The organism is Collimonas silvisoli (assembly GCF_018305005.1).
In the GTDB taxonomy this organism is placed as follows: Bacteria; Pseudomonadota; Gammaproteobacteria; order Burkholderiales; family Burkholderiaceae_D; genus Collimonas; species Collimonas silvisoli.
Genome location: NZ_JAGQEG010000004.1, coordinates 1 through 57671 on the forward strand (window position 1 = coordinate 1; position 57671 = coordinate 57671).

Consider the following 57671-nt stretch of genomic DNA (forward strand, 5'->3'; position numbering starts at 1 on the left):
CAAACTTCTCCTCTTATATTGACATTCGGCGTTGCCGACCCTGTCGGCGCCGCCGGCATTCAAGCCGATCTGGCTACCTTTTCCGCCATGGGCTGCCATGGCTTGTCCGTCATCACGTCGATCCTGATCGGCGACACCGCGCGTATCGAAGATACCCAGCAGATCGACGCTGACTGGGTCGCCGACCAGGCCCGCGTGCTGTTGGAAGACATGCCGGTAGCCGCCTTCAAGGTGGGCTCGGTCGGCAGCATCGAAAGCGTATCGGTGATCGCCGAGATCGTCTCGGATTACCCGGAAATTCCGCTGATTCTAGACCCTTTTTTATCCGCCATGCCGGATCAAGGACAAGATAGCGAAGACCTGCTGACCGCCATCCGTGAACTGCTGATTCCGCAAACCACGGTGATGCTGGTATCGGCGGTCGAGTTGTCGCGTTTGGCGGAAACCTGGCGCGAACCCTCGTCCGACGACATGATGAGCATCGACGCCATGCGTATCATCGAACTCGGCTGCGAATACCTGTTCGTGACCGGCACGCCGACTCCGGCCGCCGAAATCGGCAACACCTTGTTCAATGAGTCGGGCGTGGTCCGGCAAGACAGCTGGCAGCGCGTTTCCGGCTCGTTCAGCGGCGCCGGCACCACCATGTCGGCGGCGATCGCGGCGATGCTGGCAAATGGCCTGGACGTGCCGGAAGCGGTTTCCGAAGCGCAGGAATTCACCCTGGCGGCGGTCTCTGCGGCGCAACGGCTGGGCATGGGCAAGCTGATCCCGGACCGTTATTTCTGGGCCCGCGAAGAAGGCCTGCAGCGGCATGAAGAGGATGCCGGGGATGCCGGCAACGCCCCCTGATTTTCTGCTTGCGCGCAGTGCGCAGGCTCATACTTATTTTCGACAAGCTAATTGATAAGATAATTAAAAAGATAACTAAGCACATGACTTCCAATAACGATATCTTGTTTGCCCGCGCCCAACTGACCACACCCGGCGGCGTCAATTCGCCGGTGCGCGCCTTCCGTTCGGTAGGCGGCACGCCACGCTTTATCACCCGCGCCGAAGGCCCGTATTTCTGGGATGCCGACGACCGCCGCTACATCGATTACATCGGTTCATGGGGCCCTGCGATTGTCGGCCACGCTCACCCCATCGTGATCAAGGCGGTGCAAGATGCTGCCGCCCGCGGCCTGAGTTTTGGCGCACCGACCCAAGGCGAAATCGAAATCGCCGAAGAAATCTGCAAGCTGGTGCCGTCGATCGAACAAGTGCGGCTGGTCTCCAGCGGCACCGAAGCCACCATGAGTGCACTGCGCCTGGCGCGCGGCGCCACCGGCCGCGACAAGATCGTCAAGTTCGAAGGCTGCTACCACGGTCACGCCGATTCGCTATTGGTCAAGGCCGGCAGCGGCTTGCTGACCTTCGGCAACCCGACCTCGGCCGGGGTGCCGGAAGATTTCGCCAAGCACACGCTGGTGCTCGACTACAACAATACCCAGCAACTGGAAGACGCCTTCAAGGACATGGGCGACCAGATCGCTTGCGTGATCGTCGAGCCGGTTGCCGGCAATATGAACCTGGTGCGGGCGACGCCGGAATTCCTGCACACCATGCGCCGTCTGTGCACGCAATACGGCGCGGTGCTGATTTTCGATGAAGTCATGTGCGGCTTCCGCGTGGCGCTGGGCGGCGCGCAAGCGCTGTACAACATCAAGCCGGACATCACCGCGCTGGGCAAGGTGATTGGCGGCGGCTTGCCGGTAGCGGCGTTCGGCGGCCGTGCCGATTTGATGGGCCATATGGCGCCGCTGGGTTCGGTGTATCAAGCCGGCACGCTATCCGGCAATCCGGTAGCGGTAGCGGCTGGCATGAGCACGCTCAAGCTGATCCAGGAACCTGGTTTCTACGCCAATCTGACAGCGCAAACCAGCAAGCTGGTCGACGGCCTGAACCAGGTCGCCAAGGAAGCCGGCGTCACTTTCAGCGGCGATGCGATCGGCGGCATGTTCGGTTTGTATTTTGCGGCAGCCGTGCCTGACAGCTACGCGACGGTGATGGCGTCCAACAAGGATCTGTTCAACAAATTCTTCCATGCGATGCTGGACGCCGGCGTGTATCTGGCGCCGTCGGCGTTCGAGGCTGGCTTTGTTTCAGCGCAGCATGACGATGCAGTGATTGAGGCCACCATCGAGGCAGCGCGCGGCGCATTTGCCCAATTGGTTTAAGCCTGTGATGCAATGCAGGGTGGGCCGCAATCCGCCCTGCCCTGCCGCTTAATTCAACCAGCCGCGTCTGCGGAAATACCAGAACGGCGTGATCGCCGAGCAGACCATCAAGGCCAGCGCAAACGGATAGCCGAGCGCCCAGTCGAATTCCGGCATGAAGTGAAAATTCATGCCATAGATACTGGCAATCAGCGTCGGCGGCAAAAACGCTACCGAAGCGACCGAGAAAATCTTGATGATCTTGTTTTGATTGATGTTGATGAAACCGACTGTCGCATCCATCAGGAAGTTGATCTTGTCGAACAGGAAAGCGGTGTGGCCGTCCAGCGATTCGATATCGCGCAGAATCTGCCGCGCATCTTCAAACTGATCCACGCTCAATAAACGGCCGCGCATCAAAAAACTCACCGCGCGGCGGGTATCCATCATGTTGCGCCGGATCCGGCCGTTCAAATCCTCTTCACGCGCCATGGCGTTCAAGGCTTCGGCCGCGGCCAGGTCGGTGAGTTTCTTTTGCAGCACGCGCTGGCTGACCTCGTCCAGCTTCTGGTACACGCCCTCCAGGGCGTCAGCGGAATACTCGGCATCGGTCTGATACAGGTCCAGCAGCACGTCCTTGTAATCGCCGATCGATCCCGGCCGCGAGCGCGCTCGCATGCGCACCAGGCGGAACACCGGCAAGTCTTCTCCATGCACCGAGAACAGGATATCGCGCGCCAGGATAAACGCCACGGTGACGGTCGACGAAGGGCCGTCGTCTTCTTCGAATAAGAAGTCGGTGCGCAGATGCAGGTCGCCGTTTTCCGCTTCGTAATAACGGGCTGAGGCCTCGATATCCTTGACCTCGTCTTCGCCCGACAATGGACACTCGCTGCAATTTAAACAACTTCCGACAGGCCCTAAGGCAATTCAGCCGATCCCATGCGTCGTAAAATCAGGCCGGTGCGTTGCGACAGATAAGCCGAGCCGCGATTCTTGTCGTAAAAACGCGGCTTCGGCAGCATCACTGCGAGCCGTGCGGCCTGGCTGGCGCCAAGGTTGCTGGCAGAGGTTCTAAAGTAATGCTGAGCCGCCGCCTCGGCGCCGAACACGCCGTTGCCCCACTCCACCACGTTCAGGTAAATTTCGAAGATGCGTTCCTTGTCCATCCAGAACTCAAGCATGTAGGTAATGATCAATTCCTGTCCCTTGCGCAGATAACTGCGCTCGCCGGACAGGAATAGATTTTTCGCCAGTTGCTGGGTGATGGTGGAGCCGCCGCGCACCACCTTGCCCTTCTTGGTATTTTTTTCGTAAGCTTGTTGCAGGGCGTCCCAATCGACCCCGTCATGCTCGGAGAAGTTGGCGTCTTCAGAGGCGATGATGGCGCGCTTCAGATTGGTTGAGATGCGTGCATACGGCACCCATTTGAATTGCAACTGCGCGTCCGGCACGGTTTCCTGCAACTCCGACAAGCGATGTCGCATGAAGCTGGTGGAGCCGGGATTGTGATCGACCCACCACCAGATCTGCACGAAAAAATAAACTTGCAGCAGCAGCACCAAGGCGATCAGCAGCATACATAAGCGCAACAAAAGCTTGCCGACTGACTTCATTCCGATTTCCTACAAATAATTAACTTAAGCAAGACTTAGAGCTGCGCGCGCAAGGCGGCAAATACCGCATCAGTATGCGGCCGTACACCGCGCCAGACAAAAAACGATTCCGCCGCCTGCTCCACCAGCATGCCCAAACCGTCGCGCACCTGGGCGCCATTGGCTGCTGCAAACTGCATGAATACGGTCGGCTGGCGGCCATACATCATGTCGTAGGCCAGCGTCGCCGGGCCGAATACGCTGGCTGCCAGCGGCGGCAGCTGCGCCTGCAAACTGGCGGAGGTGGCATTGATCACAAGGTCGTACTGCTGCTGCGCTTCGGCAAAACCGCAAGCGTTGAGCTGGCAATGCGCGCCGCCATAAGGCTGAAACTGTTCCACCAGTTCCTGCGCCTTGGCCACGGTGCGATTGGCGATCGTCAATTGGGCCGGCCGCGCTTCCAGCAATGGCAGCAAAACCCCACGCGCGGCGCCGCCAGCGCCCAGCAGCAGGATTTTCTTCTGCGCCAGATCAAAACCGGCATTGCGCACGATATCGCATACCAAGCCAACGCCATCGGTGTTATCGCCCAGTATTTGATTGCCATCGAATTTCAAAGTATTCACCGCACCTGCGGCCTTGGCTCTGGCGGTTAGCGTGCCGGCCAGCGCATAGGCTTCCAGCTTGAACGGCACGGTAACGTTGGCGCCCCGGCCGCCTTGCGCGACGAACTCCTGCACCGTCGCCGCAAAAGCGTCGAGCGGCGCCAGCAAACGCGCATAGCGCATGTCTTGTGCGGTCTCGGCAGCAAAGCGCGCATGGATGTCGGGCGACTTGCTGTGCGCAATCGGATTGCCGATCACCACATACTCAGCGAATGGCGCCGTAGTCATCACTGCGGTCATTGGTTGCTTCCTCCCATCAGTTGCGCTTCGAGCAGCCCTTCGCGGGTAAATTCGAAGGTCGAAATCACTTCCCACACATCGTCTTTGCCGCTGCTGCGCATATTCTCCGGGAAGCGCCCGAACGGCGCCGAGCGCTCGATAATTTTCAAGGTGGCGCGATCCAGATCGGGATTGCCTGAGCCGCGCTCGATTCTCGGGCCACCCTCTTTGGTGTAAAGCGAGCCGTCCTGGTAAATCGGAATGTACACCACCAGCCGTCCGTACAAATTCCTGCCGCTCTTTTTCGGGAAATTCAAGGTGCCCAGTTTTTCGACCTTGTCCTGGAACGATTTGTAATAGGCGGCGTAGCCGACTGCGCGGGTACTCGGCGTGATCTGCGTCTTTTTCGGCCGCTTGTTGTAATCGTCGATATTCTTGGCGATTTCCGCTTCCTTGCGGGCGATCGCCTTGGCGCTCTCCACCAGATCCTTGCCGCTAGGCTGGGGCGTATTGTCGCTGCTCTTGTCCTGCACATCCATGGCCGGCATCTTCAGCGGCGTTTCCTTGCTCATTTGCGCCAGCATCTGTTGCTGCTGCTGTTCCAGCTGGTCGATGCGCCGCTTGGTGGCCTGGAGGTTATCGCCGTCTTCCGACTTGCGCATATCAGGCAGCGGCGATTTGGCGCGGCCGGCGTCGGCATTGCCGCCGCCATCCAGATTGGCTTGCGCCAGCGCCTCCGCCTTGACCGGTTTGGCATTGTGTTTGGCGTTCACCAGAATCACTTCCAGCGCCGGATCGGTAGGCTTCAGCTTGAAGGCTTCCGGCGCCGCAAAACGTACCGCCAGCAACGCCGCGTGTGCCAATACCGACGCTGCAATGGCGCCGACCAGAATGCGATTTTGGAAAAAGGATTTCACGCGTGGGCTAAAAGTCGCTATAAAAGAAAGGGATTCTACGACAAAGCGAGATGCCTACGGGAAATTTACCGCCGCTTTCTCTGCTTGTCTTGAGAGTTCAATCCGTTAGTGGCTTGATCTCCTGAATGATGCTATCGGGCTCGATGACCGCGCCGGCCTCCTGCTCCTCCAGCGGCACTTCAACCGTCTCGTGCGGCATGTCCATCGCGGCGTCCAGCTCCTCGACGACTTCCTCATCCTCTTCCGGCGGTTCCAGTTGCTGGGCGTCGGCACCCGGCGCTACGCCCACTTCCAGCAGACGCGCTTCAACCGTCAGGTCGATCTCGTCCCAGCGCAGGATGTCCAGCTTGACTTGTGTGCCGCGCGCCAGTTGCGGCATGCCTGGCAATTTGATGATGAGCGGGATTTCCGCCAGCCGCAGAATTTCATCTTTCAATACCGCGGCTTCGACCTGGCGCGCTTGCTCCTGGCCTAGCCAGCGCAAGCACCAATAGCGTTCCATGTTCGATTGGAAATCGCCATAGCCGGAATAGGCGGCGTCAAAGCCGGACACGATCGCAAACAAATCGGCGTCGCGCGGCTTGAATGGGGCTACCAGCGGCGCAGCGACGCCACCTTCGACGCAGGCCAGGATCTGCCATTGGTTGACCAGATCCGGATAACGGCGCAGAGGCGAGGTGCTCCAGGCGTACTGATCGACTCCCAGCCCTTGATGCGGCGCCGCGTGGGTGACCATGCGCACCTGCATCTTGGCGGCCCAGCCACCGCTGCCACCGCCCTGCGCACGGTAGATGCCGGGCACGCCGTGATCGGCCATCAGCTTGCCCCAGGTGCTGTTGGCAAAGATCATCAGTTCCGCCACGATCTTGTCCAGCGGCGCCCCGCGTTTGCGACGGGCGATGGTGACGACATCGTCTTCTACATAGAAATTGAAGTCGACGCGGTTATTTTGTTCCGGCCGCAAGCCGAAGCCCTCGCGCTTGGCCATGCGGCCCTGCTCCAGTACCTGTATCCATTTCCACAACACGGCGATGTCGGCCTTGTGCTGGTACTCGCCGGCGTCATTGGCGAGATTTTCTTCGGTCACCAGATCGTCGAGAGTGTTGTGGCGCAGGTTGGCTGAAATCGGCACCAGCTCGGCCTTGGTCTCGGTGCTGATGACGCTCCAGTCCTCGGGATCGAGCGTGGCGTAGAGCGACAGCGCCGGACAATTTTTTCCTTCGGCCAGGGTGAAGGCTTCGACCAGTTCATCCGGCAGCATGGTGATTTTGTCGCCCGGCATATAGACCGTCGACATGCGCTGGCGCGCTATCGCATCCAGCGCATCGCCGCGTTTGATGCCCAAACCTGGGGCGGCGATATGAATCCCGACCCTTATCTTGCCGTCGGCCAGCGTCTGCACCGACAAGGCATCGTCGATTTCGGTAGTGGTCACATCGTCGATGGAGAATGCCTGCACCGGCGCCAGCGGCAGATCGGCCACCGCAGGAATCACGATCTTGGGGAAGCCGGAACCTTTCGGGAAAAATTCCAACAAGAATCTGGAGAGATGCAACTGCTGTGGCGAGGCGATGCCGCCGACTGTCAGCATCAAACGCTGCGGCGAAGTTTGCAATTCATTGCAGGCGGCCTCCAGCGCCTTGTACTCGATGCTGTTCTTGTCGGGCTTGAACAAGAGTTGCAGCGCCAGCGGCTTCATCACCTCCGGCAGTTGTCCGGCCTTCAACTGGGCCACGTATTCGGCCTGGATCAAGGCTTGCTGCTTTTTCTTTTCGATGCCGGCCTGGGCTGCCTTCAGCGAGGCTTCCGGTGCAGCCTTGTAGCGGCCCTTGCCCTTTTTATAGAAATAGATCGGTGCTGTGTGCAAGCTTAACAATAAGCCCGCGGCTTCCGCCGGCAACGGCGCATGGCCGAAATATTCCGCCCCCAGTTCGGCAAAACCAAACTCTTCCTGGCCGGCGACTTCCCACAGGAAATCGAGCTCGATCCCTTGCGCGATTTGTTGCGCTTCTTCCAGTAATTGTTGCGGCGTCGGCGCGGTGAATTGCAACAACACGTCCTTGGATTTGACCTTGCTGCGTTTGCCCGACTGCAGTTCGACCTGATAGGCCTCTCCTTGCTGCGACAGTACAACTCCTGCTTTAAAGTCGCCGGACTCTTCAAAAAATAGATTCATTGCATGCTTTATGTTTGGATTTCTGATGATACCGCTGTCAGCAGTGTTTGCCGGGCTGCAGCGTCGAATGAGTGTGTTTGATAGGCCGAAGACTGCTGCCGGGAATGACCGGGATCGAAGTCGGGAGCATGTGAGGTTACGGCTGCCATCTTCTTTTGATCCGGCCGCGCCCGCCGCAATTGCTCGATCTCGGGAAAAAATACTTCTGTCACCAGCATCACGCCGGTTTTGCGCTGAAAGGTCGAGCGCCTGGCCCACAGAGGGTAAGCGAGATCGTCGTTGCCGGTCGCGGCGCACATGCGCTGCACCAGCGGATGGCTGCGATACAGGCGGGCAAATTGCAGCTGTCCGCGCGCCACCAGCGGGTCGCCGAACAGCGTGCTGCCAAGCGAGCGCTCACCTAGCGTACTGAAGAACGGCCATTCCGTGGCCGTGGCAGCCAGCGCCACCACGGTGTGCCCCAATACCATGGGGCGGCCGTCACAGCGCAGCAAGACATCGCGTTCCTGCACCTGGAGACGGCGCGGCAATCCGATCTGTTGCCATTCGTCGGCCAGGCACATTGCTCGCTGCTGGCGCAGCCGCTGGACCCGGAACTGCTGGCAGTGCGCCATCAGCTTGTAGGTCAGCGAGACGCGATCGGTCAGCCAGTCGCGCAAATTATCGGAAGGGTGCACGCCGTTGGCATGGTCATGCCATTGGGCATAGGTACGGGAACGTGGCATCAGGTGCTCGCCGTCGACGCATGGCCGCTTGCAATTCCGCAAAATGCCAGCACCGCATCGGCATACTCGGCAAATTCGCTGATGCCGTGATCGCTGCCTTGTATTACCTGCTGCCTGGCTTGCGGGTAATGGCCGACCATTTCTTGCCAGTCCAGCACTTCGTCGCCGGTGGCGGCGATCAGGAAATAGCGCTCCGGCCTGGTGATCCGGTCGATCTGCAGGGTCTGCAACTCGGCAATGTATTCACGCTTGAATTCAAATGGCTGGTCGGAATGATATTGGGTGCTGACGCCGACATATTTTTCCAGATCGCGCGGCGGCTTGACCGCCGGGTTCAACAGCACTGCGCGGCAGCCGAGCTGCTCGGCCAGCCAGGTGGCGTAATAACCGCCCAGCGAGGAGCCGATCAGCGTCAACCCGGCAGGATCGCCAGCTTGAATACACTCCTTGGCAATGGCGATCGCGGCAGCAGGCGAGGCAGGCAGCTGCGGACACTGGTATTCGGCAGCCCTGCCCAACTGCTGCATGCGGTCGGCCAGCAGACGCGCCTTGAACGATTGCGGCGAAGAGCGAAAGCCGTGCAGATACAGGATCATTGCAAGCCAGACAAGGGTAAGGACAGTGCGCTCAAAATCTTTTGGTGGACACCGCCAAAGCCGCCGTTGCTCATCACCAGCACCTGATCGCCCGGCTTGGCCGCCTTGACGATGGCCGCTACCAGCTGATCGAGCTCGTGGTAAGTACTTGCTTTGTCGCCGAGCGGCTGCAGTGCTGCGGCCAGGTTCCAGTCCAGCGCATCCTTGCCATTGCCTTTGGCGCCATAGCCAAACACCAGGTCAGCTTCGCTCAGGCTGCCCGGCAGCGCTTCTTTCATGGCGCCCAGCTTCATGGTGTTCGAACGCGGCTCCAGCACCGCCAGGATGCGCGCCTGGCCCACTTTCTTACGCAAACCGGCAACCGTAGTGGCGATGGCGGTTGGGTGGTGGGCAAAATCGTCGTACACCGCAATCTGGCGGACAGTGCCGCGCAATTCCATGCGGCGCTTCACGTTTTCAAAGCTGGACAGGGCGTTGATGGCCTGCGCCGGCGGCACACCGACATGACGTGCGGCGGCAATCGCGGCCAAGGCATTCATGCGGTTATGCTCGCCGCTCAACTCCCACTGCACCGTGCCCTGCGGTTCGCCATTGAAGCTGACTTCAAAGTGGCCATTGTCTTGGTTGCGCAGCGACCAGCCTTGCTGATCGCCGCCGAAAAATTCCTTTTCACTCCAGCAACCGCGCTCCAGCACGCGTTGCAATGCCGGTTCGCGGGCATTAATGATCAGCCGGCCGACGCCCGGGATGGTGCGGACCAAGTGATGGAATTGGGTTTCGATTGCCGCCAGGTCGGGGAAAATATCGGCATGATCGTATTCCAGATTATTCAGAATCGCGGTCTTGGCGTGGTAATGGACGAATTTACTGCGTTTATCGAAAAATGCCGTGTCGTATTCGTCGGCTTCGATCACAAAGAACGACGATGGCGCAGCGTTAGCCTCGGCCTTGCCCGACAGGCGTGCCGATATGCCGAAATTCATCGGCACGCCGCCGATCAGAAAACCCGGATCGTAGCCGGCATCTTCCAGAATCCAGGCCAGCATCGCCGAGGTGGTGGTCTTGCCGTGGGTGCCGGCCACCGCCAATACCCATTTGTCACGCAGGATATGCTCGCCTATCCATTGCGGCCCCGAGATATAAGGCAGGCCGCGATTCAGGATTTCTTCCATCAGCGGGTTGCCGCGCACCACGACGTTGCCGATCACGTACAAATCCGGCTGCAAGGCTGTTTGTTCAACATCAAAGCCCTGGATCAAGCTGATTCCCTGTGCCTCCAGCTGGGTGCTCATCGGTGGGTACACATTGGCGTCGCAGCCGGTGACTTTATGCCCGGCCTGTTTGGCCAACACCGCCAAACCGCCCATAAAGGTGCCGCAGATGCCAAGGATATGAATATGCATTCTTGAGTTTCACTATGCTGAAAAGAGGAATACCGTGATTTTACCTGAGCGGCCGCCGCACCCGGTAGCGGGGTATGGAAAAAGTGAAATGCAGAAAATCGCTGAGCCGTTCCGGATTCGGCTTGATTACGTATATATATGGCGCAGCAGGACGCGCGCAGGCAAATCGATTTATCATGCCGGTCATGGCATCCAATCTTTCACCTGAACTAGAACAGCTGCGCGCGGAAATCGCGGCGGCGGCAGCCCGCATGATTGCCGAGGACGGCGCCGATTATGGCACCGCGAAGCGTAAAGCGGTGGAATTGTGCGTCGGCAGCAAACGAGGCGGCGGCAAGATTCGCGGCGAATTCCTCCCCGATAACGCCCAGATCGAAGAAGAAGTACGTATATATAACGAGTTGTTCTTTGCCGACACGCAGCCGGCCCGACTCTTGCTTTTACGCCAGATCGCGGCAGAAATCATGGCCGAACTGGTGCAATTCAAGCCTTATCTTACCGGCGCGGTCCTCAACGGCACTGCCGGCGAGCACTCGGACATCTATTTACATTTGTTTGTCGACAGCCCCAAAGACGTAGAAATTTTCCTTTTTAATAAAAACGTGCAATTTGAGCTGTCAATCAGCCCTCCCCTTAAAACCGGTGGCAATAACGAACCGGTAGAAACCTTGAGTTTCATGCATAAAAAAGAGGGCATACATCTGACACTATATGAAACCGACGATTTGCGCGCTAGTATCAGGGCGGCATCCGGCAAACGGGCTGAACGTGCCGATCTCGATGCGGTACTCGCTCTGATTGCGCCCTGAACAATAAAGAAGAAAATTAATGAAAAGAAATATATTCATATTTGTGCCGATTGCTATCTTATTTTGCGTGATCGGCGTTTATTTTGGCGTGCAGCGCCATGCGCCTGCATCTCCCGAAAGTCTGGCGGTGGCCAATCTGCTGACCCAGGATATGCCTGACGCCAGCGGCAAAACCAGCTCCTTGGCGCAGTGGAAAGGCAAACCCCTGCTGGTCAATTTCTGGGCGACCTGGTGCGCGCCTTGCGTGGAAGAAATGCCGGAATTGAATGCCTTGCAAACCGAGGTAGCTGCCAAAAACATTCAAATCGTCGGCATTGGGATCGATTCTGCCGATAACATCGCAAAATTTGCGGGTAAATACAAAATCTCTTACCCACTGTATGTGGCGGGAACCGGTGCTACGGCGCTGTTGCGGCAGTTCGGCAACCAAAGCGGCGGCTTGCCTTTCACGGTCTTGGTCGGCAGCGACGGCCAGGTAAAGAAAATGTACTTGGGCAGCATTAAATTCAACGAATTACGAAAAGACCTGGCATCGCTGTAAGCGTAAAACTTACCGGAAAAACATTTAACATTTCCACATAAAAATTTCACAGAAACAAATTTCCCCTTGCCAGTCAGCGTCATTTGACGGCAAAATGCGGCCATCGTCGTCAAACGGAGCACCATCTCCATGGCAAAAAATATACTTCTACTCAACGGACCCAACCTGAATTTGCTGGGGACAAGAGAGCCAGAAGTCTACGGTTCCACCTCGCTCAGCGATGTCGAACAAGCAGCTCGGGCCCAGGCAACTGCCGCTGGCGTCCGGCTTGAGCACTTCCAAAGCAATCACGAAGGCGCGCTGATAGACCGCATCCATGCGGCCAAAACAGAAGGCGTCGACGCCATTGTGATCAATCCCGGCGGACTCACGCATACCAGCGTCGCCTTGCGCGACGCACTGACCGGAGTGGCAATCCGTTTTATCGAGGTCCACATCTCGAATATCCACCAGCGCGAAGCATTTCGGCATCATTCCTATTTATCGGATGTCGCGGTGGGTGTCATTTGCGGTTTGGGCGTGGATGGTTATCGCGCAGCAATTGATTTTGCCATTAAGAAACTCTAGTTGATATTCTCGCAGTAAACTACGGCGTTTTTGCAGATCCCTTGCAACAGCGCTGAGTTGCGTGTCAAAAAAACGAAAATAGCTTTTCATTATTTATAATTCTGAAGGATTGCATATGGATTTGAGAAAACTCAAAACGCTGATCGACTTGGTCGCTGAATCGGACATCGAAGAGCTGGAAGTGACCGAAGGCGAAAGCAAGGTCCGTATCGTCAAGTCGTCTGCATCCCAGCACAGCCAAGTTGTCATGATGCAACCGCAAGCACAGCAGCAGCCGGCCCAGTTCCAGGTAGCGGCGCCAGCGGCTGTCGCGGCGCCGGTAGAAGCAATTGCAGCGGAGCCGGAAGGTCACGTCGTCAAGTCGCCTATGGTTGGCACCTTTTATCGTTCATCGGCTCCCGGCTCGCCGGCATTTGTCGAAGTCGGCTCGGAAATCAAAGAAGGCGGCACCTTGTGCATTATCGAAGCGATGAAATTGCTCAATGAAATCGAAGCCGACGCTTCCGGCGTGGTGAAAAAGATCCTGGTTGAAAACGGCCAGCCGGTCGAATTCGGCCAGCCATTATTTATCATTGGTTAATTAATCTACACCGAGTAGTCTGTACGGCGGCATCCGCTTCACCCGGATCTCGCCGTTCCGGTTGTCAATGCAGGCAGTCCGCTGCGAGGCCCGCATTGCCAGCCCAATGCTTGATAACGCTTAACTTTTAGCGACGCATATACCAATTACTATGTTTGAAAAAATCCTTATCGCCAATCGCGGCGAAATCGCCTTGCGCATCCAACGCGCCTGCCGTGAAATGGGCATCAAAACCGTGATGGTCCATTCCGAGGCTGATCGTGACGCCAAGTATGTGAAACTGGCGGATGAATCGGTCTGTATCGGCCCGGCGCCATCCAGCCTGAGCTACCTCAACATGCCGGCCATCATCAGCGCTGCGGAAGTCACCGATGCCGAGGCAATTCACCCAGGCTACGGTTTCTTGTCCGAAAATGCCGATTTCGCTGAGCGGGTTGAACAGTCAGGCTTTGTTTTCATCGGCCCGCGGCCGGCGAATATCCGCTTGATGGGCGACAAAGTATCGGCCAAACAAGCCATGATCCGCGCCGGGGTGCCATGCGTGCCTGGTTCGGAAGGCGCATTGCCGGAAGACCCGAAGGAAATCATCAAGATCGCGCGCAAGATCGGTTATCCGGTCATCATCAAGGCTGCCGGCGGCGGTGGCGGACGTGGTATGCGCGTGGTGCATACCGAGGCGGCGCTGGCCAATGCGGTGACCATGACCAAGACCGAAGCCGGGGCCGCATTCGGCAATCCGGAAGTGTATATGGAGAAGTACCTGGAAAATCCGCGTCACGTGGAAATCCAGATCCTGGCCGACCAGTTCAAGAACGCGGTCTGGCTGGGCGAGCGCGATTGCTCGATGCAGCGTCGCCACCAGAAGGTGATTGAAGAAGCGCCGGCGCCAGGCATCCCGCGCAAGATCATCGAAAAAATCGGCGATCGTTGCGCCGAAGCTTGCCGCAAGATGGATTATCGCGGCGCCGGCACTTTTGAATTCCTGTATGAAAACGGCGAGTTCTATTTCATCGAAATGAATACCCGGGTCCAGGTTGAACATCCGATCACTGAAATGATCACCGGCATCGACATCGTGCAGGAACAGATTCGGATTGCGGCCGGCGAGAAACTGCGTTTCCGCCAGCGCGATATCCAGCTCTCGGGCCACGCTATCGAATGCCGCATCAATGCCGAAGACCCGTTCAAATTCACGCCGTCGCCAGGCAAGATCCTGTCATGGCATGCGCCTGGCGGCCCCGGCATCCGGGTCGATTCACATGCTTACGCCGGCTATTTCGTGCCGCCGCATTATGATTCGATGGTGGGCAAGGTGATTTCCTATGGTTCCACCCGCGAACAGGCGATCAAGCGGATGCAGATTGCGCTGTCTGAGATGGTGGTGGAAGGCATACAAACCAACATCCAGTTGCACCGTGAGCTGATGATTGACGCCCGTTTTATCGAAGGCGGCACCAACATCCACTATCTGGAACACAAACTGGCGGAACGGCCGGTGGTGGCCAAGGAAACGGATAAAGCGGTAAAGAAATAAGGGATACTCACCTGCGGGTGATTGCCCATAACGTACAGTAAGGCATCTGATGAGCTGGACCGAAATTGTTATTGAAGTTGCACTGAGCGACGCCGAGACGCTGTCTGATGCGTTGATGGATGCTGGCGCCTTATCGGTCTCGGTAGAAGATGCCGATCTGGGCACCGCGGCTGAGCAGCCTCTGTTCGGCGAACCCGGCATGGAACCCAAGGAAGCGGCCTGGCAACGTAGCCGGGTGGTGGCTCTGGCCGAGGTCGATGCTGATCATGCGGCCATCGTCAGCAACGCCGCCAAGGCTTGCGGCGTTGCGGTCCCGCCCTACTCTCTGCGGCCGGTCGCAGCACAAGACTGGGTGCGGCTGACGCAATCCCAATTTGAACCGATCCATATCGGCAAGAACATCTGGGTAGTGCCCAGCTGGCACGATGCGCCCGATGCCAACGGCCTGATCCTGGAACTTGATCCGGGCCTGGCTTTCGGTACCGGCAGCCATCCCACCACCCGCCTCTGCATGGAGTGGCTGGAAATCAACGTGCCGCTGCAAAAACCGCAATCGGTACTCGATTACGGCTGCGGCTCGGGCATCCTTGCCATGGTTGCCAAGAAACTCGGCAGCAGCACCGTCATCGGCGTCGATATCGACCCGCATGCGATCGATGCGGCGCGTTACAACAGCGAACGCAATCATTGCGACGTCGCCTACTATCTGCCGGAAGATTTCAGCAGCCAGAGCACGCTAGAAGTATTCGATATCGTGGTCGCCAACATCCTGTCCGGCCCGCTCAAGCTGATGGCGCCCATGCTGTGCAGCCGTATCGCTGCCGGCGGCAGCCTGACCCTGTCCGGCGTGCTGGCGGAACAGGCGGAAGATGTGATCGCCGCCTACGCGCAGTGGCTTCCATTGACTGTCTGGGCAGAACAAGACGGCTGGGTAGCGCTGTCCGGAACCCTGAAGTAAGCAGCACGCCATGGCGCTCGCGACTCAATGTCCGCATTGTCAAACCACCTTCCGGGTCGCCAATGACCAGCTGAAGCTGCGCGGCGGCCTGGTGCGCTGCGGCAGCTGCCGCGAAGTCTTCAACGGCATAGAACACCTGGTGCGGCCGGATGTGGCAACGCCGGTCGCTGCACCTGTGTCTGCACCGACGCCGGAACCGGACGCTGTCGCCGCCCAAATCCCTGTCGCCGTCGCTTATGAGGCTGCCGCAATAGAACCGCAGCATATTCCAGACGAAACGCCGCCTCCGGCATACGTCGCAGCGGAACCACCAGCGGTAACCGAGCCCGCGGTCGTGGCTGCCAGCGATCACCCGCTATCTGCATCAAGCAACAACCAGCCGCTCAGCGCGCCGGAAACCAAAGTCACGGCTTCAGACCGGGTAGAAGCTGCGATTGACGGTCTCGAAGAAGATTTGCGCATCGCTGAAGAAACCAGCCAGTCGGCGCCTGCCAATGTGCACCACACACCCTTCGGCTTGATCAAGCCCTCTGCCCCCATCGACTCGGACGACACAGCCAGCAGCCCGCCGGCGCCGAATGTCTGGCATCGTCATGTCGACGACGAGGAAGACAATCAGATGGCGCGCATGACGTTGATGCACGTTGCCGGACAAGACGATCATGCGCCGGCCGCAAAAAACGGATCTGGCGCCGCAGACGATGACGATGAACTGGATCGCATCATCGATGAATTACAGCGTAAGCCGTGGCGCGGTGAAAAGAATGCCGCCGCATCGCCGAACACCAACGACAGTAGCGACAACGGCTCCAGAAAGAAAGGCCGCGAGAAAATTGCTGAGCCGGAGCCGGCCGCTGCGGAGGAACCTGATTTCGTCCTGAGCGCGCGACGCAAACAGCGCATCGGCGGTACGCTGCGCTGGGCCATGTGGGGCATAGGCGCGCTATTGCTGATCGGGCTGGTCGGACAATCGACCTATTTTTTCCGCGACCAGCTGGCAGCGCGCATGCCGCAGCTCAAACCGGCACTCACCGGCGCCTGCGCGAAAATCGGCTGCAGCGTTGGCCTGCCGATGAAAATCGACAGTATTTCGATCGAAGCCAATGAGCTGCAGGCGCTAGACCCGGCCCGCAATCTGTTTTCGCTCAACCTGCTGCTGCGCAACCGCAGCGACACCGTGCAAGCCTGGCCCAACATCGAACTGACCCTGAACGATGCGAATGACAAAGCGATAGTACGGCGGGCATTCACACCGCACGATTATTTGAATGCATCGGCCAATCCGGCCCAGGGGTTTGGCAGCGATCAGGAACAGTCCGTGAAACTGAGTTTTGAGTTATTGCAGTTGAAGGCGTCCGGCTATCGGGTGTATCTGTATTATCCCTAACTAGGGGTTAGGAGTGAACGGCGCAAAATTTGCCGGTTGCGCTTAAACTCTATTCCGTAATCACTTTATTTGCGCAGACTATCCGCGCCAACCAGCAGGCTCTCCTCCTTACTTACTATGACCTCCCTCATCTGCGGTTCATTGGCTTTCGACGTCATCATGCAATTTCCGGGACGCTTCTCGGATTCGCTGCTGGCGGATCAATTGCACAAAATCAGCGTCTCGTTCCTGGTGCCGACCATGCGCCGCGACTTTGGCGGCTGTGCCGGCAATATCGCCTACAACCTGAAATTGCTGGGCGGCGATCCGCAAATCATGGCCACCATCGGCCACGATGGCGGCGACTACCTTGAGAGACTGGATCGACAAGGCATTTCGCGCAAAACCGTGCGTACCATCGAGTCGATCTACACCGCGCAATGTTTCATTACCACCGACGCCGACAATAACCAGATCACGGCCTTCCATCCAGGCGCAATGACCCACTCGCACGAGAACAAGGTGGCCGACGCCGGCCCGGTCAAGCTGGCGATTGTCGCTCCGGACGGCCGCGACGGCATGCTGCAACACGCCGCCGACTGCGTGGCGCAAGGCATTCCGCTGATCTTCGATCCGGGCCAGGGCATGCCGATGTTCAACGGCGACGAACTGAAGCAGTTCATCGAACTCGCGACTTATATCGCCATGAATGATTACGAAGCCGAAATGCTGGCTTCACGTGCCGGTTTGTCGCTGCCGCAAATCGCCGAGCGGGTCTCGGCGCTGGTGGTCACCCGCGGCGAACTGGGTGCGGAGATTTTCACCGCCGGCGGCAAGATTGACATACCTTGCGTCAAAGCTGAACAGGTACTCGATCCGACCGGTTGCGGCGACGCCTTCCGCGCCGGCATGCTGTACGGCCTGAGCAATGGCATGGACTGGACCACCACCGGCCGCCTGTCCAGTTTGCTGGGCAGCATCAAGATTGCCCATCAGGGGCCGCAAAACCATGCTCCTAGCCGCGCCGAGATCGATGATCGATTCCATCGTGAATTTGGTTACCGATTGTAAAAGTAGCACATCAAATCCTATGCCCCGCGCCGATACTGGGTAGGGTATAGGAAAAAATCCATGAATTTCAACCATGTTTCCATGGCTGCTTAAATATACTCCCCAGATCACCGATTCCGGCGTGATACATAAGGCCCTTCTCAAGCTGAACTTATCTGCTAGCCTTACATCCAATTTCTACCAGAATCATGGACGGAGAGCCTCATGAAAAAGCGAATTTTAATTGGTGTAACACTGCTTGGTGCAAGCCTGCTGCTGGGTGGCTGTGTTGCCTATCCTGCCTATCCATACGGCGGCTACGGCGGTGACCCATACTATGGCGGCGGTTATTACAGCGGCTACTATGCCCCTGCACCGGTCTATGTCGCGCCGAGTGTGGGTATCGGCTTTAGCTACTCGCGTGGCTGGGGTGGCCGCGGCTGGGGCGGTGGCGGCTGGCACGGCGGCCATTAACTAGAACTCATTTCATAAATTTCCGTGAGTGCGAACGCGGTTATTTGGGAGGTAGTGCAAGGCGCGTCGCTTGCGCAGGGCGCACAAGTGATTGGACAACTCTGCGATCCCGTCGCATGATGCTGCTTATCTTTATCCAGGAATTCTCATGAAACGACTGATTGCCGCTGTATTGGTTTGCAGTTCTGTTGCAGCACCGGCCTTTGCCGCACTCAAGGCCGGTGAACAAGCGCCGCCGTTTACCACGCAAGCGTCTATCGGCGGCAAGGTGTTTAATTACTCGCTGGCCGACGAGCTGAAAAAAGGTCCGGTAGTGCTTTACTTTTATCCGGCTGCCTTCACCAAAGGTTGCACCATCGAAGCCCATATGTTTGCCGATGCGCTCGATAAATACAAAGCGCTCGGCGCTTCCGTGATTGGCGTTTCCGCCGACAACATCGATACCCTCAACAAATTTTCCGTCAGCGAATGCCGCAGCAAATTCCCGGTTGCCGCCGACCAGGACCAGCGCATCATGAAGTCTTACGATTCGGTGCTGCTCTACAAAACCAACTACGCCGACCGGGTATCGTATGTGATCGCTCCCAACGGCAGCATCATCTACGAATACAGCAGCATGGACCCGGACAAGCATGTCAGCAATACGTTGCAAGCGCTGGAGCAGTGGAACGCCAAGCAAAAGAAATAATAGATCAAGCGAGAAATAAAAAAGCGCGCTGACCACAGCGCGCTTTTTTTGCGATCTACTTATTTAGCTTACTTAATCAGCTCACAGCCTTTCGCCGATGTGCCTCAAGATTCGGCAAGAACGCCGCCAGCAAGCCAATCAACGGCAGGAAAGAACAGACCTGATAGACGAAACTGATACTCGTCATGTCGGCTAGCTTACCCAAGGCCGCGGCGCCGATGCCGCCCATGCCAAATGCAAAACCGAAAAACAGGCCTGACACGGTGCCAACCTTGCCCGGCACCAGCTCTTGCGCAAAGACCAGAATCGCTGAAAATGCGGACGCCAGGATCACGCCGATCACCACCGTCAGCACACCGGTCCAGAACAGATTGGCATACGGCAGCATCAAGGTAAAAGGTGCAACGCCGAGGATCGATATCCAGATCACCAGCTTGCGGCCGACCTTGTCGCCGATCGGGCCGCCCAGCACGGTGCCGGCAGCCACCGCAAACAAGAACACAAACAAATGCAACTGCGCCGACTGTACCGACAGCTGGAATTTATCGATCAGGTAAAACGTGAAGTAGCTGCTCAGGCTGGCCATGTAAAAATACTTCGAGAAAATCAGCATCAGCAAGATGCCGATCGAAAACACCAGTTTCTTGCGCGGCAGCGCCACGTAATGCTGTTTGGCCTTGGATGGCTTGCCTTTCGCCTCCAGGCGCTTGCGCTTGTACCAGTTACCGATCTGCCACAACACCACGATCGCCAGCAAAGCCGCTGCGGAAAACCAGGCGATGCTGCTCTGCCCGTGCGGAATCACAATCCATGCCGCCAATAACGGCCCCATGGAACTGCCGGCATTGCCGCCCACTTGAAAAATCGATTGCGCCAGGCCGTGGCGGCCGCCGGAAGCCATGCGCGCCACGCGCGACGACTCCGGGTGGAAGATGGACGAGCCGGTGCCGACCAAGGCTGCCGCCAACAGCAACATGCCGTAGTTAGGCGCGACCGACAGCATCAGCAAGCCCACCAGGGTAAAGCCCATTCCCAATGCCAGCGAGTACGGCTTGGGATGTTTGTCAGTGTAAAAGCCCACCATCGGTTGCAAAATCGACGCGGTGATTTGATAAGTCAGGGTAATCAGGCCGATCTGCGCAAAACTGAGATTGAAATTTCCTTTCAGCAGCGGGTAAATCGACAGGATCAGCGACTGGATCATGTCATTCAGGAAGTGGGCAAAACTGATGGCGCCCAATACGCGAAAACCGGTTTTTTCGGCGTCGTGCGACTCCAGCGAGGGGGAAATCTGCTTGGCAGCGGTTTGCATGGTGGTGAAATAAATAGTTGGAATAAGGCGAAAGTGAAATGGGAAACCTGCTCCGTTAGCGGTCGGAACAAATTTTTATCATTAGCAAAACAGCAGTGTAAGCAAAAAATCGGAGACTGTTTTAAGATAGAAAGACATAATTTGTCGTATTTCTGCCATTCCATCTTCATGCCTGCACAAATTCTTACCCATACCAAGATCGGCTTGCTTGACGTGGTGCCGGACGCACAGCATCCGGTACGCCTGCGCGCACGCAATCTTGCTGCAGCCGAGCTGCTGAGCGCGCATTCACATCCCTGGGGCCAGGTCACCTATGCGCCGGAAGGTGTGTTGCGCATCAGTGTCGGCAACAGTACCTGGATCGTGCCACCGTTAAGGGCCATCTGGATTCCGCCGCTGGTCGAGCATGAAATCGCGACCATGGAGAAATCGCAGTTGCGCGCCTTGTACATCCACACCGCTGCGACACCGTTCGACGGACAGGATTGCATCGTGCTGGAAGTCTCGACCTTGCTGCGCGAACTGATTGCCGCTCTGTCGCAAACCGAGGACGGCAGCCGGCGAGAGTCGCTACTCAGTCAATTGATACTGAACGAACTGGTCGAAGCAAAGACTCCGGGCATACGCATTTCCTTGCCAACCGAAAAACGCCTGCATGCAATCTGCCAAGCCTTGATTCAAACGCCTGATTCGAGCATGACGCTGGCCGGCTGGGCCGGCCAGGTCGGCGCCTCGGAAAGAACCCTGGCGCGCTTGTTCGAACGGGATCTGAGTATGACTTTCGGCCAGTGGCGGCAGCAGATCAGGCTGGCACACGCTGCACCGATGATCGCGCGGCATGCCGCTATCGCTGGTGGCGGCCGAACTGGGGTATGCCAGCCAGTCGGCCTTTTCCGCCATGTTCAGGAAAACCTTCGGTCAATCGCCGTCGACTTTCTTCGCATCAAAAAAGTCCAGTCAAACCACCGGCCAGTAGCTTCGGTCTGAATCGATTTCGTCAAATGGAACTGTCGTAGTTGTGTGCGCAATGACGGCCCCTAGCCACTGTCATTGGCGAGCGCTGCTTATTGAGGAACGGTATCCTTGAACGACTGACGCTCGGACAATTTCTCAAACAGTCTGGCCAGTGTCGGATAATCTTCGCGCCAGGTAATCTCCGGGAAACGGAAGCTGAGCCAGCCCAGAGCGCAACCAACCGCCACATCGGCCAGCGAATAGTGGGTGCCGGAGCAGAATGGCTTTTCCGCCAAACCCGCCGCCATCGCTTTCAGGCCGGCGTCGATCTTGCGTTGCTGACGCTCGACCCAGGCCTGGCTGCGCTGTTCTTCAAGGCGCTGCAAGCTTTCCAGGCGGATCAGCACGCCGGCGTCCAGCACGCCGTCAGCCAGCGCTTCCCAGCATTTCACTTCGGAGCGCTCGCGGCTGTTAATCGGAATTAATTTACCAACCGGTGTCAGGGTATCGAGATATTCGACGATCACATGCGAATCGAACATGGCGCCGCCGTCTTCCATCACCAGGCAAGGCACCTTGCCCAAAGGATTCGAAATGTGAATCTTGGTGTCGGCAGCCCAGACATCTTCCAGCACAAACTCGTAGTCCAGCTTCTTTTCCGCCATCACCACGCGTACTTTGCGGACAAAAGGACTACCAAGGGAACCGATCAGCTTCATATGTCACTTAAGGTAAAAAATGTTGGCTGATTATAGCATTCGCCTCCAGCGACTTTGTTCATCGCCGACCCGGTCCGCGCGCAAAGCGGCATATTTACCACGGTGCAAATGGTAAAATTCGGTTTGGCTTGTTTTTTGCCTTGCATTGTTGCCCGAACTCCAGATTTATTCAGATTGCGTTATGCAGCAGCGTTCTGGTGCACATACGGCAATGCTGTGCTTTGCAAAATAGAAACAACCGGCCCGCCGGCCTGGCCTTACCTTCACTCACCTCTATAGTCATCATTATCATGTCTCTTTCCACGCTTTCCGCCCTGTCTCCGCTGGATGGCCGCTACGCCGCCAAAACCGACAAACTGCGCCCGATCCTGTCCGAGGCCGGTTTCATGCATCACCGGGTCAAGGTTGAAATTGCCTGGCTGCAAGCCCTGTCAAATGCCGGTTTCGCCGAGATCAAGCCCTTCTCCGCCAGCGCCAGCGCGCTGCTCGACAAACTGGCAAGCGACTTCAGCGAGACCGATGCGGAACGCATCAAGGCCATCGAAGCCGTCACCAATCACGACGTCAAGGCGGTCGAGTACTGGCTCAAGGAACAAGTCAAGGATGTGCCGGAACTGGTCGCGGCTTCGGAATTCATCCACTTCGCCTGCACCTCGGAAGACATCAACAACACCTCGCACGGCATGATGCTGAAAGCAGCGCGCGATACCGTGCTGCTGCCAGCCTTGCAGCAAGTGATCGCCAAGCTGACCGAACTGGCGCACACCAATGCCGATTTGCCGATGATGTCGCGCACCCATGGCCAGCCGGCCAGCCCGACCACGCTCGGCAAGGAAATCGCCAACGTCGTGGCGCGCCTGCAACGCGCGGTCAAGCGTATCGCCGCGGTGGAAATCCTGGGCAAGATGAATGGCGCGGTCGGCAACTACAATGCCCACCTGTCGGCCTACCCCGACTTCGATTGGGAAACCTTCTCCAAGAATGTGATCGAACAGCGCCTGGGCCTGAGTTTCAACCCCTACACGATCCAGATCGAGCCGCACGACTACATGGCCGAACTGTTCGATGCGATCAGCCGCAGCAACACCATTCTGCTCGACCTGAATCGCGATATCTGGGGTTACATCTCGCTCGGCTATTTCAAACAGCGCACCAAGGCTGGCGAAATCGGTTCGTCGACCATGCCGCACAAGGTCAACCCGATCGATTTCGAGAACTCCGAAGGCAACCTGGGCATGGCCAACGCCGTGCTCAAGCACATGTCGGAAAAGCTGCCGCTGTCGCGCTGGCAGCGTGACCTGACCGACTCCACCGTATTGCGCAATATCGGCGTCGGCCTCGGTTACGCGATCCTGGCTTACGACAGCTGCCTGCGCGGCTTGAACAAGCTGGAAGTCAATCCGAGCCGTCTGGCGGAAGATCTCGACGCCACCTGGGAAGTGCTGGCTGAGCCGGTGCAAACCGTGATGCGCCGCTACGGCATTGAAAATCCGTACGAGCAGTTGAAAGAACTGACGCGTGGCAAAGGCATCTCCAAAGATGCGTTGCGCGAGTTCATCCTCAAGCTGGAAATCCCGCAGGAAGCCAAAGACCATTTGCTGGCCATGACGCCGTCCAACTACATTGGACATGCCGCCTTGCTGGCCAAGAAAATCTAAAGCGCGGCATATACCGCCAGACCAAAAAAAAACCAGCCTCGAAGGCTGGTTTTTTTATATCTGCAACGCTTTACACTACCGCGCCGTCAGTCTCATCTTTTTCCTTGATCGGCTTGATCATGTCTTCACGTTTCACGCCCAGCCACATTGCCACGGCTGCCGCCACGAATACCGAAGAATAGATACCGAACAGAATACCGATGGTCAGCGCTAGCGCGAAGTAATGCAGCGCCGGGCCGCCGAAGACAAACATCGACAACACCATGATTTCAGTGCTGCCGTGGGTGATGATGGTACGGGAAATGGTGCTGGTGATCGCATGGTTCATGACATCGGCGACCGCCAGTTTACCGAAGCGGCGATCGCGGAAAGTTTCACGCACCCGGTCGAACACCACCACCGATTCATTCACCGAATAACCCAATACCGCCAGGATCGCCGCCAATACGGTAAGCGAGAATTCCCATTGGAAAAATGCGAAGAAGCCGAGAATGATCACGACGTCGTGCAAGTTGGCGATAATCGCCGCTACCGCGTATTTCCATTCGAAGCGGATAGCCAGGTAAATCATGATGCCGATCACCACGAACAGCAGCGCCATCACACCATCATGCGCCAGTTCGTCGCCCACCTGCGGTCCGACAAACTCGGTGCGTTTCAATGCAACATCGGCATCCTGCTGCTTCAAGGCTTCCAGCACGGTAGCGCTTTGCTGATTTGAATTGACGCCCTTTTTGGCCGGCAGCCGGATCATCACATCTTTCGCCGTACCGAAATTGGTCACCTGGTTGTCGGTATAACCGAGACCCTCAACCACCTTGCGGATGCCCTCGATATTGGCCGGCTTGCTATACGCGACTTCGATTACCGTACCGCCGGTAAACTCGATCGACAGATGCAGGCCTTTCGAGAACAGGAAGAATACGGCAAACACAAACGTCAGCGCCGATATCACATTGAATATCAATGCATGGCGCATGAACGGAATATCTTTTTTGATACGGAAAAGTTCCATCACATTCCTTTTGGTTCACTGTGGTCGCAGCTTAGGGCGACCTCGAATAACTGCTGCTGCGTCATTCCCGCGTACGCGGGAATCCATTTTATTCAGTAACGTGGATCCCCGCGTTCGCGAGGATGACGAAATTTTTTAGGTTCGACTCAAGCGTTCGGTTTCCAGATCTGGCCTATCGACAAGCTGGTCAGCTTCTTCTTGCGGCCGTACCAGAGATTGGCGAAACCACGCGAGACGAAGACCGCTGAGAAAATCGAGGTCAGGATGCCGAGGCAATGCACCACCGCAAAACCGCGAATCGCACCGGAACCGAAAATCAGCAATGCCAGGCCGGCGATCAGCGTCGTTACGTTGGAGTCGAGAATGGTGGCCCAGGCACGATCAAAGCCGATCGAAATCGCCGCTTGCGGCGAATTACCGTTACGCAGTTCTTCGCGAATACGTTCATTCACCAGCACGTTGGCGTCGATCGCAATCCCCAGGGTCAAGGCGATCGCAGCGATACCCGGCAAGGTCAGCGTCGCCTGCAGCGTCGACAGCACGGCGATCAGCAACAGCAGGTTGACCGACAGCGCCAGCACGCTGAAGAAGCCGAACAACATGTAGTAGATCACCATGAACACAGCAATCACGCCAAAGCCGTACATGGTGGAATCGAAACCCTTCTTGATATTTTCAGCACCCAATTGCGGGCCGATGGTGCGTTCCTCGATGATTTCCATCGGCGCCGCCAGCGAGCCGGCGCGCAGCAGCAGCGACAAATCGGCAGCGGCTTCCGGCGAACCCATGCCGGTGATCTGGAAGCGTGAGCCCAGTTCACTCTGGATGGTTGCCACCGTCAGGACTTCGCCCTTGCCTTTTTCGAACAGTACGATGGCCATCGCCTTGCCGACCTTGCCACGGGTAGCGTCGCGCATCTTGCGGCCGCCGTCGCCGTTGAGGTCGATACTCACCGCAGGTTGCTGGTTCTGGTCAAAGCTGACGGCAGCGTTGGAGATGTAATCGCCAGTCAGCACCGGCTCCTTGTACAACACCACCGGTGCGTTCTTGCCAACCTTGAACAGTTCGGATCCGAACGGTACCGCAGCGGTAGCTTCGGTGCCACGCGTCACCGACTCATCCACCATCCGCACTTCCAGCGTCGCGGTGCGGCCGATGATGTCCTTGGCGCGCGAGACGTCTTGCACGCCGGGCAGTTGCACCACGATGCGGTCAGCGCCTTGGCGCTGGATGATAGGTTCGGCCACGCCCAGCTCATTGACACGCTTCGACAAGGTGGTGATGTTTTGCGTGACGCCGTTATCGATGATCTGCTTCAAGGCCTCAGGTTTCAGCGATGCGGTCAGCGTCGGATCGCTGCCGGCGACGGCAGGCGCCACCTGGATCAGCATTTCCGACAATTGCGGCGCCAGCAGATCGCGCGCCTTGTTGAGCGTGTCCTGATCGCGGAAACTGATTTCGATGGCGTCGCCGTTGCGGTTGATGCCGCTGTAACGGACATCCTTGTCGCGCAAGGCGCTGCGGGCGCTGGCTTGCAAGCCTTGCAGGCGCTTAGCGACGACGGCCTTGGTGTCAACCTGCATCAGGAAATGCACGCCGCCGCGCAAATCGAGGCCCAGATACATGGGGAAGGCATGCAGCGCTTGCAACCAGTGCGGCGTGTTCGGCATCAGGTTGAAGGCGACGACATAGGTCGGATCGGTGGGATCGGTATTCAGATTCTGTTCCAGCAAGGCTTTGGCCTTGAACTGGGTGTCGGTATCGTGAAAACGTGCGCGTACGGTACCTTGCGCGCCGGCGTTTTCAAACGCCACGCCGTCCGCCAGCAAATTGCCTTGCTGCAGAACTTGCGAGACGCGGTCAGCCAGTGAGCTGTCGATCTTCAGCGTCGATTTGCCGCTGCTCACCTGTACCGCAGGCGATTCGCCGAAGAAGTTCGGTATGGTGTACACCACGCCAAACAGCAGCGCGATGACGATCAGAATATATTTCCAGAGAGGATAGCGATTCATAGTGATTCAGCGTTCTGTGCGAGTCTCATGGTCAGGTGAGTCTCTTGCTTGTTGAGGCCGCCCTTGCCGCATGGCGTTAGGGCTCTTTTCTGTACCGGATAAGTACAAGAGAGCATCCGCTCCGGATGCCCTCATTCCATCAAGCCAGGCGCGTTATTACTGTGCCGTCTTGATTGTGCCCTTTGGCAGCAAGGTGGTGACCGAACCCTTTTGCACCACAACTTCAGTACCGCTGGCGATTTCCAGGGTGACATAGCCGTCGGCGACTTTGGTGATCTTGCCCAGCATGCCGCCGGCGGTGACGACTTCGTCGCCCTTGGCGAGGGCTTCCATCATGGCTTTTTGCTCTTTCTGACGCTTCATTTGCGGACGGATCATCAGGAAATACAACACCACGAACATCAGGATGATCGGCAAGAAGCTGGTCAGGTTGCCGCTCAGGCCCAGTGGGCCGGTAGCAGCGGTAGCCGCAGGCGCAGCTTGCGCATATGCATTGGAAATAATGAACACGAGTTGCTCCAAGTAGTAGTTTGAAAATAGCCCAGCATTCTAGCATTGGGTAGCGGCATACAACCGCCTAGTATGTCGCCTGCTGCCATTATTGCCGGGATTTACAGGGATTTGCCGGGAAAATCAGCTCAGCCTGCCGCAGCGATGCGTGCTTTGGCAGTTGGCCCCGCTGTCATAGATTAATTTACTTAAAAATAGTTGCAAAAATACATTTTTTGCGCGACTGACAACTTCTACACGCCGCGTGCCCGATCTATATAAAACTGCTTCACGAATACGCTGAACTGCCCTACATCCAGCGCAGCCCTGATATTTTTCATCAAATCCAGGTAATAGTGCAAATTGTGTATCGTATTCAGCCGCGCGCCAAGGATTTCACCGGTGCGATGCAAATGATGCAAATAAGCGCGGGAGAAATTGCGGCAGGCGTAGCAGCCGCAGGTTTCGTCCAGCGGCTTTTCATCGTCCTTGTAACGCGCATTCTTGATCTTCAGATCGCCGAAACGGGTGAACAGCCAGCCGTTGCGCGCGTTGCGGGTCGGCATCACGCAGTCGAACATGTCGACCCCGTTCTCGACCCCCGCCACCAGATCCTCCGGGGTGCCGACCCCCATCAGATAGTGCGGCTTATCGGCCGGCAAACGCGGCCCGATGTGCTCCAGCACCCGCATCATTTCTTCTTTCGGCTCGCCCACCGACAGGCCGCCGATGGCGATGCCGTGGAAACCCACGTCCTGCAGGCCGGCCAATGATTCGTCACGCAAATGCTCGTACATGCCGCCCTGGACGATGCCAAACAGCGCATTCGGATTTTCCAGATGATCGAACTCATTCTTGGAGCGTTTGGCCCAGCGCAGCGACATCCGCATCGATTGCGCCGCCTCGTCGCTGGTCGCCGGCCGGCCGTCGATTTCGTACGGCGTGCATTCGTCGAACTGCATCACGATGTCGGAATTCAAGGCTTTCTGGATCTGCATCGACACTTCTGGCGAAAGGAACAATTTATCGCCGTTGATCGGCGAAGAAAACTTGACGCCCTCCTCGGTAATCTTGCGCATGGCTCCCAGCGAAAACACCTGGAAACCGCCTGAATCGGTCAGGATAGGCTTGTCCCAGCCCATGAACTTATGCAGGCCGCCGAATTTCTCGATGACGTCCATGCCCGGCCGCAGCCACAGATGGAAGGTATTGCCGAGGATGATCTGAGCCTCGATCTCCACCAGTTCCAGCGGCGACATCGCCTTCACCGATCCATAGGTGCCGACCGGCATGAAAATCGGTGTTTCAACCACGCCGTGGTTGAGTTTGAGACGGCCGCGGCGGGCCTTTCCTTCGGTTTTTAGCAGCGTGAATTCAAGCATGGAATGAGGTTTCAATAAATAATCAGAATCAAACGTTATAGGTAAGCAGCATCGCATCGCCGTAGCTGAAAAAGCGATAGCGCTGGGCAATGGCATGGGCGTAGGCGGCGCGGATGCAGTCGTAACCGGCAAAGGCCGACACCAGCATCAGCAAGGTCGATTTCGGCAAATGGAAATTGGTGATCAAACGATCCACGGTTTTGAAGCTGTAGCCGGGCGTGATGAATAAGGTTGTATCCGCGCTGCCGGCCTGTAAAACGCCGGTTTGCGAAGCCGATTCCAGCGCCCGCAAGCTAGTGGTGCCGACCGCGACCACTTTGCCGCCGCCAGCCTTGGTCGCGCGCACCGCCTCAACCGTGGCGTCGGCGATCGTATACCACTCGCTGTGCATCTTGTGCTCCGCCAGGTTCTCGCTGCGTACCGGCTGAAAAGTGCCGGCGCCTACATGCAGCGTGACATAGGCAAAACCAATACCCTTTTGCTGCAGGCGTTCCAGCAAAGCCTGGTCGAAATGCAAACCCGCAGTAGGCGCCGCCACCGCGCCAGCATGCTTGGCATAGACGGTTTGATAACGGGTTTCATCGAAGGCGTCGGCGTCGTGCTCGATATAGGGCGGCAAGGGCAGGCGGCCGTGGGCGTCGATCAGTTCGAACACGTCGGCCGGGAATTGCAGTGTGTAAAACTCGCCGACGCGCTCGCCGACCACGACATCAAACGCCTCTGCCAGACGGATCCTGGCGCCGGCCGGCGGCGATTTCGAAGCGCGCACCTGAGCGTGCACGGTACGGTTGTCGACCACCCGCTCGACCAGCACCTCGACCTTGCCGCCGGTTTCCTTGATGCCGAAAAAGCGCGCCTTGAGTACCCGGGTATCGTTAAACACCAGCAAATCTCCCGGGTTCAGGAGATCGACAATGTCGGCGAATTGGCGGTCGATGAATTGTTCGCCGTCTATATGCAGCAGGCGCGAGGCGCTACGCTGCGGCAAGGGAGTTTGCGCGATCAGCTCAGGCGGCAGCTCGAAATCGTAATCGGAAAGAGAATGCATGCTCGAATAAATAATGAAATTAGGCTCAACTTGCCAATGCAGCTATAGGCTTTACAATGGCAAACGCTGAAATCCATGCAAAACAGGGATGCAGCAACGGGATGCTTTTTTATGAGCAAACCTGCTATTTTACGCCCTGCCGCCCGCAGCCACTGGTTAACCATCTAATTAACTGCCTGATTAACTGTCTGATATGCCTGCTCCGAAGCGAAAACCTGCCGCTACCGTCCCTTCCGCTCCGGCCGCCAACACCCGCGCCAGCAAGCTGGAAAAGCTGGGGCTGCGCTCGGACATGGACCTGGTTTTGCATCTGCCGCTGCGCTATGAGGATGAAACCGAGATCGTCACCATCCAGCAAGCTGGCATGATGGGTACTAGCGTAGCGCAAGTCGAGGGTGTCGTCACAGCTTGCGATATCCAGTACCGGCCGCGGCGGCAATTGATTGTGACCATTGCCGACGACAGCGGCCAGCTGGTGATGCGCTTCCTGAATTTCTACGGCAGCCAGACCAAGCAGCTGGCGGTCGGCACGCGAGTGCGCGCACGCGGTGAAATCCGTCACGGTTTTTTCGGCGCCGAGGTGGTCCATCCCAATTACAAAGTAGTGCTGGAGGGCGCACCGCTGCCGGATGTCCTGACCCCGGTCTACCCCGCCGGCGAAGGCCTGTCGCAGGCTTTCCTGCGCAAAGCGATTGCCGACGCCATGCAACACATCGAATGGCGCGATACCTTGTCGCCGGCGCAACTGGCAGCCCAGCAACTGACGCCATTCGAAAGCGCGGTGCGCCTGCTGCACAACCCGCCGCCGGACGTCGATGAACATGCCTTGGAGGATCGCTCCCATCCGGCCTGGGTGCGCATGAAATTCGACGAATTGCTGGCCCAGCAGCTGTCATTGAAACGCGCCCAGGTCGCACGCCGCGCCAAGAATGCCCGGGCGCTGCCGGTGGCGGGACAATTGTCGGCCGCCTTCCTGAACACGCTGCCATTCACCTTGACCAAGGCGCAGCAACGGGTGGTGGCCGAAATCAGCACTGACCTGCGCGCCTCCTTCCCCATGCAGCGCTTGCTGCAAGGCGATGTCGGCAGCGGTAAAACCGTGGTAGCCGCCTTGGCCGCGGCGCAAGCCATCGACAGCGGCTATCAGGCGGTGCTGATGGCGCCTACCGAAATCCTGGCGGATCAGCATTTCCGCAAGATTGCGGCCTGGATGGAGCCGCTCGGCGTGCGTGTCGCCTGGCTCACCGGCAGTCTGAAAAAGAAAGAGAAACTGGCGGCCCAGGCCATGATCGAATCGGGCGAAGCACAACTAGTCATTGGCACCCACGCCTTGATCCAGGACAGCGTGCAATTTGCCAAGCTGGGGCTGGTGATCGTCGACGAACAGCATCGCTTCGGCGTCGGCCAGCGGCTGGCGCTGCGCAATAAAACCACTTCCGAAAACGGCGGCAATGAGACCGTGCAGGATATCAAAAGCACGGCAGCGGTGGTGCCGCATCAGTTGATGATGAGCGCCACCCCCATCCCGCGCACTTTGGCGATGACCTATTACGCCGACCTGGAAATCTCGGTCATCGATGAATTGCCGCCCGGCCGCACGCCGATCGTCACCCGCGCGGTCGACCAGATGCGGCGCGATGAAGTAATCGCCCGGGTCCATGCGGCGGTGCAGGACGGCCGCCAGGCCTACTGGGTCTGCCCGCTGATCGAAGAATCGGAAGCCTTGCAATTGCAAACCGCGACCGAAACCTACGCCATGCTGGTCGAGGCCCTGCCCGATCTGCGCGTGGGCCTGGTCCATGGCCGCCTCAAGCAAGCCGAGAAACAGGAAGTGATGGATGCCTTCAGCGCCGGCGCCTGCCATGTGCTGGTCGCCACAACCGTGATTGAAGTCGGGGTCGACGTTCCTAACGCTTCGCTGATGGTGATCGAACATGCGGAACGCTTCGGACTGTCGCAGCTGCACCAGTTGCGCGGACGGGTTGGACGCGGTTCTGCGGCCAGCGTATGCTTGTTGTTATACCAAAGCCCGCTCGGCTATATCGCCAAGCAGCGCCTGATGACCATGCGCGAAACCACGGACGGCTTTGAAATTGCCCGGCGCGACCTGGAAATCCGCGGCCCCGGCGAATTTCTGGGAGCGCGCCAGTCCGGCCAGGCCATGTTGCGCTTTGCCGATCTGACTACCGACCAGTGGCTGGTGGACCGCGCCCGCGATCTGGCGCAGACGCTGCTGCAAGATCCGACGCCGGCCAACCAGGCCGCCGTCAGCGCCCATCTGGCGCGCTGGCTGGGCGGACGGGAAGATTTTCTGAAGGTTTGACCGGCAGTGGCAGAGAGTGACGCCTGGCACGCAAAAAAGCGTAGAAACACCGAAATACAATCTCCATCGAAAAATATGCGAAGATAACAACATGACTCTGACCGAACTCAAATACATCGTTGCGGTAGCCCGCGTCAAGCATTTTGGCCATGCTGCCGAAGCCTGCTTCGTGGCGCAGCCGACTCTCTCTGTGGCGATCAAGAAGCTGGAAGACGAGCTGGGCGTGGTGATCTTCGAACGGGGCGGCACCGAAATTTCAGTCACGCCGCTGGGTTCGCAGATTGTGGCCCAGGCCGAACGGGTGCTGGAGCAAACCGCCACCATCCGCGAAATCGCCAACCAGAACAAAGACCCGCTGGCCGGCCCGTTGCGGCTCGGCATCATCTATACGGTCGGCCCTTACCTCTTGCCGCCGCTGGTGAAAACCATGATCGAGCAAGTGCCGCAGATGCCGCTGGTACTTCAGGAAAATTTTACCGTGCGCCTGCTGGAACTGCTGCGCCAAGGCGAACTGGACGCTGCCATCATCGCCCTGCCGTTCCCCGAGCATGGGCTGATGGTGCAACCGCTGTACGACGAACCGTTCGTGGTGGCGCTGCCCAAGCACCATCCCTGGGCCGAGCGTGCCAGCATCAGCGCCCAGGATCTCAAATCGGAAACCATGCTGTTGCTCGGCAACGGCCATTGCTTCCGCGACCAGGTGCTGGAAGTGTGTCCGGAAATGTCGCGCTTCTCGACTGCCGGCGACGGCATTGCCCGCACCTTTGAAGGCTCGTCGCTGGAAACCATACGCCACATGGTGGCTTCCGGCATCGGCATCACGGTGCTGCCGCTGGCCTCGGTGCCGGATATCGACGCCAAGGACGGCATGTTGCGGTATGTGCCGTTTACCGCGCCGGAGCCGTCGCGCCGAGTGGTGATTGTCTGGCGTAAAAGTTTCACCCGCCATGCCGCCATCGATGCGGTGCAAAAAGCCGTGCTGGATTGCGGCTTGAAAGGCGTGACCTTGTTGCATGACGCGATCGCTGTCGAAGGCTGATTCATTGACTCAACGACTAAATGCCCCGGGCGGAACAGCGCTTCCGCCTGGCGCCATTCCTCAACACCTGTTTTTCCCGCTCACATCTTTTCCGTTGCCAGCTGACGGCAATGCTAATCACACATACTGCAATGAATCGTCTCAAACTCTACTTCCAGCTGATCCGGATGGACAAACCCATCGGCATCCTGCTGCTGCTCTGGCCGACTCTGGCCGCCTTGTGGCTGGCTGCCGCTGGCAAACCGGACTGGACCCTGGTGGCGATTTTCAGCATCGGCACCGCCCTGATGCGCTCAGCCGGCTGCGCGATCAACGATTTCGCCGACAGGGATTTCGACAAGCACGTCAAACGCACCGCCGAGCGGCCGCTGACCAGCGGTAAAATCGCCGCCTGGGAAGCGGTGATGGTTGCGCTGGCGCTGACACTGCTGTCCTTGCTGTTGATCCTGCCGCTGAACACGCTGACCAAGGAATTGTCCGTAATCGCGGTAATCGTCGCTGCCAGCTATCCCTACTTCAAGCGTTTCTTCGCGATTCCGCAAGCTTATCTTGGCATCGCCTTCGGCTTCGGCATTCCCATGGGTTTCGCCGCCGTGCAGGGAACGGTGCCGGCGGCCGCCTGGCTGCTATTGCTGGCCAATGTGTTCTGGGCCGTCGCCTACGACACCGAATACGCCATGGTCGACCGTGACGACGACCTCAAGATCGGCATCCGGACTTCGGCGATTACCTTCGGCCGCTACGATGTGCTGGCAATCATGGTTTGTTACGCGCTCAGTTTGGGACTAATATTTACTGTAGGCTGGCAATTCGGCTTACGTGGCTGGTTTAGCGCCGGCATGCTGCTGGCGGTCGTCTGCGCCGCGTATCACTACCGTTTGATCCGCACGCGCGAACGGACCGGCTGCTTTACCGCTTTTCGCCACAATAACTGGCTAGGGGCGGCGGTATTTGGCGGAATCGCCCTGGACTACGCGCTCAGGTGACAACGCCGCAACGGTATTGCACGTTTTATCGTGATATATTAGGCAACATCTTTCCCCGCAATCCACATTGAAGAGGCAAATATGGCTACTACCGACAACGTAAAAGAGATGCGCGACAATCTGGCTGGCGAACTTAAATCTGTAATCAAGGAAGCAGAAACCCTGCTCGACGATACGAATGATCATGCTGAAAAAAGATACAACTCGGCGCGTGAAAAATTAAAAACGGCTTTGGATACGGCTAAGACAGAGCTGCCGAAAGTCACCAAGAAAGCAGTCGAAAAAACCAAGTACGCTGCCCATGTGACTGATGAATATGTCGGCGGCAATCCGTGGAAGGCAGTCAGCGTGGCCGCCGCCATCGGTTTGCTGGCGGGCGTGGTGATTGGTCGCAGCAAATAAAATCTGAGACGAGCTGTTGACACAAGCTGAAACACGGCTTGTCGGCAGCAACAAAAAACAGCGGCGGTCGCGATGCGATTGCCGCTGTTTTTTTTGCTGTTGCGCTCCTGACTGCAGCTAATCGCGCCCGAACTCGTCGCCCAATTCCTGTCCGCGAGTTGCGGCGGCCTTGATCGCAGTGATGATCGCCCCCTTTACGTCTGCCGTTTCCATGCTGCTCAACGCAGCATAAGTGGTGCCGCCCTTGGAAGTGACGCGCTCGCGCAACAAGGACACCGGCTCCGACGATTGCGCCGCAAGCTGCGCTGCGCCGACGAAGGTTGCCTTGGCCAGTTCGATCCCCTGTTGCGCAGTCAGGCCCAGTTCCTGTGCCGCCTGCTGCATCGCTTCGATAAAATAAAATACATACGCCGGGCCGCTGCCGGAAACCGCCGTCACCGCATCGATCTTTGCTTCATCATCCAGCCATACCGTGCTGCCCACCGCACGCAAGATCACGTCGGCGGTCTCGCGTTGCGACGCCGACACTCCCGCCGTGGCGACCATTCCGGTAATCCCCTGGCCGATCAGCGCCGGCGTATTCGGCATGCAGCGCACGATGGCGTCGTGGCCATCCAGCCAGCGCGCCAGATCGACGGCGCGAATCCCGGCGGCGATCGACAACACCAATTGGTTTGTCACATACGGCCGCAATTTGGCAACCACCTCTTTCATTTGCTGGGGTTTGACCGCCAGCACGATCACTTCGCTGGCGCTGATCGCAGCGTCGATTTCGGTTGCCGTGCTGACGCCAAAGCGTTGCGCCAGATTCTGCAAGGTCGCAGGATTCAGATCGACCACATGGATGTTGGCGCCCTCAGTGACCTTGCCGGCCAAACCGCCGATCAAAAATTGCACTGCCCACGCGCACGATGGTAGCGCCTTCTTCAATCGCCGCCACCATGTCTGCCGACATTCCCATCGATAAAGTGTCCAGTTGCAGCCCCGGCCGCTGTTTCGTCAATTCCGATTGCAGCTGCGTCAGCAATTCCCTGGTCTGGCGGAATGCCGCGTGTTGTTTCTGTTGATCTTCGGTTGGCTCCGGTATCGCCATCAAGCCGCGTAATTTCAACCCAGGCAACTCTGCAATCGCGCGCGCCACATCCAGCACCTCCGGCGGCGCCAAACCGCTCTTGCTCGCCTCGCCGCTGATATTCACCTGCAGGCAGATATTCAGCGGCGCCAGCTGCGGCGGACGTTGTTGCGACAGGCGCTGGGCGATTTTTTCACGGTCGACCGTATGCACCCAGTCAAAATGCTCGGCGATCGCACGCGTCTTGTTGCTTTGAATCGGACCGATAAAATGCCATTCGAGCAAGACGCCCGCTCCAGCGCCCGGTCCGGATTGCAACGCCAGCTCGACTGCGGCCATTTTTGCCAGCGCTTCCTGCAGATAATTTTCACCGAAAGCACGCTGGCCGGCAGCGATCGCCTCCAGCACCATTTCAGGGCCAAAGGTTTTGGACACCGCCAGCAATGCGACACTGTCAGGCCGGCGCGACACCGCAGCTGCCGCGGCCTGAATACTGGCATGGACGGCTTGCAACTTGTGAGACATTAAGGACATAATCGGAGACTTAGGAAATTGCCGCAAGGAACTACAAAATTCAGCTGCCGAAATCGTTTCGGCAGGCAATGCTCGGGCAAAGATGCCTTTCAACAAACAAATTACAGCACAAGGATTATAAATGGACATTTCCGAACTTCTGGCTTTTTCGGTGAAGAATAAGGCATCCGATTTGCATTTATCCGCAGGCTTGCCGCCGATGATCCGGGTTCATGGCGATGTGCGCCGCATCAACCTGCCGCCGCTGGAGCACAAGGATGTGCATTCGATGATCTATGACATCATGAATGACGGTCAGCGCAAGGCATACGAAGAACATCTGGAATGCGACTTTTCATTTGAAATCCCCGGCCTGGCGCGATTCCGGGTCAACGCCTTCAACCAGGACCGCGGCGCCGCTGCGGTGTTGCGCACCATTCCCTCCACAGTCCTGACGCTGGAACAGCTCAACGCGCCACGTATTTTTGCCGATTTGTCACTCAAGCCGCGCGGCCTGGTGCTGGTCACCGGCCCCACCGGCTCCGGCAAATCGACCACGCTGGCGGCCATGGTCAATCACGTCAATGAAAATGAATACGCGCACATCCTGACGATCGAAGATCCTATCGAGTTTGTCCACCAATCGAACAAGTGCCTGATCAACCAGCGTGAAGTCGGCCCCCACACACATTCATTCAGCAATGCGCTGCGCTCGGCATTGCGGGAAGATCCTGACGTCATCCTGGTCGGCGAATTGCGCGACCTCGAAACTATCCGGCTGGCGTTGACCGCCGCCGAAACCGGCCATCTGGTATTCGGTACGCTGCACACCTCCTCCGCCGCCAAAACCATAGACCGTATCGTCGATGTATTCCCGGCCGAAGAAAAGGAAATGGTGCGCGCCATGTTGTCGGAATCGCTGCAAGCGGTGATTTCCCAGACCCTGCTCAAGACCAAGGACGGCTCCGGCCGCGTGGCCGCCCACGAAATCATGCTGGGCACGCCGGCGATCCGTAACCTGATCCGTGAGAGCAAGATTGCACAGATGTATTCGGCGATCCAGACCGGCAGTAATATGGGCATGCAAACCCTCGACAGCAACCTGACCGAACTGGTCAAGCGCAATGTGATCTCACTGGCTAGCGCGCGCGCAGCGGCCAAAACGCCGGACAATTTCCCGGGCTAAGCCACAAGTAAATTAGGATAAGAAGATATGGAAAGAGATCAAGCCACCAAATTCATGCACGACTTGCTGCGCCTGATGGTCAGCAAACGTGGCTCCGATTTGTTCATCACCGCAGACTTTCCGCCCGCGTTCAAGATCGACGGCAAGATCACGCCGGTGTCGAACCAGGCGCTGACGTCAGTCCATACGCTGGAACTGGCGCGCGCCATCATGAGCGACAAGCAGGCTGCCGATTTCGAAGAAACCAAGGAATGCAATTTCGCCATCAGTCCGGCCGGACTGGGACGGTTCCGGGCTTCAGCGTTTATCCAACAGGGCCGGGTCGGCATGGTATTGCGCACGATTACCACCGATATTCCGAAATTCGAGGATCTGGGCCTGCCGCCTACGCTCAAAGATGTCGTCATGACCAAGCGCGGGCTGGTGATCATGGTCGGCGCTACCGGTTCCGGCAAATCGACCACGCTGGCGGCGATGGTCGGCTATCGCAATGAGAACAGCTACGGCCACATCATTACCATCGAAGATCCGGTCGAATACATTCACCCGCACAAGAATTGCATCGTGACCCAGCGCGAAGTCGGAGTCGATACCGATAGCTGGGGCGTGGCGCTGAAAAACACCTTGCGCCAGGCGCCGGACGTGATCCTGATCGGCGAAATCCGCGATCGCGAAACCATGGATTACGCCATCGCCTTTGCCGAAACCGGCCACCTGTGCCTGGCTACCTTGCACGCCAACAGCGCCAACCAGGCGCTGGACCGGATCATCAACTTTTTCCCGGAAGAACGCAGACCGCAATTGCTGATGGATCTGTCGCTGAATCTGAAGGGTATTGTCTCGCAGCGCCTGATCCCGTTGAAAACCGTCAAGGGACGCTGCGTAGCGGTGGAAATACTATTGAATTCGCCTCTGATTTCCGACTTGATTTTCAAGGGCGATGTACATGAAATCAAGGAAATCATGAAAAAGTCGCGCGAGCTCGGCATGCAGACTTTTGACCAGGCCCTGTTCGATTTGTACGAAGAGGATAAAATCAGTTACGAAGACGCGTTGCGCAACGCCGATTCGGTCAACGATTTACGCCTTTCCATCAAGCTGCGCAGCAAGGATGCAAAAGACCGCGACCTGGCAGCTGGCACTGAACATCTGGGGATCGTATGAGTAACGACACTAGCATCTATGATTTCACCGTCAATCAACTGGACGGCACACCTGACTCGCTGGCTTCGTTTCGCGGCAAGGTGCTGCTGATCGTGAATACCGCCAGCGAGTGCGGTTTTACGCCGCAGTACAAGGGGCTGGAAGAGATTTATCAGAAATACCGCGCACAAGGCTTGGAAGTGCTGGGCTTTCCGTGCAATCAGTTCGGCGCCCAGGAACCGGGAACGGCCGCGGAAATCGGCGCTTTCTGCGAGAAGAACTACGGCGTCACCTTTCCCATGTTCGAGAAAATCGACGTCAACGGCGATCATGCAGCACCGCTTTACCAGTATCTGAAAAGCGCAGCGCCGGGTTTGCTTGGCAGCGAGAGGATCAAATGGAATTTCACCAAGTTCCTGGTGAATAAAGACGGCGCCGTGGTTGACCGTTTTGCGCCGCAGACCAAGCCGGAAGCCCTAGTGGCGGATATTGAGAAATTGTTGGTGAAATAAAGCAGGGAAAAGCAGGAAGATTCCGGATCGACCGCGGCTTTTCCAGCGGGCCGATCTTGATACAACAATCGATGCCGCCGGCAGGCGGCATCGAACACCTGTTCAATGCGCCATTTGCAGGCCATACACCAGCGCCGCCAGCACGCCGCCGCAGATCGAACCCACCACTGGCACCAAGGCATAACCCCAATCGCTATTGCGCTTGCCAGGGATAGGCAACAAGGCGTGCATCAAGCGCGGCCCCAGATCGCGCGCCGGGTTGATGGCGTAACCGGTGGTGCCGCCCAGGGAGACGCCGATGCTCATCACCAGCAAGGCCACCGGCAAGGCATCCAGCGCGCCCAATCCCATCTTCGGCGAAGCGATATTCAATACGCAATAAACCAGCACGAAAGTACCCACCACTTCGGAAACCAGATTGCCGAAGGTGTTGCGAATCGCAGGTGCGGTGCAAAACGCCGCCAGCTTGAGATTGCCGTCCGCAGTCTCGGCAAAGTGATTACGGTAAACCAGCCACACCAGGAAAGCGCCCATCATCCCGCCCAGCATCTGCGACAGGATGTAGCCGGGCACCGTGCCCCAGGCAAACTTGCCTGCCACCGCCAGCGCCAAGGTCACAGCCGGATTCAGATGCGCGCCGCTGGACGAGGCTGCAACAAAAACGCCGACAAACACCGCCATCGCCCAGCCTACGGTAATCACGATCAGGCCGCTGCCGTTGCCGTGGGTTTTACTCAAAAGAACGTTGGCGACCACACCGTTGCCAAGCAAGACAATCAGGGCAGTGCCCACGAATTCAGCTAAAAAGGGAGTCATGATGAACTCTTTCGGAAATAGGAAGTGAGAGGAACACAGATTCTGATCTGCGTTCCGTTCTGTTTTTCATCTAACAGTGTGTGCTACCGACTTGTGCTCAGGAATCTGCCCAAACCACCGCCGCTGCAATCGCCCGCTGCCAGCCTTTGATGCTGGCCTGCACTTCGTCTGCCGGCAGCGCCGGTTTGAAGCGCTGGTCGAGCTGCCATTGTCCTTGGACGTCGTCGGTGCTGCTCCAGTAGCCGACCGCCAGGCCGGCCAGGTAGGCCGCGCCTAGTGCAGTGGTTTCCGTTACTTTCGGCCGCACCACATCCACTCCCAGAATGTCGGACTGGAATTGCATCAGCAGATTATTGGCAGTGGCGCCGCCGTCGACCCGCAGTTCCGGAATCACGATCCCGGCGTCCGCCTCCATGGCCTTCAAGACATCCATGGTTTGATAAGCGATGCTGTCCAAGGCAGCACGCGCATAGTGGGCGGAGGTAGTGCCGCGGGTAATGCCGAAGATCGTGCCGCGTGCATGCGGATTCCAATGCGGCGCACCGAGGCCGGCAAACGCCGGCACCAGATACACGCCGTCGCTGCTCTTGACGCTGCGCGCCAGGACTTCGATTTCCGTGGAAGTCTTGATGATGCCGAGGCCGTCGCGCAACCACTGCACCACGGCGCCGCCGATAAAGATGCTGCCTTCCAGTGCGTAGCTAACCTGACCGCCGATTTTCCAGGCGACCGTGGTCAGCAAATTGTTTTTCGAAATGATCGGCTTGGCGCCGGTGTTCATCATCATGAAGCAACCGGTGCCGTAGGTATTCTTGACCATGCCGGGTTGCGTGCACATCTGGCCGAACAAGGCGGCCTGCTGGTCGCCGGCAATCCCGGCCAATGGAATTTCGGAACCGAAGCCGGAAATCTCGGTGTGACCGTAGACTTCGCTGGAGGAACGTACTTCCGGCAGCATGCTGCGCGGCACGCCCATGATCTTGAGCAGTTCGTCGTCCCATTGCATGGTGTGGATATTGAACAGCATGGTGCGCGAGGCATTCGACACATCGGTCAGATGCAGCTTGCCGCGTGTCATGTTCCACACCAGCCAGGTATCGACGGTGCCGAACGCCAGGCGCCCTTGATCGGCCAGTTGCTGTGCGCCTTCGACGTTGTTCAGTATCCAGCGGATTTTAGTGGCTGAGAAATAAGAGTCGACCAGCAAGCCAGTCTTTTCACGGATGGTTTCCCCCAGGCCGTCAGCCTTCAGCTGATCGCAAAATGCCGCCGTGCGGCGATCTTGCCAGACGATCGCGTTGTACACCGGCTTGCCGGTTTCGCGATCCCAGACCACGGTGGTTTCACGCTGGTTGGTAATGCCGATGGCGGCGATCGAAGTGCCGTCCAAACCGATGTTGGTCGAAGCCTCGGCGGCAACTCCAACCTGGGTCGACCAGATTTCCTGCGGATCATGTTCGACCCAGCCCGGCTGCGGATAGATCTGGCGGAATTCTTTCTGCGCTGAAGAAACGATATTGCCTTGACGATCGAACAGAATCGCACGCGAGCTGGTAGTCCCTTGATCCAGGGCTAAAATGTATTTATCTTTCAACTTGTCTACTCCAAGGTTGGTGAATCCGCTTGCGCGGACCGGGGTGACTTTGATCCGGGATGAATCCCGGATCCGTCTTTTTTATCTTCCGATGTAATACGGCGAAGCACTACGCTAGCTACCTCGCCTGGCAAAACTTCAAGCGAACATGGCTGCCGGCGGCTGTACCTGCTGCGCATCCAGCCAGGCCCGCAAACGACCAACGGCAGCGGCGTCAAGACGCAAGCCCAGCTTGGAACGACGCCACAGAATGTCGTCCGCAGTCAGCGCCCATTCGTTGCGCATCAGGTAGCGTACTTCGGCTTCATATAAATCTGCGCCGAACAATTCTCCCAGCCCGGCGATTTCGTGAATGCCGTCCAGCAGGCGTGCAGTGCGCGTGCCATAGGCGTGTGCGTAACGCGTCGCCAGGGTGGCAGGCAGCCAGGCGTGACGTTGCTGGAAAATACGCAGGAATTCCGCGAAATCGGCGTTGGGGATATCGCCGCCCGGCAGCGCTTCATGCGCCGTCCAATGCGTTTTCATGTAACCGAACAGCGGTTGCAAATGCTCCATTGCTTCTTCCGCCAGACGCCGGTAAGTCGTAATTTTTCCGCCGAACACCGACAGCACCGGAGCCAGTCCTTGCTCGGCCCGCAGTTCCAGACGGTAGTCGCGGGTCACCGCGGATGGATTGGCGATCTCTTCTTCCAGCAGCGGCCGCACGCCGGCGTATGACCAGACCACCTGCTGCGGCGTCACGGCGGCCTCGAAATAGCGGCTCACCGATTCGCACAGATACGCGGTTTCCTCGTCGGAAATCTCGACGTTGCTCGGGTTGCCGTTGTATTCAACGTCGGTCGTGCCGATCAGCGTGAAATCGGTTTCATACGGAATCGCAAATACGATGCGCTTGTCGGGATTCTGGAAGATATACGCGTGATCGTGATCGAACAAGCGCTTGGTGACGATATGACTGCCTTTGACCAGGCGGATCTGATGCTGCGCCGGCGTATTCAAGGCGCTATTCAACAGGCTGGCGACCCACGGTCCGGCGGCGTTGACGATACAACGCGCCTTGACCTTGCTGACTCCTCCGCTCAAGGTCGACAGCAAGGTGGCGTCCCAGTATTGCGCGCCTTGCCTGGCTTCGATCAAACGGGTTTTGGTGAGGATGGTGGCGCCGCGCTCCTTGGCGTCCATCGCGTTAAGCACCACCAGACGCGCGTCTTGCACCGAGGCGTCGGAATAAACAAAGCCTTTGCTCAAGTTTTTTTTCAGCGGCGCGCCGGCCGGATGCTTGCGGAAATCGACAGATCGCGAACCTGGCAGCAGTTCGCGCTTGCTCAGGTGGTCGTATAAAAACAAGCCGGCGCGTATCATCCAGGCCGGCCGCAAGCTCGATACATGCGGCATCACGAAGCGCAACGGCGCAATGATATGCGGCGCCAGGCGCAGCAGCAATTCACGCTCTTGCAAGGCCTTACGGACCAGGCCGAATTCGTAATGCTCCAGGTAGCGCAAGCCGCCGTGTATCAATTTGGTGCTGGCCGAAGAAGTGTGCGAAGCCAAGTCGTCCTGTTCGCAAAGCAACACGCTCAATCCGCGCCCGGCGGCGTCGCGCGCTATTCCGGCGCCGTTAACGCCGCCGCCCACCACCAACAAATCAACAATTTCACCTGATGCCACAGCTATCTCCTTGTGTCGGTAACTCGCTCATCGGACAACTCCACTGTTATTGAATAGCAACACGTTTGTCTGCAATGTCACCGCACATCATAAAATATTTATATTCGAAAGTATATTGTTCGAATTCGAACATAGATAATCATTTATATTTATTAAAAGCAATTACTTAATAGGAATAAACTTAATTACCTATAGATAAGCACTATGTCCGCACCTCGATCGGGCGAGCTGAAAATGGCGATCGAGGGCAGAGGCGGCACAAGCCGCTGCGTTGACGAAGGGGGAGTGATGAGAAGCGCCCTGCGGCGCACGAATGGCGCACAAGTGGGTAAATACGCCGGCAGACCTCAAGCAGGCGTATTTTTATTTTTTTTTGACGGAATTGCAGCCGGAATAAATGCTAACTAGCTTGTTGATTCGCCGCTATCGGTTACAAACACATCGATTTTCGCTTCTTCGAAAATGCTGGTCATCGCTGCCGGCACCGGCCGGTCGGTAAACAGCGCATTGATTTTCGAAATATCGCCAAGCCGTACCAGCGCAGGCCGCCAGAATTTCGAGTGATCGGCGACCAGGAACACGGTACGCGAATGCTCGATGATGGCTTCTGAAACCCGCACCTCGCGATAATCGAAATCGCGCAAAGTGCCGTCGGCTTCAATGCTGGAGATGCCGATGATGCCGAAATCGACTTTGAAACGGCGGATGAAATCGATGGTTTCTTCGCCGGTAATGCCCAGGTCGCGGGCGCGTACCACGCCGCCGGTGATGATCACCTCGCAGCCCGGATAGCCGCTCATGATGGCGGCCACGTTCAGATTATTGGTAATGACACGCAAATTGCGGCGCCGGCTCAGCGCCTTCGCGACTTCCTCATTGGTGGTGCCGAGATTGATGAAGAGCGTTGCCTGGTCAGGGATATGTTCAACCACCAAGGCAGCGATGCGGCGCTTCTCCTCCGAATACAAACCCTGCCTTGCGCCATACGCGATATTCTCGGCGCTGGACGGCAAGCCGACGCCGCCGTGATAGCGCTGCAACAGGTTCATTTCCGCCAACAAATTGATGTCGCGCCGGATGGTCTGCGGGGTGATCTGGAAACGCGTGGCCAGATGCTCTACCGTGACAAAACCGTCGCGTTGCACATAACTCAACAACTCTTGCTGCCGCGTATTTAGCTTTAGCGTTGATATCTCTGGCATGAACCCTGTCCCGTGCGTATTTTCAAAGATTTTTATTATGATTGGAATTCCGCAGCATAGGGAAAATCCAGTCCGGATTGTAGCGGACTAATCCCACCCGACGCGACAGATTTGCATGGTAATTCGCAAAATGGTAACGGTATCATTTTCATTGGTGTTAAAATTTCACAATGGAAAAAGAAACCCTGCTGAATTCAGTCGTTGCCGATGTCACGGCCCGCCGCAAAGGCGGCCGCAAAACCGGCGGCTTTACCTTGCGCGACGTGGCCAAATTGGCCGGCGTGGCGCCGATCACGGCTTCGCGCGCGCTGAACACGCCGGATGCAGTTTCCTCCAAGGTGCTGCAGAAAGTCCAGGCCGCGGTACAGCAAACCGGCTACGTGCCAAACCTGCTCGCGGGTGCGCTGGCGTCACAGAAAAGCCGCCTGGTTGCGGCGGTGGTTCCCACCCTGTCCGGCCCGATGTTCCTGGAGACCGTGGAATCGCTGACCGATACCCTGGCCGCAGCGGGCTATCAGGTCATGCTGGGCCAGAGCGGTTATGAAAATTCGCGCGAGGACGCCCTGCTCGACGCCATCATCGGCCGCCGGCCCGACGGCATCGTGCTGACCGGCATCAACCGTTCGGCGCAGGCACGCCGGCGCTTGCTGGCGAGCGGCATTCCGGTGGTCGAAACCTGGGATCTGACGCCTACCCCGGTAGACATGCTGGTTGGCTTTTCCCATGAAAAAATCGGCATCGCGGTGGCGCAATACCTCCATGCTGCCGGCCGCCGCCGGGTTGCCGCTATCGGCGCCAACGACGACCGCAGCCGGCGCCGCATCAGCGCTTTTTCCAAAGAAGCAATCCGGCTCGGCATGGCGTCGGCGCAAGTAAGCGACATTCCCTCCTGCGAAGTAGCCGCGCCCACCACGATAGGCAACGGCCGCAGCGGGCTGAAAAAATTGCTGGCGCATACACCCGATATCGACGCTGTGTTTTGCAGCTCTGACATGCTGGCGCTTGGCGTCATGATTGAAGCGCAAGCCAGCGGCATCGCCATTCCAGGAAAGCTGGCGGTGATCGGCCTGGGTGACCTGGGTTTTTCACGCGATCTGCAGCCGCCGCTAACCACGGTGCGCATCGACGGCACGCTAATCGGCAGCACCGCTGCGCGCTTCATCATCGCCCGCTCCGAAGGCAAAAGCGTCGCCGAACCGGTCTGCGACATCGGCTTCACCATCATAGAGCGCGCCAGCGTTTAACCCCCTCGTTTCAAAAATAAGCGTTGACAGTCAAAAATGGGACCGCTACCATTTGAATTGGTAGCGGTCCCATTTTGTGAAAATCCGGATCCAAAACCATGCCAAGCGCGGCCGTTCGCGGCAATGCGACGCGAATGCCGGCAGCATCACCCGAGTCCATATCCACTTAGCCACAGGCAGCCTTACATGACATCATCGAGCACGCAGCTTCCGGTACCGAGTACCCCCCTCATCGTCGACATGCGCGTGGTGCCTGTCGCCGGGCGCGACAGCATGCTGCTCAATCTGAGCGGCGCGCACGGCCCCTATTTCACGCGCAACATCGTGATCCTCACCGACAACGCCGGCAATACCGGTGTCGGTGAAGTGCCCGGCGGCGAACGCATCCGGCAAACGCTCGAAGATGCCCGCCCGCTGCTGCTTGGCAAGGCCATCGGCAACTATCAGGCTGTTCTGAACAGTGCCCGCACGGCATTCAGCGACCGCGACGCCGGCGGCCGCGGCTTGCAGACTTTCGATCTGCGCATCGCGATCCATGCAGTGACGGCGCTCGAAGCCGCGCTGCTCGACCTGCTGGGAAAATTCCTCGGGGTGCCGGTAGCGGCCTTACTGGGCGAAGGCCAGCAACGCGAGGCTGTGAAGATGCTGGGTTACCTGTTTTACATTGGCGATCGCACAGCCACCGACCTGCCTTACACCAGCGAACCGGACGCCGGCGACGACTGGCTACGCCTGCGCCATCAGCCGGCGCTCGACGCCAAAGCGGTGGTGGCACTGGCGGAAGCTGCCTATCGACGCTACGGCTTCAACGATTTCAAGCTCAAGGGCGGCGTGCTGCGCGGGGAAGATGAAATGGAAGCCGTGACGGCGCTGGCGGAGCGTTTCCCGCAAGCCCGCATTACGCTCGATCCGAATGGCGGCTGGCTGCTCAAGGATGCAATCCGCCTGTGCCGCGACCAGCATGCCGTGCTGGCTTATGCCGAAGATCCATGCGGCGCCGAGAACGGTTTTTCCGGACGCGAAGTCATGGCGGAATTCAGGCGGGCGACCGGCTTGCAGACCGCCACCAACATGATCGCGACCGACTGGCGTGAAATGGGCCACGCGATCCAGCTGCAATCGGTCGACATTCCGCTGGCCGATCCGCATTTCTGGACCATGCAGGGTTCGGTCCGCGTGGCGCAAATGTGCCATGAATGGGGGCTGACCTGGGGCTCTCACTCCAACAATCATTTCGACATCTCGCTGGCGATGTTTACGCACGTGGCGGCAGCCGCGCCCGGCAGCATCACCGCCATCGATACCCACTGGATCTGGCAGGATGGCCAGCGCCTGACCAAGGAGCCGCTGCAAATCGTCGACGGCATGGTAAACGTGCCGAAAAAACCCGGTCTCGGCATCGAGCTCGACCTGGCCGAACTGGATGCCGCGCATCAGCTGTATCGCGGCATGGGGCTGGGCGCGCGCGATGATGCCATCGCCATGCAATATCTGATCCCCGGCTGGAAATTCGACAACAAGAAGCCCTGCCTGCTGCGCTGAAACAGCAGCCGGCAGCAGCAAACCCAGGAAGCCCGCATCATGCCAGCCCGTATGCCCATCCATCGCATGACCAGCAATGAGGTAGCACCATGATTCAGCAATTTGATTATCCTGTGCGCGTGATCCGCTCCGGGGGCGCAATCGTCGGCGAGTCGCCGGTGTGGTCGCAACGTGAGCGGGCCTTGTACTGGGTGGATATCCTTAAGCCCGCACTGTATCGCTTCGATCCCCTCTCGGGGCGACACAGCAGTTGGGATGCGCCCGCCGCCATCGGCTCGATCGGCCTGGCAAAGAACGGCAAGATTGTCGCCGCATTGCGCAGCGGCTTTCACTGGTTTGATCCGGCCGACGCCAGCTGGACCCTGATTGCGCATCCGGAGCCGCATATTCCGCACAACCGTCTCAACGACGGCAAGACCGGACCGGACGGCGCGTTCTGGGCCGGCACCATGGACGACCGCGCCGACAAGCAAGCCTGCGCCTCGCTGTACCGGCTGGCGCCGGATGGCAGCGTCCGCGCCTGCGGCAACGACCTGGTGGTATCGAATGGCCTGGCATGGAGCCCTGACGGCCGCACCATGTATCACTCGGATTCGCGCAGGGCGGTGATCTATCGCTATGATTTCGACGTCGCCAGCGGCACACTCGGCCCGCGCCAGGTGTTTGTGCAGATGCAGCCGGAATGGGGCCGCCCGGACGGCGGCGCAGTCGATGCCGACGGCTGTTACTGGGGCTGCGGCATCGCTGCCGGACGCATCAACAAGTTTTCGCCGCAAGGCCGGCTGCTGGGATACCTGCCGCTGCCGGTTTCGCGCCCGACCATGTGCGCCTTCGGCGATGCCGATCTGAAAACGTTGTACGTCACCTCGCTCACCGAAAACATGAGCGCCGCAGAACTGGCGCGGGAGCCGCTGGCCGGCGCACTGTTTGCGGTCAGCATGCCGGTGGCGGGCACGCCTGTTGCGGAGTTCGGGATATGAAAACCATCGTTCTCACCGGCGCCGCCGGCAATATCGGCAAGGTCCTCCGGCAGCAATGGTCGGATGGACGTTATCGGCTGCGGCTCAACGACATCAAGCCGCTTGGTCCGATTGCCGCACATGAAACGCTGCATACAGGCGATCTGCGCGATGCCGCTTTTTGCGCAGAGCTGCTGGAAGGTGCGGACGCGGTGGTGCACATGGCCGGCATCGGCACCGATCTCGAACTTGATCTGCTGATCGAACACAACCTGAAAGCCCTGCTCAGCCTGTATCAAGCCGCCCGTACACATGCGGTCCGTGTGATCTACGCCAGTTCCAACCATGCTATCGGCATGTATGACACGGAAACCGAGATCGACGAGCACGCCGCAGTTCGGCCGGACAGCCTCTACGGCGTCAGCAAGGTCTGGGGCGAAGCCATCGCCCGGCTGTATTACGACAAGCATGGCGTCGAGTCGGTTTGCCTGCGCATCGGCTCGTTCGAGGCTGAGCCGTTTGAGCGGCGTCATTTGCATACCTGGCTGTCGCACTCCGATATGCAACACTTGGCCGAATGCTGCATTGAAGCGCCACACACCGGATTTCAAATCATGTATGGCGTGTCGGCCAATACGCGCCGCTGGTGGCAGCAGAACGACAATCCTATCGGCTATCAACCGCAAAGCAACGCGGAAGATTTTGCCGGACGGATCGCTGGCATTCCGAGCAGAGGCGGCCCGCTGGCCGAGCAGTTCCAGGGCGGTGGCTTCGCTGCGGCGGGCTACTCTGCAAACAAATGAGGACACTCCTGCTGTCGCCCGAAATCAAGCTGAGCAAAGGCGGATGGCAGCTAACGCTCTCGCCTTCTGCCGGCGGCCGGATCACGTCGCTTAGCTCGTCGCATGCCGGCCAGATGATTGACTGGATCGTTCCTATGCCGGAGCAATGCCGCCAGCAAGGCTTCCCTGCAAGCGCATGGCCCAAGGCCGGCATCTATCCTTTGCTGCCGTTTTCCAATCGCATCCGGAACGGGAAAATTTCCTGGGAAGGCCTGGAACTTTCCTTGCCGCTGCATCAGGGTGAACGGCACGCCATGCATGGTTTCGGCCACACCGCTGAATGGGAGTTGCTGGACTGCGACGGCAACAGCGCAGAGATGCTGTACAGCCATGCGCCAGGCGACAGCGGCTGGCCTTGGGCTTTCCAGGCAAAACAAAAGATCGTGCTGGACGCCGGCTCACTCAGCATGAAGCTGGAGCTCGGCAATCTCAGCCATGATGCGCTGCCGCCCATGCCGCTAGGCGCCGGCTTTCATCCCTACTTCCCGCGGCGCTTCGCACAGCATGTTGCTTTTGACGCTCAGCAGCTGTGGCGCGCCGACGCAGAGCATGTCGCAACCGGGGTTGCCGAAGTGCCCGCACGACACGACTATCGTTCCGCGCGCGCGATTGCATCAGACGAAGAACTGACGCTCTACTACGGCGGCTGGAAACGGCAAGCCGGCATGGCTGACATCCACGGCAATCGCATCGCGATATCGGCATCGCCGTTGTTGTCGCACCTGGTATTGCATGCGCCGGCAGCACGCGATTACCTTTGCGTCGAGCCAGTGACGCACGTCACCGACGCCATCAACCTGGCGCAAGCCGGGTTTTCCGGCACCGGCCTGCAGCGCCTTCCCTGCGGCCACACGTTCAGCTGCGATATCCGGCTGGATTTTTTTGATGTAACCGCAGTTACGAAATCACCATAACGCCGCTCCGGCATCACTTATAAAAACTAACCGAGACAACAAATATGAAACGCATCAAAGGTCTACGCTGGTGGATTATTGCCCTTGTATGTTTTGGCACGATCCTGAATTACATTTCGCGCAATTCGCTAGGCGTGCTGGCAGATACGCTGAAGCACGACCTGGACTTCACCACCAAGGAGTACTCGTATGTGGTCGCAGCCTTCCAGGTCGCCTACACAATCATGCAGCCGGTGTGCGGCTATATCATTGATTTTCTCGGCCTGAAAATCGGCTTTGCCCTGTTCGCCGCTGCCTGGTCGGTGGTGGGCATGCTGCATGGCTTCGCCACCGGCTGGATCTCGCTGGCATTCTTCCGCAGCCTGCTCGGCCTGACCGAAGCGGCGGCGATTCCGGCAGGCATAAAGGCCGTTTCGGAATGGTTTCCCAAACAGGAACGCTCGGTGGCGGTAGGCTATTTCAATGCCGGCACCTCCATGGGGGCGGTGCTCGCACCGGTGCTGGTGGCGTGGCTGCTGTACCGGCATAGCTGGCAAGCGGCGTTTATTGTGACCGGAGCATTGGGCTTCATCTTTGCCGGCTTGTGGTTCTTCTTCTACCGCGCCCCTAATGACCATCCTAACCTGTCTGAGACAGAACGCGGCCATATCCTGTCCGGCCAGGAAAGCATCGCCGAAAGTCAGACACATGCAAAACCATCCGTCAAGGCTATCGTCAGGACTCGCCGTTTCTGGGGCATTGCGCTCACCCGCTTCCTGGCTGAGCCGGCCTGGCAAACCTTCAATTTCTGGATTCCGCTGTACTTCATGTCAGTGCGCGGCATGAATCTCAAGGAGTTCGCCATTTTCGGCTGGATGCCGTTCTTTGCCGCCGACATGGGCGGCATCCTGGGCGGCTATCTGTCGCCGTTCCTGATGAAGCATTTCAAGCTCAGGCTGGTCAACTCGCGCATCGCCGGCATCGCCACCGGCGCGCTGCTGATGACCAGCGTCGGCTTTGTCGGCTATGTAGAGAGTCCCTATACGGCGATCGCCCTGTTCTGCATCGGCGGCTTCGCCCATCAAATGATTTCCGGCCTGGTCAACACCATGACTACCGACGTCTTCAACACCCGCGAAGTCGGTACCGCAAACGGCCTGACCGGCATGATCAGCTGGATTGGCGGCCTCTCGTTTTCACTGCTGATCGGGCAACTGGCGGAATCAATCGGCTATACCCCGTTGTTTGCTGCATTGGGCATGTTTGACGTAGTGGGAGCCACCATCCTGTTCCTGCTGTATCGCGGCTACAAGGACAACAGCGCCGCAGCGTCCGGAAACAGAACCGAGAACCTTGGAGATTTGCATGTCGGTTAACCATATTCCTGAATTTCACCTGGCAGAAGAAAACGGTGCAACATTGACGCTGAAAAGCGCCGACGGCCACGTCGCTCATATCTTCGTGCTGGAACAAGACATCGTCCGCGTCATGGTGTTGCCGGGTGCGCAGCTGCAATTCCCGCGCACCTGGGCGATCGCTCCCGGCACTCAGCAGCTACCGTTGGAGGGACGTGAACGCTTCTCGCTTGCAGGCTTTTCCCTGCCCGACTACACCCTCAGAAACCTGGACGGCGCCTTACAGATACAAACTGGACAGATCCGCCTGACGGTGCAGCTGAAAGGCCTGTTCTGCAGCTGGGAAACCCGTCCAGCCGGCGAGTGGCAAGAACTGGCACGTGACCGCAGCACGCAAGCCGTCAATTTCGGCTACTGGGATGACAAGGTCTATCACTACCTGAAGCGCGACGCCCGGGACGAGATGTATTTCGGCCTCGGCGAACGCAGCGGCGACACCAACCGCCACGGCCGCAGCTACTCCCTGAAAACCATCGATGCGATGGGTTACAACGCCAGCAGCACCGACGCCTTGTACAAGCACATTCCGTTCTACATCACCTGGAGCAAGCGTCAACGAGCTGCCTTCGGCCTGTTCTACGACACCTTGTCCGAAGGCAAGCTCGACATGGGCTGCGAGCTCGACAATTATCATGGCCACTACCGCTACTTCGTCGCTGACCATGGTGATCTGGATTATTACTTCATCGCCGGCGACAGCATGGAACAGGTAGTGCAGCGTTATACCTGGATGACCGGCAAGCCGGCATTCACGCCAAAATGGGGGTTGGGTTACTCCGGCTCGACCATGACGTATACCGACGAGCCGAACGCACAGGAAAAGATGAATGAATTCCTGGTCAACTGCGAACAGCACGACATGCTGTGCGAATCATTTCACCTGTCGTCGGGCTACACCTCCATCGCCAACAAGCGCTACGTATTCAACTGGAACCGCGACAAGTTTCCCGATCCGAAGGCCTTTGCCCAGCATTACCTGGATCATGGCGTGCACCTGTGCGCCAACATCAAGCCTTGTTTGCTGCAGGATCATCCACGCTTCAGCGAAGCCGAGAGCCTGAACCTGTTCATCAAGAACCAGTATGGCAAGCCGGAAATAGTGCAGTTCTGGGACGAGGTCGGCGCCTATCTGGATTTCACCAATCCCGACACCATCGCCTGGTGGAAACGGGCGGTGACCACATCACTGCTGGAATACGGCATCACCAGCACCTGGAATGACAACAATGAATTCCAGGTCTTGAATCCGCAAGCCACTGCCCACGGCTTCGGCCAGCGTTTCAAGGCGGTCGAAGCCAAGGGTTTGCAAACCCTGTTGATGATGGCGGCTTCGCAGGAAGCGCAGATCGAATTCGCGCCAGGCAACCGGCCTTACCTGGTGTCGCGCTCCGGCGCCGCAGGCATGCAGCGCTATGTGCAGACTTGGTCGGGCGACAACTACACCTCGTGGCAAACGCTCAAGTACAACATCAAGATGGGCCTGGGCCTGGCCATCTCCGGCGTGTCCAACACCGGACACGACGTCGGCGGCTTCAGCGGCCCGGCGCCCGGTCCGGAACTGCTGCTGCGCTGGGTCCAGTTCGGCATTTTCATGCCACGCTTTTCAATCCACTCCTGGAACGACGACAAGACCGTCAACGAAGCCTGGATGTATCCCGAAATTACCGGCACCATCCGCAACCTGCTCAAGCTGCGCGCCTGCCTGACGCCGTATTTCTACGATCTGCTGTGGCGCTATCACCAGCACTACGAACCGATGATCAAGCCGACATTCATGGCTTTTCCCCGCGATCCGAAGTGCTTTGAAGAGAACGACGACATGCTGGTCGGATCCAGTCTATTGCTGGCGGCAGTGGTTGAGCCGGGTCAAACCAGCCGCAACGTCTATCTTCCCGCCGGTGCCGGTTGGTACGACTTCTGGAGCGGCGCGCATCATCAGGGCGGACAAGAGATCGTATTGCCTGCGGCCGGCGAACAACCGCCGCTACTGGCGCGCGCGGGCAGCGCCATCGCCATCAATGTCGCTGAGCAGCACTTCAACCAGGCCGCGCACCAGCAAGGCTTCATGGTTTTCCCGCATCAACGGGATGGCAGTTTCGAAACAGAATTCTTCGACGATGACGGCGACAGCAATGCCTACCTGGACGGCAAGAGCAGCCTGTGGAAAATCCGCGTGCAAAGCAATGCGGAGGCGCTGGACATCGATTTTGAATGCGCAGGCGTCCAGCCGACATCCGACCTGGTCACCCTGCTGCTGCCGCAGCACGAAACGCGCCAGGTCGTACTAAGCGCCGCCGCCGTCCTGGGCGACGCCATCGTCAATCAACGGCGTGAAATCCAGTTGAAAATCAAGCTGCAATCCGATCCGAATTTACCCATCAAACAAAAGATCGTCAGCATTCTGAAGCAATTCAATAAGTAAAACTCAAGGAGGAGACATGAAAAACGCAACACTGAAATTATTGCTGGCTACGACCTCGCTGACCGGCGCTGCCTATACCCAGGCTCAAACCAGTGTCACGATTTACGGCACGGCTGACGCGGCAATCGTTTATTCAAGCAATCAGCGCGGCAATTCAAACACCTATATGAACAGCGGCAATCTGAATGCCAGCAAACTGGGCTTCACCGGCGGCGAAGACCTGGGCGGTGGCAGCAAGGCGATTTTCACGCTGGAACAAGGCTTCAGTATCAACACCGGGGCCCAGAGCGACGCCAGCAAAGCCTTCAACCGCCAGGCCTTCGTCGGCCTGAACGACGCCAGGTACGGCACGTTTACCCTCGGCCGCCAGTACACGCCTTATTGGCGCTACGTCGGCGGACTCGGGCCGACCGGTGTGCTGACCGGCGCTACCGGCGCCCATCCTGGCGATCTCGACGGTCTCGACACCACCATCAGGATCAACAATTCCCTGGTGTACGCAACGCCCGTGATTGCAGGCTTCCAGGCCAGCGCCCTGTACGGCTTTGGCGGAAACGCCGGCGCCATCAGCTCCGGCAATTCCACCAGCGCGGCACTGCGTTATGACTACAGCGCGATGAGCGTAGCCCTAGGCTATCTGAAGCTGAACAATAACAATCTCAAAGGCTTTGCGCAGTGGGACCCTAACGTCACCTCGGGCAGCTACGCGCAATCGCCGGTCAATGCTGGCTATGCCTCGGCGAAATCGGTGCAAATGATTGCCGCCGCAGCGCGCTATAGCGTTTCGGGCAATCTGATGCTGGGAATGAATTTTTCCAATGTTCAGTTGACACCGGGAGCGGCTTCGCTGTTCACGCACCAGGCCACCTTCAATACCGCCGGCCTGATCTCGACCTATAAGCTGACAACGGCGACGACATTGGCAGCCGGCTATAGCTATACGCGTGAAGCGGCGGCGAACGGCATCAGCGATCCGGCGCGCTACCAGCAGTTTTCGCTTGAACAGACCTATGATTTTTCCAAGCGGACGGCGCTCTACTTCCTGCAGGCTTATCAGAAAGCGCGTGGAAAAACCCTGGGTGCCAACGGCGTGACGCCGGTCAACGCAGTCGCCGTCGTCGGCGATTCGCAGAACGGCTCACCGTCTTCCAACGGCAAGCAATTTGTCGCCGTGGTCGGGATCCGCCATCAGTTCTAGTTGAAAGCGGCATTCGACCCGGAATCAGGCTGCTGGTCAGGACGACAGCGCCTGATCGAGCAACTCTATCCAATGCCTGACCGGCGTTTGCGTGCCCGATTGCAAATGTGTCAGGCAACCGATATTGGCGGAGACGATCACGTCCGGCTGTAGTGCCTGCAAATTGTTCAGTTTGTTGTCGCGCAAACGGTAGGACAACTCCGGCTGCAATACCGAATAAGTTCCGGCGGAACCGCAACACAAATGACTGTCGGCGCATAGTTGCACATCGACGCCGACGCTGCGCAGAAGACCTTCCACCTTGCCGCGAATTTGCTGGCCGTGCTGCAAGGTGCAGGGCGGATGATAGGCCACCCGCTGAGGAAATTTCCCATGCAGTTTCTTCTGCAATTCCACCTCGAAGGCCGGCAGGATTTCGCTCAAATCCTTGGTCAGCGCTGAAATGGCTTTTGCCTTCACGGCATATGCCGGATCGGCAGCCAGCATATGCCCGTACTCCTTGACTGTAACGCCGCAGCCGGAGGCGGTCATGACGATCGCTTCGACGCCCTCGCCGTTGCTGCCGATCACGTACGGCCACCATGCATCGATATTGCGGCGCATATCGTCTAGGCCGCCACTCTGATCGTTCAGGTGATAACGAATCGCACCGCAGCAACCCGCGTTGGGCGCTATCAGCAATTGCACGCCGAGTGCATCGAAGACGCGTGCGGCGGCGTGGTTGATATTTGGCGCCATCGCAGGCTGTACGCAGCCATCCAGCAGCAGCATCTTGCGCGCATGCTGGCGACTCGGCAAAGAACCTGCATCCTGCTTTTCCGGAACCTTGTTTTTCAATTTACGCGGCAGCAAAGGCCGTAGCAATTGTCCCGCCGCCATGGCCGGCTTGAACAGCCACGGGCGTGGCAGGAATTCTTTCAACAGCTTGCGCGTGAGCTGCTGGCCGGCCGGCCGCGGCACCTGATCTTCGACCACCTTACGGCCGATATCGAGCAAGCGGCCGTATTGAACGCCGGAAGGACAAGTCGATTCGCAATTGCGGCAAGTCAGGCAGCGGTCCAGATGCAATTGCGTCTTGGCCGTTGCCGGAGTTCCTTCCAATACCTGCTTGATCAGATAAATACGGCCGCGCGGACCATCCAGCTCATCGCCCAGCAATTGATAAGTCGGGCAGGTGGCGGTGCAAAATCCGCAATGCACGCAGGCGCGCAGAATCGCATCGGCCTCCTTGCCGGCGCGGGTATCTTTGATGAAATCGGCTAGATTGGTTTGCATGGCTTGCTGCGCTATAGGTTGATTTGGTGGTTCGGCTTAGAACTCTGGATACATGCGGCCGATATTGAATATCGCCGACGGATCGAAGCTGGCTTTCAAACGCCGATGAATTTGCGCCACCGCGGGGGCCAGTGGATGGAACACGCCTACACCTTTGTCACCGCCGCGATACAGGCTCGCGTGGCCGCCGGCGGCGGCCGCCGCGCTGCGGATGGTCTGAGCATCGGCTTCAGTGAATAGCCAGCGTTGCGCTCCGCCCCATTCGATCAACATCTCGCCAGGCAACGCCAACGGTGCTGTGGTCGACGGCAGCGACAGCCGCCACAAGGGTTTCTGCGTCGATACTGGCGCAAAAAATGCATGTGTCTGCTCACGCACCGCCTGCCAGAAATCGCCAGCATCGGCGACTGCTTCGCCGCCGAGATTTTGTTCGGCTGCGGACACCGCTGCCTGCGCGCCGGACAGGCGCAGCGTCAGCAGACCATCCTGCCAGCAACTGGCTGAAATCGGCAAGGGCAAACCGCCCCATTGGTTAAGGCAGCGCAGCGCCTCGGCTTCGCTCATCGCAAAACGCCGGCTGCTAGTGGCAAACGGGCGCGGCAATACTTTCAGCGACACCTCGAGAATCAAACCCAGGGTACCCAGCGAACCAGCCAGCAAACGCGATACATCGTAGCCGGCGACATTCTTCATGACCTGGCCGCCGAAGTGCAAGATATCTCCCTTGCCGTCCATCAGTACCGCGCCCAGCACAAAATCGCGCAACGCACCAACGGCCTGTCGCGACGGACCGGACAGGCCGCTGGCGACCATGCCGCCGAGCGTGGCGGCACTACCAACATGCGGCGGCTCGAACGCCAGCATTTGCATGTTCTGCGCCAGTAGCGCCTCGATCTCGGCCAGCGGCGTGCCGCAACGTGCGGTAATCACCAGTTCGGTCGGCTCATAATCGATGACGCCGCTGTAGGCGCGCGTATCCAGCAGCTCACCCTGCACTTGCTGGCCATACCAGCTTTTGCTGCCGCCGCCCCGGATTTCCAGCGGATGGTGTTCCGCGCCAGCAGCGATAATTTGCGCCTTCGCCTGCTGTTTGAATAACTCTGCGTCCATATTTTTGTGTCTTTTGATTAGAAGCGAGGCAGATCTGCAAACTTCAATTGCCCGCGCTGAACGTGCATCTTGCCGTACTCGGCGCAGCGTTGCAAAGTCGGAATCGCCTTGTCGGGATTGAGCAAGAATGCCGTATCAAAGGCACGCTTTACGCTGAAGAAAGCCTCGCGCTCCAGCGGCGAAAACTGCACGCACATCGAATTTATTTTTTCAATGCCGACGCCGTGTTCGCCGGTGATGGTACCGCCGACAGCAACGCACAGCTCAAGAATCTCGGCACCGAATTCTTCCGCGCGATGAAATTCGCCCGCCACATTGGCATCGAACAAAATCAGGGGATGCAGATTGCCGTCGCCGGCGTGAAATACATTGGCGCAACGCAGGCCGTATTTGTGTTCCATCTGCTCGATCCCGAGCAGCACCTGCGCCAGGTTCTTGCGTGGAATGGTGCCGTCCATGCAGTAGTAATCGGGAGAAATGCGGCCGGCGGCGGGAAAGGCATTCTTGCGGCCAGACCAGAAACGCAAGCGTTCCTCCTCGGAGCTTGACACTTCGATGCGGGTGGCGCCGCTGGCGTTCAACACCGCGCTCATGCGGCCGATTTCCTCTTCCACTTCTTCGCTGGTGCCATCCGATTCGCATAACAGGATGGCGGCGGCGTCGAT

General features: G+C 58.1%; 52 protein-coding genes and 1 pseudogene (1 of these 53 running past the window's edge). 29 read left to right on the top strand and 24 right to left on the bottom strand.

Annotated elements, in window-relative coordinates; translation table 11 throughout:
• A partial coding sequence (thiD, locus tag KHU33_RS01465; RefSeq protein ID WP_211460733.1) for a bifunctional hydroxymethylpyrimidine kinase/phosphomethylpyrimidine kinase occupies positions 1-852 on the top strand: 852 nt, incomplete at its 5' end.
• Between the two features lie 83 nt (positions 853-935).
• Complete coding sequence (gene hemL / locus KHU33_RS01470; RefSeq protein ID WP_211460734.1) at positions 936-2219, top strand: glutamate-1-semialdehyde 2,1-aminomutase; 1284 nt, start codon at positions 936-938, stop codon at positions 2217-2219.
• A 48-nt stretch (positions 2220-2267) separates the two neighbouring features.
• On the opposite strand, the pseudogene corA reads toward hemL, so the two are convergent.
• From corA to mpl, 8 genes and pseudogenes are all read right to left on the bottom strand, one after another.
• A pseudogene (corA, locus tag KHU33_RS01475) lies at positions 2268-3080 on the bottom strand (magnesium/cobalt transporter CorA); the annotation flags it as partial.
• A gap of 38 nt (positions 3081-3118) precedes the next feature.
• The gene (gene mtgA, locus KHU33_RS01480) at positions 3119-3814 is read right to left on the bottom strand and encodes a monofunctional biosynthetic peptidoglycan transglycosylase (protein WP_211460735.1); all 696 of its coding nucleotides are present in this window, start codon (positions 3812-3814) and stop codon (positions 3119-3121) included.
• A gap of 35 nt (positions 3815-3849) precedes the next feature.
• Positions 3850-4698, bottom strand: a complete 849-nt coding sequence (gene aroE / locus KHU33_RS01485; protein ID WP_211460736.1) for a shikimate dehydrogenase — start codon at positions 4696-4698, stop codon at positions 3850-3852.
• Positions 4695-5594: a TonB C-terminal domain-containing protein gene (locus tag KHU33_RS01490; protein ID WP_211460737.1), complete on the bottom strand. Its 900-nt coding sequence runs from the start codon at positions 5592-5594 to the stop codon at positions 4695-4697. Before KHU33_RS01490 ends, aroE begins: the two co-directional genes overlap by 4 nt.
• Positions 5595-5691: 97 nt before the next feature.
• The gene (locus KHU33_RS01495; RefSeq protein WP_211460738.1) at positions 5692-7770 is read right to left on the bottom strand and encodes a ribonuclease catalytic domain-containing protein; all 2079 of its coding nucleotides are present in this window, start codon (positions 7768-7770) and stop codon (positions 5692-5694) included.
• A gap of 8 nt (positions 7771-7778) precedes the next feature.
• Positions 7779-8495 carry a chorismate--pyruvate lyase family protein gene (locus KHU33_RS01500; RefSeq protein ID WP_211460739.1) on the bottom strand — a complete coding sequence of 239 codons (717 nt, stop codon included), beginning with the start codon at positions 8493-8495 and terminating at the stop codon, positions 7779-7781.
• Positions 8495-9091, bottom strand: a complete 597-nt coding sequence (locus KHU33_RS01505) for a YqiA/YcfP family alpha/beta fold hydrolase (RefSeq protein ID WP_211460740.1) — start codon at positions 9089-9091, stop codon at positions 8495-8497. Before KHU33_RS01505 ends, KHU33_RS01500 begins: the two co-directional genes overlap by 1 nt.
• On the bottom strand, positions 9088-10494 hold the full coding sequence (gene mpl, locus KHU33_RS01510) for a UDP-N-acetylmuramate:L-alanyl-gamma-D-glutamyl-meso-diaminopimelate ligase (protein WP_211460741.1): 1407 nt from the start codon (positions 10492-10494) through the stop codon (positions 9088-9090). Before mpl ends, KHU33_RS01505 begins: the two co-directional genes overlap by 4 nt.
• Positions 10495-10670: 176 nt before the next feature.
• Here mpl and KHU33_RS01515 point away from each other — a divergent pair, with 176 nt between their 5' ends.
• The 10 genes from KHU33_RS01515 (at position 10671) to KHU33_RS01560 (ending at position 19061) form a co-directional block, all read left to right on the top strand.
• On the top strand, positions 10671-11303 hold the full coding sequence (locus tag KHU33_RS01515) for a hypothetical protein (RefSeq protein ID WP_211460742.1): 633 nt from the start codon (positions 10671-10673) through the stop codon (positions 11301-11303).
• Positions 11304-11322: 19 nt separating this feature from the next.
• A complete protein-coding gene (locus KHU33_RS01520) occupies positions 11323-11844 on the top strand; it encodes a TlpA family protein disulfide reductase (RefSeq protein WP_211460743.1) in 522 nt (173 codons plus the stop codon).
• Positions 11845-11973: 129 nt separating this feature from the next.
• Positions 11974-12411 carry a type II 3-dehydroquinate dehydratase gene (gene aroQ, locus KHU33_RS01525; RefSeq protein WP_211460744.1) on the top strand — a complete coding sequence of 146 codons (438 nt, stop codon included), beginning with the start codon at positions 11974-11976 and terminating at the stop codon, positions 12409-12411.
• Positions 12412-12526: 115 nt separating this feature from the next.
• Positions 12527-12991, top strand: coding sequence for an acetyl-CoA carboxylase biotin carboxyl carrier protein (accB, locus tag KHU33_RS01530; RefSeq protein ID WP_211460745.1), 465 nt, complete (start codon positions 12527-12529; stop codon positions 12989-12991).
• Positions 12992-13142: 151 nt separating this feature from the next.
• Positions 13143-14525 (top strand): acetyl-CoA carboxylase biotin carboxylase subunit, encoded by a 1383-nt coding sequence (gene accC / locus KHU33_RS01535; RefSeq protein ID WP_211460746.1) that lies wholly within the window; start codon positions 13143-13145, stop codon positions 14523-14525.
• 49 nt (positions 14526-14574) lie between these two features.
• Positions 14575-15483, top strand: a complete 909-nt coding sequence (gene prmA, locus KHU33_RS01540; RefSeq protein ID WP_211460747.1) for a 50S ribosomal protein L11 methyltransferase — start codon at positions 14575-14577, stop codon at positions 15481-15483.
• 10 nt (positions 15484-15493) lie between these two features.
• Entirely contained in the window at positions 15494-16870 is a 1377-nt protein-coding gene (locus tag KHU33_RS01545) for a DUF3426 domain-containing protein (RefSeq protein WP_211460748.1), read from the top strand.
• A gap of 117 nt (positions 16871-16987) precedes the next feature.
• Positions 16988-17920, top strand: coding sequence for a carbohydrate kinase family protein (locus tag KHU33_RS01550; protein ID WP_211460749.1), 933 nt, complete (start codon positions 16988-16990; stop codon positions 17918-17920).
• A gap of 204 nt (positions 17921-18124) precedes the next feature.
• Entirely contained in the window at positions 18125-18373 is a 249-nt protein-coding gene (locus KHU33_RS01555) for a hypothetical protein (RefSeq protein WP_211460750.1), read from the top strand.
• A 148-nt stretch (positions 18374-18521) separates the two neighbouring features.
• Positions 18522-19061 carry a peroxiredoxin gene (locus tag KHU33_RS01560; protein ID WP_211460751.1) on the top strand — a complete coding sequence of 180 codons (540 nt, stop codon included), beginning with the start codon at positions 18522-18524 and terminating at the stop codon, positions 19059-19061.
• 76 nt (positions 19062-19137) lie between these two features.
• On the opposite strand, the gene KHU33_RS01565 is transcribed toward KHU33_RS01560, so the two are convergent.
• Entirely contained in the window at positions 19138-20373 is a 1236-nt protein-coding gene (locus tag KHU33_RS01565) for an MFS transporter (RefSeq protein WP_211460752.1), read from the bottom strand.
• Positions 20374-20541: 168 nt separating this feature from the next.
• On the opposite strand from KHU33_RS01565, the gene KHU33_RS26950 reads away from it, so the two are divergent.
• On the top strand, positions 20542-21360 hold the full coding sequence (locus tag KHU33_RS26950; RefSeq protein ID WP_456236946.1) for a helix-turn-helix domain-containing protein: 819 nt from the start codon (positions 20542-20544) through the stop codon (positions 21358-21360).
• 77 nt (positions 21361-21437) lie between these two features.
• On the opposite strand, the gene KHU33_RS01575 is transcribed toward KHU33_RS26950, so the two are convergent.
• Positions 21438-22046: a glutathione S-transferase C-terminal domain-containing protein gene (locus tag KHU33_RS01575; protein WP_211460753.1), complete on the bottom strand. Its 609-nt coding sequence runs from the start codon at positions 22044-22046 to the stop codon at positions 21438-21440.
• A 290-nt stretch (positions 22047-22336) separates the two neighbouring features.
• Between KHU33_RS01575 and purB the strand changes: the two genes are divergently transcribed.
• Complete coding sequence (gene purB, locus KHU33_RS01580) at positions 22337-23704, top strand: adenylosuccinate lyase (protein WP_211460754.1); 1368 nt, start codon at positions 22337-22339, stop codon at positions 23702-23704.
• 70 nt (positions 23705-23774) lie between these two features.
• Here purB and secF read toward each other — a convergent pair whose 3' ends face one another.
• From secF to queA, 5 genes are all read right to left on the bottom strand, one after another.
• The gene (secF, locus tag KHU33_RS01585; protein ID WP_211460755.1) at positions 23775-24719 is read right to left on the bottom strand and encodes a protein translocase subunit SecF; all 945 of its coding nucleotides are present in this window, start codon (positions 24717-24719) and stop codon (positions 23775-23777) included.
• Positions 24720-24865: 146 nt separating this feature from the next.
• On the bottom strand, positions 24866-26731 hold the full coding sequence (gene secD, locus KHU33_RS01590) for a protein translocase subunit SecD (protein ID WP_211460756.1): 1866 nt from the start codon (positions 26729-26731) through the stop codon (positions 24866-24868).
• Positions 26732-26887: 156 nt separating this feature from the next.
• Positions 26888-27241 carry a preprotein translocase subunit YajC gene (gene yajC / locus KHU33_RS01595; RefSeq protein ID WP_211460757.1) on the bottom strand — a complete coding sequence of 118 codons (354 nt, stop codon included), beginning with the start codon at positions 27239-27241 and terminating at the stop codon, positions 26888-26890.
• A 233-nt stretch (positions 27242-27474) separates the two neighbouring features.
• On the bottom strand, positions 27475-28602 hold the full coding sequence (gene tgt, locus KHU33_RS01600) for a tRNA guanosine(34) transglycosylase Tgt (RefSeq protein ID WP_211460758.1): 1128 nt from the start codon (positions 28600-28602) through the stop codon (positions 27475-27477).
• A gap of 28 nt (positions 28603-28630) precedes the next feature.
• Positions 28631-29650 carry a tRNA preQ1(34) S-adenosylmethionine ribosyltransferase-isomerase QueA gene (gene queA / locus KHU33_RS01605; protein WP_211460759.1) on the bottom strand — a complete coding sequence of 340 codons (1020 nt, stop codon included), beginning with the start codon at positions 29648-29650 and terminating at the stop codon, positions 28631-28633.
• Between the two features lie 193 nt (positions 29651-29843).
• On the opposite strand from queA, the gene recG reads away from it, so the two are divergent.
• From recG to KHU33_RS01625, 4 genes are all read left to right on the top strand, one after another.
• Positions 29844-31973 (top strand): ATP-dependent DNA helicase RecG, encoded by a 2130-nt coding sequence (gene recG / locus KHU33_RS01610; protein WP_211460760.1) that lies wholly within the window; start codon positions 29844-29846, stop codon positions 31971-31973.
• Positions 31974-32064: 91 nt separating this feature from the next.
• Positions 32065-33012: a LysR substrate-binding domain-containing protein gene (locus KHU33_RS01615; protein WP_211460761.1), complete on the top strand. Its 948-nt coding sequence runs from the start codon at positions 32065-32067 to the stop codon at positions 33010-33012.
• Between the two features lie 131 nt (positions 33013-33143).
• Positions 33144-33998: a 4-hydroxybenzoate octaprenyltransferase gene (ubiA, locus tag KHU33_RS01620; RefSeq protein ID WP_211460762.1), complete on the top strand. Its 855-nt coding sequence runs from the start codon at positions 33144-33146 to the stop codon at positions 33996-33998.
• A 108-nt stretch (positions 33999-34106) separates the two neighbouring features.
• The gene (locus KHU33_RS01625; RefSeq protein WP_211460763.1) at positions 34107-34400 is read left to right on the top strand and encodes a DUF883 family protein; all 294 of its coding nucleotides are present in this window, start codon (positions 34107-34109) and stop codon (positions 34398-34400) included.
• Positions 34401-34517: 117 nt separating this feature from the next.
• Here KHU33_RS01625 and proC read toward each other — a convergent pair whose 3' ends face one another.
• Positions 34518-35297, bottom strand: coding sequence for a pyrroline-5-carboxylate reductase (gene proC, locus KHU33_RS01630; RefSeq protein WP_329956008.1), 780 nt, complete (start codon positions 35295-35297; stop codon positions 34518-34520).
• Positions 35257-36006, bottom strand: a complete 750-nt coding sequence (locus KHU33_RS01635; protein WP_211460765.1) for a YggS family pyridoxal phosphate-dependent enzyme — start codon at positions 36004-36006, stop codon at positions 35257-35259. The genes proC and KHU33_RS01635 overlap by 41 nt, the downstream gene beginning before the upstream one ends.
• Positions 36007-36127: 121 nt before the next feature.
• Between KHU33_RS01635 and KHU33_RS01640 the strand changes: the two genes are divergently transcribed.
• The 3 genes from KHU33_RS01640 to KHU33_RS01650 are packed head-to-tail and all read left to right on the top strand — an operon-like array spanning position 36128 to position 38826.
• Positions 36128-37171, top strand: coding sequence for a type IV pilus twitching motility protein PilT (locus KHU33_RS01640; protein WP_211460766.1), 1044 nt, complete (start codon positions 36128-36130; stop codon positions 37169-37171).
• A 27-nt stretch (positions 37172-37198) separates the two neighbouring features.
• Entirely contained in the window at positions 37199-38335 is a 1137-nt protein-coding gene (locus tag KHU33_RS01645; protein WP_211460767.1) for a PilT/PilU family type 4a pilus ATPase, read from the top strand.
• Positions 38332-38826, top strand: coding sequence for a glutathione peroxidase (locus KHU33_RS01650; RefSeq protein WP_211460768.1), 495 nt, complete (start codon positions 38332-38334; stop codon positions 38824-38826). Before KHU33_RS01645 ends, KHU33_RS01650 begins: the two co-directional genes overlap by 4 nt.
• A 102-nt stretch (positions 38827-38928) precedes the next feature.
• Here the strand turns inward: KHU33_RS01650 and KHU33_RS01655 are convergent, their stop codons facing one another.
• From KHU33_RS01655 to KHU33_RS01670, 4 genes are all read right to left on the bottom strand, one after another.
• Positions 38929-39642: an MIP/aquaporin family protein gene (locus tag KHU33_RS01655; RefSeq protein WP_211460769.1), complete on the bottom strand. Its 714-nt coding sequence runs from the start codon at positions 39640-39642 to the stop codon at positions 38929-38931.
• A 97-nt stretch (positions 39643-39739) separates the two neighbouring features.
• Positions 39740-41236 carry a glycerol kinase GlpK gene (glpK, locus tag KHU33_RS01660; RefSeq protein ID WP_211460770.1) on the bottom strand — a complete coding sequence of 499 codons (1497 nt, stop codon included), beginning with the start codon at positions 41234-41236 and terminating at the stop codon, positions 39740-39742.
• A 138-nt stretch (positions 41237-41374) separates the two neighbouring features.
• A complete protein-coding gene (gene glpD, locus KHU33_RS01665) occupies positions 41375-42904 on the bottom strand; it encodes a glycerol-3-phosphate dehydrogenase (protein WP_329956009.1) in 1530 nt (509 codons plus the stop codon).
• 404 nt (positions 42905-43308) lie between these two features.
• The gene (locus KHU33_RS01670) at positions 43309-44106 is read right to left on the bottom strand and encodes a DeoR/GlpR family DNA-binding transcription regulator (protein ID WP_211460771.1); all 798 of its coding nucleotides are present in this window, start codon (positions 44104-44106) and stop codon (positions 43309-43311) included.
• 170 nt (positions 44107-44276) lie between these two features.
• Here KHU33_RS01670 and KHU33_RS01675 point away from each other — a divergent pair, with 170 nt between their 5' ends.
• The 8 genes from KHU33_RS01675 to KHU33_RS01710 all read left to right on the top strand — a co-directional run bounded on the left by KHU33_RS01675 (position 44277) and on the right by KHU33_RS01710 (position 54621).
• The gene (locus KHU33_RS01675; RefSeq protein ID WP_211460772.1) at positions 44277-45350 is read left to right on the top strand and encodes a LacI family DNA-binding transcriptional regulator; all 1074 of its coding nucleotides are present in this window, start codon (positions 44277-44279) and stop codon (positions 45348-45350) included.
• A 186-nt stretch (positions 45351-45536) separates the two neighbouring features.
• Positions 45537-46892, top strand: a complete 1356-nt coding sequence (gene gudD / locus KHU33_RS01680) for a glucarate dehydratase (RefSeq protein WP_211460773.1) — start codon at positions 45537-45539, stop codon at positions 46890-46892.
• 89 nt (positions 46893-46981) lie between these two features.
• On the top strand, positions 46982-47872 hold the full coding sequence (locus tag KHU33_RS01685; RefSeq protein WP_211460774.1) for an SMP-30/gluconolactonase/LRE family protein: 891 nt from the start codon (positions 46982-46984) through the stop codon (positions 47870-47872).
• Complete coding sequence (locus KHU33_RS01690; protein WP_211460775.1) at positions 47869-48654, top strand: NAD-dependent epimerase/dehydratase family protein; 786 nt, start codon at positions 47869-47871, stop codon at positions 48652-48654. The genes KHU33_RS01685 and KHU33_RS01690 overlap by 4 nt, the downstream gene beginning before the upstream one ends.
• A complete protein-coding gene (locus tag KHU33_RS01695) occupies positions 48651-49607 on the top strand; it encodes an aldose epimerase family protein (protein ID WP_211460776.1) in 957 nt (318 codons plus the stop codon). Before KHU33_RS01690 ends, KHU33_RS01695 begins: the two co-directional genes overlap by 4 nt.
• 44 nt (positions 49608-49651) lie before the next feature.
• Entirely contained in the window at positions 49652-50962 is a 1311-nt protein-coding gene (locus KHU33_RS01700; RefSeq protein WP_211460777.1) for an MFS transporter, read from the top strand.
• The gene (locus tag KHU33_RS01705; RefSeq protein WP_211460778.1) at positions 50952-53423 is read left to right on the top strand and encodes a glycoside hydrolase family 31 protein; all 2472 of its coding nucleotides are present in this window, start codon (positions 50952-50954) and stop codon (positions 53421-53423) included. The genes KHU33_RS01700 and KHU33_RS01705 overlap by 11 nt, the downstream gene beginning before the upstream one ends.
• A 16-nt stretch (positions 53424-53439) precedes the next feature.
• Positions 53440-54621 (top strand): porin, encoded by a 1182-nt coding sequence (locus KHU33_RS01710; RefSeq protein ID WP_211460779.1) that lies wholly within the window; start codon positions 53440-53442, stop codon positions 54619-54621.
• A 36-nt stretch (positions 54622-54657) separates the two neighbouring features.
• Here the strand turns inward: KHU33_RS01710 and glcF are convergent, their stop codons facing one another.
• The 3 genes in view from glcF to KHU33_RS01725 are tightly spaced (at most 36 nt apart) and all read right to left on the bottom strand, a layout consistent with a single transcriptional unit that may run on beyond the window.
• A complete protein-coding gene (gene glcF, locus KHU33_RS01715) occupies positions 54658-55896 on the bottom strand; it encodes a glycolate oxidase subunit GlcF (protein ID WP_211460780.1) in 1239 nt (412 codons plus the stop codon).
• 36 nt (positions 55897-55932) lie between these two features.
• The gene (gene glcE / locus KHU33_RS01720; RefSeq protein WP_211460781.1) at positions 55933-57006 is read right to left on the bottom strand and encodes a glycolate oxidase subunit GlcE; all 1074 of its coding nucleotides are present in this window, start codon (positions 57004-57006) and stop codon (positions 55933-55935) included.
• 17 nt (positions 57007-57023) lie between these two features.
• Positions 57024-57671, bottom strand: the end of a protein-coding gene (locus tag KHU33_RS01725; protein WP_211460782.1) for an FAD-linked oxidase C-terminal domain-containing protein. 864 nt of this gene lie beyond the right edge of the window; 648 of the gene's 1512 nt are visible here — the last part of the coding sequence; its start codon lies beyond the right edge, outside the window; it ends in the stop codon at positions 57024-57026.

Bases quoted from the DNA above. Each gene is read 5' to 3' on its own strand.
- KHU33_RS01560 (WP_211460751.1), top strand. From the start codon at position 18,522: ATGAAACGACTGATTGCCGCTGTATTGGTTTGCAGTTCTGTTGCAGCA.
- accB (WP_211460745.1), top strand. From the start codon at position 12,527: ATGGATTTGAGAAAACTCAAAACGCTGATCGACTTGGTCGCTGAATCG.
- KHU33_RS01545 (WP_211460748.1), top strand. From the start codon at position 15,494: ATGGCGCTCGCGACTCAATGTCCGCATTGTCAAACCACCTTCCGGGTC.
- KHU33_RS01515 (WP_211460742.1), top strand. From the start codon at position 10,671: ATGCCGGTCATGGCATCCAATCTTTCACCTGAACTAGAACAGCTGCGC.
- KHU33_RS01710 (WP_211460779.1), top strand. From the start codon at position 53,440: ATGAAAAACGCAACACTGAAATTATTGCTGGCTACGACCTCGCTGACC.
- KHU33_RS01505 (WP_211460740.1), bottom strand. From the start codon at position 9,091: ATGATCCTGTATCTGCACGGCTTTCGCTCTTCGCCGCAATCGTTCAAG.
- glcF (WP_211460780.1), bottom strand. From the start codon at position 55,896: ATGCAAACCAATCTAGCCGATTTCATCAAAGATACCCGCGCCGGCAAG.
- KHU33_RS01675 (WP_211460772.1), top strand. From the start codon at position 44,277: ATGGAAAAAGAAACCCTGCTGAATTCAGTCGTTGCCGATGTCACGGCC.
- KHU33_RS01650 (WP_211460768.1), top strand. From the start codon at position 38,332: ATGAGTAACGACACTAGCATCTATGATTTCACCGTCAATCAACTGGAC.
- KHU33_RS01655 (WP_211460769.1), bottom strand. From the start codon at position 39,642: ATGACTCCCTTTTTAGCTGAATTCGTGGGCACTGCCCTGATTGTCTTG.
- accC (WP_211460746.1), top strand. From the start codon at position 13,143: ATGTTTGAAAAAATCCTTATCGCCAATCGCGGCGAAATCGCCTTGCGC.
- ubiA (WP_211460762.1), top strand. From the start codon at position 33,144: ATGAATCGTCTCAAACTCTACTTCCAGCTGATCCGGATGGACAAACCC.
- KHU33_RS01495 (WP_211460738.1), bottom strand. From the start codon at position 7,770: ATGAATCTATTTTTTGAAGAGTCCGGCGACTTTAAAGCAGGAGTTGTA.
- purB (WP_211460754.1), top strand. From the start codon at position 22,337: ATGTCTCTTTCCACGCTTTCCGCCCTGTCTCCGCTGGATGGCCGCTAC.
- KHU33_RS01500 (WP_211460739.1), bottom strand. From the start codon at position 8,495: ATGCCACGTTCCCGTACCTATGCCCAATGGCATGACCATGCCAACGGC.
- KHU33_RS01565 (WP_211460752.1), bottom strand. From the start codon at position 20,373: ATGCAAACCGCTGCCAAGCAGATTTCCCCCTCGCTGGAGTCGCACGAC.
- tgt (WP_211460758.1), bottom strand. From the start codon at position 28,602: ATGCTTGAATTCACGCTGCTAAAAACCGAAGGAAAGGCCCGCCGCGGC.
- KHU33_RS01520 (WP_211460743.1), top strand. From the start codon at position 11,323: ATGAAAAGAAATATATTCATATTTGTGCCGATTGCTATCTTATTTTGC.
- queA (WP_211460759.1), bottom strand. From the start codon at position 29,650: ATGCATTCTCTTTCCGATTACGATTTCGAGCTGCCGCCTGAGCTGATC.
- KHU33_RS01575 (WP_211460753.1), bottom strand. From the start codon at position 22,046: ATGAAGCTGATCGGTTCCCTTGGTAGTCCTTTTGTCCGCAAAGTACGC.
- KHU33_RS01645 (WP_211460767.1), top strand. From the start codon at position 37,199: ATGGAAAGAGATCAAGCCACCAAATTCATGCACGACTTGCTGCGCCTG.
- KHU33_RS01670 (WP_211460771.1), bottom strand. From the start codon at position 44,106: ATGCCAGAGATATCAACGCTAAAGCTAAATACGCGGCAGCAAGAGTTG.
- KHU33_RS01705 (WP_211460778.1), top strand. From the start codon at position 50,952: ATGTCGGTTAACCATATTCCTGAATTTCACCTGGCAGAAGAAAACGGT.
- KHU33_RS01700 (WP_211460777.1), top strand. From the start codon at position 49,652: ATGAAACGCATCAAAGGTCTACGCTGGTGGATTATTGCCCTTGTATGT.
- KHU33_RS01695 (WP_211460776.1), top strand. From the start codon at position 48,651: ATGAGGACACTCCTGCTGTCGCCCGAAATCAAGCTGAGCAAAGGCGGA.
- secF (WP_211460755.1), bottom strand. From the start codon at position 24,719: ATGGAACTTTTCCGTATCAAAAAAGATATTCCGTTCATGCGCCATGCA.
- mtgA (WP_211460735.1), bottom strand. From the start codon at position 3,814: ATGAAGTCAGTCGGCAAGCTTTTGTTGCGCTTATGTATGCTGCTGATC.
- aroE (WP_211460736.1), bottom strand. From the start codon at position 4,698: ATGACCGCAGTGATGACTACGGCGCCATTCGCTGAGTATGTGGTGATC.
- KHU33_RS01685 (WP_211460774.1), top strand. From the start codon at position 46,982: ATGATTCAGCAATTTGATTATCCTGTGCGCGTGATCCGCTCCGGGGGC.
- aroQ (WP_211460744.1), top strand. From the start codon at position 11,974: ATGGCAAAAAATATACTTCTACTCAACGGACCCAACCTGAATTTGCTG.
- mpl (WP_211460741.1), bottom strand. From the start codon at position 10,494: ATGCATATTCATATCCTTGGCATCTGCGGCACCTTTATGGGCGGTTTG.
- hemL (WP_211460734.1), top strand. From the start codon at position 936: ATGACTTCCAATAACGATATCTTGTTTGCCCGCGCCCAACTGACCACA.
- KHU33_RS01640 (WP_211460766.1), top strand. From the start codon at position 36,128: ATGGACATTTCCGAACTTCTGGCTTTTTCGGTGAAGAATAAGGCATCC.
- KHU33_RS01615 (WP_211460761.1), top strand. From the start codon at position 32,065: ATGACTCTGACCGAACTCAAATACATCGTTGCGGTAGCCCGCGTCAAG.
- gudD (WP_211460773.1), top strand. From the start codon at position 45,537: ATGACATCATCGAGCACGCAGCTTCCGGTACCGAGTACCCCCCTCATC.
- KHU33_RS01635 (WP_211460765.1), bottom strand. From the start codon at position 36,006: ATGTCCTTAATGTCTCACAAGTTGCAAGCCGTCCATGCCAGTATTCAG.
- recG (WP_211460760.1), top strand. From the start codon at position 29,844: ATGCCTGCTCCGAAGCGAAAACCTGCCGCTACCGTCCCTTCCGCTCCG.
- prmA (WP_211460747.1), top strand. From the start codon at position 14,575: ATGAGCTGGACCGAAATTGTTATTGAAGTTGCACTGAGCGACGCCGAG.
- KHU33_RS01625 (WP_211460763.1), top strand. From the start codon at position 34,107: ATGCGCGACAATCTGGCTGGCGAACTTAAATCTGTAATCAAGGAAGCA.
- KHU33_RS26950 (WP_456236946.1), top strand. From the start codon at position 20,542: ATGCCTGCACAAATTCTTACCCATACCAAGATCGGCTTGCTTGACGTG.
- KHU33_RS01555 (WP_211460750.1), top strand. From the start codon at position 18,125: ATGAAAAAGCGAATTTTAATTGGTGTAACACTGCTTGGTGCAAGCCTG.
- secD (WP_211460756.1), bottom strand. From the start codon at position 26,731: ATGAATCGCTATCCTCTCTGGAAATATATTCTGATCGTCATCGCGCTG.
- KHU33_RS01550 (WP_211460749.1), top strand. From the start codon at position 16,988: ATGACCTCCCTCATCTGCGGTTCATTGGCTTTCGACGTCATCATGCAA.
- glcE (WP_211460781.1), bottom strand. From the start codon at position 57,006: ATGGACGCAGAGTTATTCAAACAGCAGGCGAAGGCGCAAATTATCGCT.
- KHU33_RS01690 (WP_211460775.1), top strand. From the start codon at position 47,869: ATGAAAACCATCGTTCTCACCGGCGCCGCCGGCAATATCGGCAAGGTC.